The organism is Sessilibacter sp. MAH3, from assembly GCF_054658275.1.
The window spans coordinates 85957-143627 of record NZ_BAAGIE010000009.1 but is presented as its reverse complement, the minus strand read 5'-3'; the positions used below and the strand labels follow the sequence as shown (position 1 = coordinate 143627).

General features: G+C 40.2%; 54 protein-coding genes and 1 tRNA gene (1 of these 55 running past the window's edge). 15 read left to right on the top strand and 40 right to left on the bottom strand.

The annotated features are described in order from the left end of the window. The 3 genes from ACYQ2C_RS07785 to ACYQ2C_RS07775 all read right to left on the bottom strand — a co-directional run. Positions 1 to 798 carry the 5' end (the start) of a tandem-95 repeat protein gene (locus ACYQ2C_RS07785; RefSeq protein WP_460101159.1) on the bottom strand. The gene continues 7044 nt to the left of window position 1, outside the view, so the window shows 798 of its 7842 coding nt (coding positions 1-798); the start codon lies at positions 796 to 798; the stop codon falls past the left edge of the window. 28 nt (positions 799 to 826) lie between these two features. Next, on the bottom strand, positions 827 to 2089 hold the full coding sequence (locus ACYQ2C_RS07780; protein WP_460115657.1) for a TIGR03032 family protein: 1263 nt from the start codon (positions 2087 to 2089) through the stop codon (positions 827 to 829). A gap of 396 nt (positions 2090 to 2485) precedes the next feature. Then, complete coding sequence (locus tag ACYQ2C_RS07775; protein ID WP_460101165.1) at positions 2486 to 3856, bottom strand: S8 family peptidase; 1371 nt, start codon at positions 3854 to 3856, stop codon at positions 2486 to 2488. Positions 3857 to 5139: 1283 nt separating this feature from the next. Here ACYQ2C_RS07775 and ACYQ2C_RS07770 point away from each other — a divergent pair. From ACYQ2C_RS07770 to ACYQ2C_RS07760, 3 genes are all read left to right on the top strand, one after another. Next, complete coding sequence (locus tag ACYQ2C_RS07770; protein WP_460101167.1) at positions 5140 to 5655, top strand: DUF4402 domain-containing protein; 516 nt, start codon at positions 5140 to 5142, stop codon at positions 5653 to 5655. Between the two features lie 81 nt (positions 5656 to 5736). Further along, positions 5737 to 6597 carry a fimbrial biogenesis chaperone gene (locus tag ACYQ2C_RS07765; protein WP_460101170.1) on the top strand — a complete coding sequence of 287 codons (861 nt, stop codon included), beginning with the start codon at positions 5737 to 5739 and terminating at the stop codon, positions 6595 to 6597. Positions 6598 to 6607: 10 nt separating this feature from the next. Continuing rightward, a complete protein-coding gene (locus ACYQ2C_RS07760; RefSeq protein WP_460101173.1) occupies positions 6608 to 9298 on the top strand; it encodes a hypothetical protein in 2691 nt (896 codons plus the stop codon). Here the strand turns inward: ACYQ2C_RS07760 and ACYQ2C_RS07755 are convergent. From ACYQ2C_RS07755 to nifL, 16 genes are all read right to left on the bottom strand, one after another. Beyond that, positions 9295 to 10077 carry a hypothetical protein gene (locus ACYQ2C_RS07755; RefSeq protein WP_460101176.1) on the bottom strand — a complete coding sequence of 261 codons (783 nt, stop codon included), beginning with the start codon at positions 10075 to 10077 and terminating at the stop codon, positions 9295 to 9297. The genes ACYQ2C_RS07760 and ACYQ2C_RS07755 overlap by 4 nt on opposite strands. A gap of 381 nt (positions 10078 to 10458) precedes the next feature. Continuing rightward, complete coding sequence (locus tag ACYQ2C_RS07750) at positions 10459 to 13572, bottom strand: efflux RND transporter permease subunit (protein WP_460101179.1); 3114 nt, start codon at positions 13570 to 13572, stop codon at positions 10459 to 10461. Between the two features lie 453 nt (positions 13573 to 14025). Further along, positions 14026 to 15180: an efflux RND transporter periplasmic adaptor subunit gene (locus ACYQ2C_RS07745; RefSeq protein ID WP_460101182.1), complete on the bottom strand. Its 1155-nt coding sequence runs from the start codon at positions 15178 to 15180 to the stop codon at positions 14026 to 14028. A gap of 1512 nt (positions 15181 to 16692) precedes the next feature. Next, positions 16693 to 16769, bottom strand: a tRNA-Met gene (locus ACYQ2C_RS07740). A 145-nt stretch (positions 16770 to 16914) separates the two neighbouring features. Beyond that, the gene (locus tag ACYQ2C_RS07735) at positions 16915 to 17574 is read right to left on the bottom strand and encodes a ceramidase domain-containing protein (protein ID WP_460049668.1); all 660 of its coding nucleotides are present in this window, start codon (positions 17572 to 17574) and stop codon (positions 16915 to 16917) included. 261 nt (positions 17575 to 17835) lie between these two features. Beyond that, the gene (locus ACYQ2C_RS07730; RefSeq protein WP_460049669.1) at positions 17836 to 18570 is read right to left on the bottom strand and encodes a dinitrogenase iron-molybdenum cofactor biosynthesis protein; all 735 of its coding nucleotides are present in this window, start codon (positions 18568 to 18570) and stop codon (positions 17836 to 17838) included. A 206-nt stretch (positions 18571 to 18776) separates the two neighbouring features. After that, positions 18777 to 19040 carry a BolA family protein gene (locus ACYQ2C_RS07725; RefSeq protein WP_460049670.1) on the bottom strand — a complete coding sequence of 88 codons (264 nt, stop codon included), beginning with the start codon at positions 19038 to 19040 and terminating at the stop codon, positions 18777 to 18779. Positions 19041 to 19053: 13 nt separating this feature from the next. Beyond that, positions 19054 to 19371 carry a Grx4 family monothiol glutaredoxin gene (gene grxD / locus ACYQ2C_RS07720; RefSeq protein WP_460049671.1) on the bottom strand — a complete coding sequence of 106 codons (318 nt, stop codon included), beginning with the start codon at positions 19369 to 19371 and terminating at the stop codon, positions 19054 to 19056. 54 nt (positions 19372 to 19425) lie between these two features. Further along, positions 19426 to 20220 (bottom strand): ankyrin repeat domain-containing protein, encoded by a 795-nt coding sequence (locus tag ACYQ2C_RS07715; RefSeq protein WP_460101187.1) that lies wholly within the window; start codon positions 20218 to 20220, stop codon positions 19426 to 19428. A gap of 323 nt (positions 20221 to 20543) precedes the next feature. Then, positions 20544 to 22370 (bottom strand): SagB/ThcOx family dehydrogenase, encoded by a 1827-nt coding sequence (locus tag ACYQ2C_RS07710; protein WP_460101190.1) that lies wholly within the window; start codon positions 22368 to 22370, stop codon positions 20544 to 20546. A 2-nt stretch (positions 22371 to 22372) separates the two neighbouring features. Further along, the gene (locus ACYQ2C_RS07705; RefSeq protein ID WP_460101192.1) at positions 22373 to 23092 is read right to left on the bottom strand and encodes a nitrogen fixation protein NifQ; all 720 of its coding nucleotides are present in this window, start codon (positions 23090 to 23092) and stop codon (positions 22373 to 22375) included. A gap of 75 nt (positions 23093 to 23167) precedes the next feature. Further along, the gene (locus tag ACYQ2C_RS07700; RefSeq protein ID WP_460101194.1) at positions 23168 to 23587 is read right to left on the bottom strand and encodes an ArsC/Spx/MgsR family protein; all 420 of its coding nucleotides are present in this window, start codon (positions 23585 to 23587) and stop codon (positions 23168 to 23170) included. A 228-nt stretch (positions 23588 to 23815) separates the two neighbouring features. Further along, positions 23816 to 24100 (bottom strand): 4Fe-4S dicluster domain-containing protein, encoded by a 285-nt coding sequence (locus ACYQ2C_RS07695; RefSeq protein ID WP_460049676.1) that lies wholly within the window; start codon positions 24098 to 24100, stop codon positions 23816 to 23818. 296 nt (positions 24101 to 24396) lie between these two features. Beyond that, the gene (gene nifB / locus ACYQ2C_RS07690) at positions 24397 to 25896 is read right to left on the bottom strand and encodes a nitrogenase cofactor biosynthesis protein NifB (RefSeq protein WP_460049677.1); all 1500 of its coding nucleotides are present in this window, start codon (positions 25894 to 25896) and stop codon (positions 24397 to 24399) included. Positions 25897 to 26624: 728 nt separating this feature from the next. Next, positions 26625 to 28208, bottom strand: a complete 1584-nt coding sequence (gene nifA / locus ACYQ2C_RS07685) for a nif-specific transcriptional activator NifA (RefSeq protein WP_460049678.1) — start codon at positions 28206 to 28208, stop codon at positions 26625 to 26627. Between the two features lie 18 nt (positions 28209 to 28226). Further along, positions 28227 to 29855 carry a nitrogen fixation negative regulator NifL gene (nifL, locus tag ACYQ2C_RS07680; RefSeq protein ID WP_460101199.1) on the bottom strand — a complete coding sequence of 543 codons (1629 nt, stop codon included), beginning with the start codon at positions 29853 to 29855 and terminating at the stop codon, positions 28227 to 28229. Between the two features lie 713 nt (positions 29856 to 30568). Between nifL and rsxA the strand changes: the two genes are divergently transcribed. The 8 genes from rsxA (at position 30569) to ACYQ2C_RS07640 (ending at position 37489) form a co-directional block, all read left to right on the top strand. Next, entirely contained in the window at positions 30569 to 31141 is a 573-nt protein-coding gene (gene rsxA, locus ACYQ2C_RS07675) for an electron transport complex subunit RsxA (RefSeq protein ID WP_460049680.1), read from the top strand. Positions 31142 to 31288: 147 nt separating this feature from the next. Beyond that, entirely contained in the window at positions 31289 to 31816 is a 528-nt protein-coding gene (locus tag ACYQ2C_RS07670; RefSeq protein WP_460049681.1) for an RnfABCDGE type electron transport complex subunit B, read from the top strand. Between the two features lie 349 nt (positions 31817 to 32165). Continuing rightward, complete coding sequence (rsxC, locus tag ACYQ2C_RS07665) at positions 32166 to 33623, top strand: electron transport complex subunit RsxC (RefSeq protein WP_460101204.1); 1458 nt, start codon at positions 32166 to 32168, stop codon at positions 33621 to 33623. Between the two features lie 2 nt (positions 33624 to 33625). Further along, the gene (locus ACYQ2C_RS07660; RefSeq protein ID WP_460101206.1) at positions 33626 to 34684 is read left to right on the top strand and encodes an RnfABCDGE type electron transport complex subunit D; all 1059 of its coding nucleotides are present in this window, start codon (positions 33626 to 33628) and stop codon (positions 34682 to 34684) included. 31 nt (positions 34685 to 34715) lie between these two features. Then, positions 34716 to 35354, top strand: coding sequence for an electron transport complex subunit RsxG (gene rsxG / locus ACYQ2C_RS07655; protein ID WP_460101209.1), 639 nt, complete (start codon positions 34716 to 34718; stop codon positions 35352 to 35354). A 77-nt stretch (positions 35355 to 35431) separates the two neighbouring features. Beyond that, a complete protein-coding gene (locus ACYQ2C_RS07650) occupies positions 35432 to 36169 on the top strand; it encodes an electron transport complex subunit E (protein ID WP_460101212.1) in 738 nt (245 codons plus the stop codon). Continuing rightward, positions 36166 to 36423: an RnfH family protein gene (locus ACYQ2C_RS07645; protein ID WP_460049686.1), complete on the top strand. Its 258-nt coding sequence runs from the start codon at positions 36166 to 36168 to the stop codon at positions 36421 to 36423. The genes ACYQ2C_RS07650 and ACYQ2C_RS07645 overlap by 4 nt, the downstream gene beginning before the upstream one ends. 523 nt (positions 36424 to 36946) lie before the next feature. After that, positions 36947 to 37489 carry a flavodoxin gene (locus ACYQ2C_RS07640; protein WP_460101215.1) on the top strand — a complete coding sequence of 181 codons (543 nt, stop codon included), beginning with the start codon at positions 36947 to 36949 and terminating at the stop codon, positions 37487 to 37489. A gap of 60 nt (positions 37490 to 37549) precedes the next feature. On the opposite strand, the gene ACYQ2C_RS07635 is transcribed toward ACYQ2C_RS07640, so the two are convergent. Continuing rightward, complete coding sequence (locus ACYQ2C_RS07635) at positions 37550 to 37861, bottom strand: thiosulfate sulfurtransferase GlpE (RefSeq protein WP_460049688.1); 312 nt, start codon at positions 37859 to 37861, stop codon at positions 37550 to 37552. A gap of 368 nt (positions 37862 to 38229) precedes the next feature. Between ACYQ2C_RS07635 and ACYQ2C_RS07630 the strand changes: the two genes are divergently transcribed. From ACYQ2C_RS07630 to ACYQ2C_RS07620, 3 genes are all read left to right on the top strand, one after another. Further along, a complete protein-coding gene (locus tag ACYQ2C_RS07630) occupies positions 38230 to 38601 on the top strand; it encodes a hypothetical protein (protein ID WP_460101217.1) in 372 nt (123 codons plus the stop codon). A gap of 29 nt (positions 38602 to 38630) precedes the next feature. Continuing rightward, positions 38631 to 39263, top strand: coding sequence for a glutathione S-transferase family protein (locus ACYQ2C_RS07625; protein WP_460101220.1), 633 nt, complete (start codon positions 38631 to 38633; stop codon positions 39261 to 39263). Between the two features lie 453 nt (positions 39264 to 39716). Continuing rightward, a complete protein-coding gene (locus ACYQ2C_RS07620; protein ID WP_460101223.1) occupies positions 39717 to 40142 on the top strand; it encodes a hypothetical protein in 426 nt (141 codons plus the stop codon). Positions 40143 to 40320: 178 nt separating this feature from the next. Here ACYQ2C_RS07620 and clpX read toward each other — a convergent pair whose 3' ends face one another. From clpX to ACYQ2C_RS07575, 9 genes are all read right to left on the bottom strand, one after another. After that, the gene (gene clpX / locus ACYQ2C_RS07615; protein WP_460101226.1) at positions 40321 to 41646 is read right to left on the bottom strand and encodes an ATP-dependent Clp protease ATP-binding subunit ClpX; all 1326 of its coding nucleotides are present in this window, start codon (positions 41644 to 41646) and stop codon (positions 40321 to 40323) included. Positions 41647 to 41687: 41 nt separating this feature from the next. Next, a complete protein-coding gene (nifM, locus tag ACYQ2C_RS07610) occupies positions 41688 to 42533 on the bottom strand; it encodes a nitrogen fixation protein NifM (RefSeq protein WP_460101228.1) in 846 nt (281 codons plus the stop codon). A 235-nt stretch (positions 42534 to 42768) separates the two neighbouring features. Next, a complete protein-coding gene (locus tag ACYQ2C_RS07605) occupies positions 42769 to 43242 on the bottom strand; it encodes a nitrogen fixation protein NifZ (RefSeq protein ID WP_460049694.1) in 474 nt (157 codons plus the stop codon). A gap of 6 nt (positions 43243 to 43248) precedes the next feature. Beyond that, complete coding sequence (gene nifW, locus ACYQ2C_RS07600; RefSeq protein WP_460049695.1) at positions 43249 to 43578, bottom strand: nitrogenase-stabilizing/protective protein NifW; 330 nt, start codon at positions 43576 to 43578, stop codon at positions 43249 to 43251. Positions 43579 to 43753: 175 nt separating this feature from the next. Further along, entirely contained in the window at positions 43754 to 44287 is a 534-nt protein-coding gene (locus ACYQ2C_RS07595) for a hypothetical protein (RefSeq protein ID WP_460049696.1), read from the bottom strand. 97 nt (positions 44288 to 44384) lie between these two features. Then, positions 44385 to 45545, bottom strand: a complete 1161-nt coding sequence (nifV, locus tag ACYQ2C_RS07590) for a homocitrate synthase (protein WP_460101233.1) — start codon at positions 45543 to 45545, stop codon at positions 44385 to 44387. A 622-nt stretch (positions 45546 to 46167) separates the two neighbouring features. Then, the gene (gene nifS / locus ACYQ2C_RS07585) at positions 46168 to 47376 is read right to left on the bottom strand and encodes a cysteine desulfurase NifS (protein WP_460049698.1); all 1209 of its coding nucleotides are present in this window, start codon (positions 47374 to 47376) and stop codon (positions 46168 to 46170) included. Positions 47377 to 47378: 2 nt separating this feature from the next. Continuing rightward, entirely contained in the window at positions 47379 to 48296 is a 918-nt protein-coding gene (nifU, locus tag ACYQ2C_RS07580) for a Fe-S cluster assembly protein NifU (RefSeq protein WP_460101236.1), read from the bottom strand. 129 nt (positions 48297 to 48425) lie between these two features. Further along, a complete protein-coding gene (locus tag ACYQ2C_RS07575; RefSeq protein WP_460049700.1) occupies positions 48426 to 48749 on the bottom strand; it encodes a HesB/IscA family protein in 324 nt (107 codons plus the stop codon). Between the two features lie 274 nt (positions 48750 to 49023). Here ACYQ2C_RS07575 and ACYQ2C_RS07570 point away from each other — a divergent pair, with 274 nt between their 5' ends. Beyond that, positions 49024 to 49293: a nitrogen fixation protein NifZ gene (locus tag ACYQ2C_RS07570; RefSeq protein WP_460101240.1), complete on the top strand. Its 270-nt coding sequence runs from the start codon at positions 49024 to 49026 to the stop codon at positions 49291 to 49293. A 542-nt stretch (positions 49294 to 49835) separates the two neighbouring features. On the opposite strand, the gene ACYQ2C_RS07565 is transcribed toward ACYQ2C_RS07570, so the two are convergent. From ACYQ2C_RS07565 to nifE, 11 genes are all read right to left on the bottom strand, one after another. After that, positions 49836 to 50246, bottom strand: a complete 411-nt coding sequence (locus tag ACYQ2C_RS07565; RefSeq protein ID WP_460101242.1) for a Rossmann-like domain-containing protein — start codon at positions 50244 to 50246, stop codon at positions 49836 to 49838. Then, the gene (locus tag ACYQ2C_RS07560) at positions 50236 to 50691 is read right to left on the bottom strand and encodes a hypothetical protein (RefSeq protein WP_460101244.1); all 456 of its coding nucleotides are present in this window, start codon (positions 50689 to 50691) and stop codon (positions 50236 to 50238) included. Before ACYQ2C_RS07560 ends, ACYQ2C_RS07565 begins: the two co-directional genes overlap by 11 nt. 11 nt (positions 50692 to 50702) lie before the next feature. Continuing rightward, on the bottom strand, positions 50703 to 51089 hold the full coding sequence (locus ACYQ2C_RS07555; protein WP_460101246.1) for a hypothetical protein: 387 nt from the start codon (positions 51087 to 51089) through the stop codon (positions 50703 to 50705). A 3-nt stretch (positions 51090 to 51092) separates the two neighbouring features. Then, positions 51093 to 51665 (bottom strand): hypothetical protein, encoded by a 573-nt coding sequence (locus ACYQ2C_RS07550; RefSeq protein WP_460101248.1) that lies wholly within the window; start codon positions 51663 to 51665, stop codon positions 51093 to 51095. A 20-nt stretch (positions 51666 to 51685) separates the two neighbouring features. Then, positions 51686 to 52009, bottom strand: a complete 324-nt coding sequence (locus tag ACYQ2C_RS07545) for a (2Fe-2S) ferredoxin domain-containing protein (RefSeq protein ID WP_460101250.1) — start codon at positions 52007 to 52009, stop codon at positions 51686 to 51688. 81 nt (positions 52010 to 52090) lie between these two features. Next, complete coding sequence (gene fdxB / locus ACYQ2C_RS07540) at positions 52091 to 52393, bottom strand: ferredoxin III, nif-specific (protein WP_460049709.1); 303 nt, start codon at positions 52391 to 52393, stop codon at positions 52091 to 52093. 176 nt (positions 52394 to 52569) lie between these two features. Continuing rightward, positions 52570 to 52785, bottom strand: a complete 216-nt coding sequence (locus ACYQ2C_RS07535; RefSeq protein ID WP_460101253.1) for a CCE_0567 family metalloprotein — start codon at positions 52783 to 52785, stop codon at positions 52570 to 52572. Between the two features lie 56 nt (positions 52786 to 52841). After that, the gene (locus ACYQ2C_RS07530; protein WP_460101256.1) at positions 52842 to 53306 is read right to left on the bottom strand and encodes a NifX-associated nitrogen fixation protein; all 465 of its coding nucleotides are present in this window, start codon (positions 53304 to 53306) and stop codon (positions 52842 to 52844) included. Between the two features lie 84 nt (positions 53307 to 53390). After that, positions 53391 to 53864, bottom strand: coding sequence for a NifB/NifX family molybdenum-iron cluster-binding protein (locus ACYQ2C_RS07525; RefSeq protein ID WP_460049715.1), 474 nt, complete (start codon positions 53862 to 53864; stop codon positions 53391 to 53393). A gap of 2 nt (positions 53865 to 53866) precedes the next feature. Beyond that, a complete protein-coding gene (gene nifN / locus ACYQ2C_RS07520) occupies positions 53867 to 55297 on the bottom strand; it encodes a nitrogenase iron-molybdenum cofactor biosynthesis protein NifN (RefSeq protein WP_460101260.1) in 1431 nt (476 codons plus the stop codon). A 1-nt stretch (position 55298) separates the two neighbouring features. Beyond that, positions 55299 to 56810 carry a nitrogenase iron-molybdenum cofactor biosynthesis protein NifE gene (gene nifE, locus ACYQ2C_RS07515; protein WP_460101262.1) on the bottom strand — a complete coding sequence of 504 codons (1512 nt, stop codon included), beginning with the start codon at positions 56808 to 56810 and terminating at the stop codon, positions 55299 to 55301. Positions 56811 to 57671: the final 861 nt, after the last annotated feature.

Genomic DNA, 57671 nt, shown 5'->3' with positions numbered 1-57671 from the left:
ACCAAAGTCGGTGCCATCGGTGGTTGATGGCGTGGTATCACCACTTGCGATAGAAAAGCCATTACCCAGCAAATTAATCTCTGGAAAAGGTGTGGCATGGGGGCCAACGCCACAGGCTTCATGTAAAACCTGACACTGCGTAAGATTAGAACCGGTAACGAAACCACCCGGAGGATTCGGCCGCATAGCCGCACAGGTACTTCCAGCACGGTTAAACTGGAATAAATTGTAGGGATCGCCATCACAGGCTTCGGAGAAGAAAATATTAAAGGTCGAGGCAAGACTGTGTGAAAAAGCCCGTCTGCCTTGATTCGCCAATAAATCGCCCGAAGTTTGCGCTACCTCTACCGAGGTGCCTTCCGTGGTTAATAAACCGCTTAATTTTAAAAAATCGAGCGCCGAATAATCAACAACAGTAACGGAAGGTTTTAGTGATTGTTTATCTTTTGAAGAATCAAACGCGCCGTTAAATGCACCAAAGGCGGAACGCTTTTTCTGAACATGGGCATTTAAATAATTTGACGTATTATTTTTTTCTATATTATTTTCCGATAATTCAACGTCGAGTTCGGTAAGCTCAGACGTATTAATATATTTTAAAGAATCATCTTTATCGGTATCAGCGACTATGACCGCCGCCCTCTGTGTACGTCGGCTCACCGATTGATTTATCGAGCTAGTAGCTCGACTGGAGGCAAAAATACCACCACCTAATACAGCCAATAAAGGCAACGCAGCTTTTACGGCAACCCGTAAACCGGTTTTACGTCCCGGCATACGATGATTTACTGTATCCATATTCCAAACTCTAAGGTGTTAAATTATTTTAGGGAATACAAAAATGATTTCTCATCCGAGGATGAGTTGGTTCTAATAATTCAGGGAAATTACTGTTTGCAATTACCGCCACGTCATAAATTTGATCGACATTACCGGTAAATAAAATATGTCCAATGATGGAGCCATCATTAAGATTGACGAGCCAAATACCCGAGTGAGTTTCACCGAGTTTTTTTTCCAAACCCTCGTACTGCAACAATGTACCTTCACGCAATTTGGAGCTACCCACAAAGGCAATAGGCCCATAAAAATCCATACCGCGGGTAAATCCATGCAGTTCAGCCACAACATTATGTTTACCGGTACTCGGATCAAACGACTCTAACGTGCCTTCACCGGAGTGACAAAAATACACCTTGTCTTGATACCAACGCGGTGAATGCGGCATTACTAATTGATCCAAAATAATCTCGTTTTTTTCGACATCCATTAACGTACCGTTATGGGTTTTTTCTTGCCGCCATTTGCCCAACTCGTCGTAACTTGAAAAAGTTGTTACGTAGGCCGGTTTACCGTCTTTTAATGTCATACCGTTTAAATGGCATCGATCTTCAGGCACTAATTCAGAAATAAAAAAAGGCTTCCAACGCGGTACAAAACTGTAATCGGGATCAAGTGTGCACAAGCAAGAAAAACTGGAATTAACCACCCAAAGGCCTTCATCGCCCCACTCAATATCGTGCAAATTAATCATGCCGGTAAAATGACTGGAACGTGTAATAAAACAAGAATCCACTCTGTCATCGGCCGGTTCATACAAACTTTGACGATAGTCATTAAAATCTTTTAAATCTTTCTCGCGTACAACCCGCTCTTCTTCCGATAACTCACCACGGTCAATTACAAGATCTGCATTTAAAGACAATAGCTCATCATTGGGTTCCTGCGAGTTTTTATTTAATCGCGGCGCGGTAATATCGTCTTCTATAGGCTGTAATGGTTCTTTGAGTTTAGCCACCAAGCCGTCTACTCGACTAAAATTAATGACCTGGGAAAAAACCCCCAAAGTAATGCCTTGGGGGCTAGCACATAAACCCATTGGCCGAGAAAAACTTTTGTAGTTAATATCTAAACGCTCGCCGTCGGTACGTACCAACATCAAACGCCCAGCTTGATAAGAGGTAAACGCTAAAGAAATATTCAGTGCTTTTAAAATTTGAGGGATATTACTGGAGTATTCACAATTGAAATCAAGGTAACGATAAATATCATCCAAGTTTTCTTGTGTGGATTTAATCTCTTCTGGCATCGTGGGATCTTGCCGCTCCACCATCTATATGCGTAATTACGCTCTTTTGAGCAAGCACTAATAGGTTTTGAAAACTCGGATTAACCCAGAGCATTCTACGACCGAAGGATATGCCACCAATTTCAAAAAAATAATTGATCGAAATCGTGTGAAATTGGAAACCTCAACGTTTGCTTTCTAATTAAATGACGTAGAAAACAATGAGAAGCTTCTAAAATTAGAAATTCCTAAAATCAGAAGTTTCTAAAATCAGAAGTTTCTAAAATCAGAAGTTTCTAAAATCAGAAGTTTCTAAAATCAGAAGTTTCTAAAATCAGGAGTTTCTAAAATCATAAGGTCCTATTAGTGCATCCATTAGATAAAACCACGCTAATATAAAACGCACATTATCTAATGTTATAAATTAGTCGCTAAAGTGGGATCTGACAAAATTTGTAGCAGCTGATTTTGTACTTCTTCACCAGTTAAATTAGGATTTTGTGCAATCAATAACGCACTAAGACCAGAAACAATAGCAGCCGATAAAGAAGTACCGGACAAATTCCCGTATTGATTATTAACACCCGTAGTCGCAACACGCATACCAAAACTGTTAGCATCTACCGTTTTGCCATAATTGCTTTTATGAAGTTTCTGCCAGCGTAAATTATGAGCACCAACCACAAAGGCAGATTCAATCGCGCCCTCGGCACTGTTTGGCAAAATTTCCTCGCCCTGATTACCAGCCGCAAATACAACCAATGCCCCCTTACCTTCTCGACCGTAACGAGTGAAATCCTCCACGGCATCTTTTATCGGTTCTAATAACCAAGGGGAGCGCCAACTGCAATTTACAACATCAGCTCCTGCTGATTTAGCGGCTTCAAGAGCTAATAAAGTATGAGATGTCCACGCATAAGAACTCCGAATACCAATAAAATCCGCTTCTGGTGCAATTCCTTTTAAGCCAGATTTAGAGTGTTTCGAAAATATAATTCCCGTTAATTTGGTTCCGTGTTGATCGCCTAACGATCTTGGCAACTGCATTAATTTGCCTTTATCAACATCAAAAGTACTTATTGCACCACTAATGCCTAACCCAGAATGGCTTAAATCGAAACCGTCATCGATAATCGCGACCTTAACACCCTTTCCTAATGTAGATTTCCAAATATTAGGTATCCCTATTTTTTCGACATAAGATTGATAAGGTCTATTCACAACATTAAGAAGAGCCGGATCAATAATACCCGTATAATTTCGTCGATTAGAATGATTGTGCTCATCATCAGCATGATCACCGTGTTGTGATAATTTAGAGCCGCCGTTAAGAGCATTGGTGGACGAAACCGTAAACTCGCGATTTAAATTCGACACACCCGAGATTTGCAGAATATCTGGCTGAACAAGAAGAAAATCGCCACTGGCTTGTAATGCGGCAATAGACTGGATTAGAAATGCATTTTCTCCGAGCTCAATTCTCACATAATTAAAATCAAAACCTTTATAGATAACGTCGAGCGACTCAACATCATTTATAAGCTGCTCAATAAGACTTAAGTCGAAGTCTTTTTCTACTTTTACTAAAACTCCTTTTCTTGCGTAAAGCTTGCGACCTAAATTATCGACGTAAAAACCCATTCCCTCGGAATGATAGAGATTTTGACTGGAAAAATTTTCAAAGATTAACGGAGCGTCAGCTAAAAAAGACTCTGCCTTCAAATAAGTATTAAAACAAAACACCAACAATAATAGGTGTATTAGAAAGCGACAAACTGATTGAAACACTTCATTCTTTATAAACGGAAGATTATTCATAAAGTGGTGCATTGGCAGACCGGATTTTTTATTATTTTATATATTAGATTATCCGAAGAATACTTCAAACATTCACATAAGTAATTAAAAATCTCGTTCGACCTATGTAAATTTTATAAATAGCAATTTGCTATAGATTTCAAAAAAAAGACAATCATAAGAAATAAGTAAAATAACCGCTCATCAAATAAATAAAATTAACTAACCTTAAAATAGGTATCATAGAGGACGCATAAAAAGACCCATCAATCTATTAAGGTTTATTTAAACCAAACACAAGAAACTTCAATCAATCCAAACCTTAAAACCGATAAAAATGCGTTAAAAATTTTAGCAACACACTAATCATTCGGATTATAAAAAAACTTAATTTTATGCCTACAGTCTGTAACATACTCTGATTAACCGAGAACTTCCTGAGACACAACAAATGTGTCGTCTACTTCAAGAACGGTAATTGATTAAAATTGTGTAGAAATTGGAAATTGCTCTCTTAATTTCTGCTCTTTGATTAAATCAGAAAGGAACTAACCAGAGGCTCCTATAGTATTTTACGCAATTAAAAACGAATTCTTCAGAAACCCACATAAAGGTAAAATCCATTTAACTTCCTCACGCAGCAAAGCACAAACCCACTTAAACCTATAAAAAGCCGCTCAAATCTATTTAAACGCAGAAAATATAAGATTTTGTTTATATTTTATTTTTATAAAAACCAAAATAATTTCCCTCATTTAAAACCAAGCACATACAAAACTAAACGACCTGAAACACTGCATTAATGAAAACAAAATAATAATGCAGCAAATTAAAAGACTGTCTTAATTGATTTTACAAAAACAAAACCGCAGAAAATTTTATAAAATCGATAACCCAATCACCGCCATGCGCATTAAAATGACAAAAAGATACATTACGCGAAAAAAATGTCGTCTTAATTATCTTTTTTCAGAAATTAAAAAAATCTCACCAACCAACAAAAAAATATCCAATTATTTCGCAAACGCCAATTGTTAATATCAACAAACCCGTTGAAAAATAAAATTCAAAAAAACAACCACGAAATTATTTCTAGTTTTTTTAAAATTCATGAAGTAACATTTTTTCTCGTAAAGAACTGTTACACAAATCACAATTACCAACCTCTTTACCAGCTCAATAAATTCTATTTTTATGCTCTTAGAGGCAGGGTTTTTTACACCTTAAATTTAGGGCAAAAAAATAATCAACATTAAATAATGGAGATATTTTACATGAAAAGTACACTTTCAAAACTTGCAGCCGGTTTACTAATGGCATCTACAGTGGTTGCTGTAAACGCTCAACAAGCAACAAATCTTGGGGACGCCACAGCAGAAATTCAATTTGAAGATATTACCTTAACTCAAGTTACCGGTATCGACTTTGGCGTAATATTGCCGTTTGGTCGCACGGGTAGTTTGAGTGTTGCTCCGAATGGAACCAATACTCGATCTAATATTTTACAGACTGTCGCCGGTACACCAGCAGAATGGAGTGTTACGGGCGTTCCCAATGCTCCATTTTCTATCACATTTCCAACCTCTATAAATATTTCTACTGCTGACGGTGAAAACACCATGCGAGTCGACAACTTTAACACCAATTTCCGCTCCGGCACTGTTGACCAAACCGCATTGGACGGCTCAGGCGAAAGAACTGTTTTAGTCGGTGCAAGACTAGTGGTAAACGCAAACCAGCCAGCGGGCATTTACTCAGGTCAATATCAAATGACCGTAGCTTACAATTAAGTCTTACAAGCTACATTCTAATCTAGAAATTTAAAACTTGAGCGCCTGATGTAGGCGCTCTTTTAAAAGGATTTTATTTATATGAAGACTTATTTTGCACTAATAATATCAATTTTTATAACGGTCTTTTTCTCTTCAAAAACTTTTGCTCTGGGCGATCTTACCGTAACGCCAACACGTGTTATTTTTGAAGACAGAGACCGAGCCAAGGTTTTAAATTTGGTTAACAGGGGTGAAAAAACAGCAACCTATCGTATTGAATTTATTGAAATGGCAATGGATCAATACGGTGGTTTTACCGAAATAGAAACTCCCCAAGAAGGACAACAATTTTCTAGTAATATGGTTCGCTATTCACCAAGACAAGTCACCATAGAACCGGGTGAATCGCAAACCATACGATTAATTGCCAGTAAGCCTTCTAATTTGGCCGTGGGTGAATATCGGTCACATCTTTTAATGTACGCAGTGCCAGATAACAGCGCAAACGCAGTAGATATTGAAAGCGTGCAGAAATTAAAAGATAAAGAAGTGGCATTTCAAGTTAGCGCTATTTTTAGAGTGGCCATACCGGTCATCATCAGACACGGCAACGAAGAAACTTTACAAGCCGAATACAATATCACCGACGTTAAACTAAATGCTTCTGAAAACTCAGAAACACAAGAACCTCAATTAGAATTTTTATTAACCCGCACCGGCAACCGATCAATCTATGCAGATTTAGACGTAACATTTACACCTGAAAACAGCAATGAACAATATCTTCTCGGTAAAATTAAAGAATATGTTGTTTATGTACCTAATCCATCTCGTGTAACCAAAGTTCCTTTAGAAATCCCTGATAACATGAGATTAGAAAAAGGCACCGTCAATATAACTTTCTACAAAGACAAAAACGGCAACAAAGAAATTCTTTCACAGTCGTCATTAACCCTATAATAATTTACACATGGATGTGAAATCTTCAAAGCATTATTTATATAGAACGCTAACGTCTGTAATACTAATAATATTCGCACAGCACGCACTATCCTTCTCAGAAGTCGAGAGATCACAAGACGAAACCGTCATTGTTAATTTAAAACTGGACAGAATTCCTTTATACACCAGTATACTCGCCTATCATAGTAACGATGGCCTTTGGATTCCCTTGGCGGAATATTTAACGGCCCTGGATTTTCCGATTACTATTAATTATGAGCAACAAACTGCCGAAGGTTGGTATATAAATGAGAACAATACATTCTATTTAGACACTAAAACAGAAGCACGAGTTGTTTTATCAGGAAAAATTACGCCCATAAAATCTGGACTCGAATTACATTACGACGACTATTATGTAAGACTAGATCTGCTTGACCAATGGTTTCCGATCGAACATAACTACGATCCATCCAAACTTGAAGTAGTTTTACACAGCCTCGTTAATTTGCCTCTGCAAAATTCACTGGCACGTGAAAAACAGCGCTTAAAAGTGAGTAGTTTCAACCAAGCAGAAACCGCTAATTATCAAGTGAGCAGCTATCAATGGCTAAATACACCCAAAATAAACGCATCGGCAAGAGATATATCACTATTTAGCGAGAATGGTGGCTCACAAGCCAATTATACAATCAATTTATCGGGTGAGTTTTTAAAACACACCTACATTTTTAATGCAAACTTAGACAGCGCCGGAAAGATACAAAACAGTAAAGTAGAATTTCAAAAACAATTCAACATTAACAACAATAAAATAAATCTAAATATCGGCGACATTATTAGCAACAATTTTAGTCAATCTCTACCAACGACTGATGGTTTTGGTGTTAGACTTTCCAACACACCCGCCTTTATCACCAACACATTTTCGACATTCACCTTGCGTGGCGATGCAGACGCAGGCTGGGACGCAGAGCTTTATCTAAATAATACGTTAATATCGGCTCAAAAAATTGCTGCCAACAATCAATATCTATTTACCGATGTGCCGGTAAATTTTGGAAATAACGAATATCGAATTGAGTTATACGGCCCGCAAGGACAGCAAAGAACAGAAACGGTTAGAAAAAACCCGAACCAAAACTGGTATAAACCCGGTTTTTGGCAATACGAACTGTTTGTTCAGAAAATTGGAGAATCTACCTTTAATGACTTAAACAACGAGCTTGATAGCGCCGGAAATACTTCTGCGTTACGCTCCGATCTATTTTTACAATACACACACAGTGACAAAGAATTCAGTCAATGGCATTTTCTTAAGGGTAAAGATACTTCGTATTTTACCTATTCACTACAAAAAAACGATAACACCGGCAATTATAACTTCAGCTCAACAACCGATTTAACAGGCGGCTCTCAATCATTTGTAAATTGGCAAGGGAAAATAGGCAGTTATTCTTTAGATTGGAATTGGAGTAATTCGAATAAATTTATACCCTTTGAAACAGACACAAGCGAGCCAACCGATGATGCGCCTCAAACTAAATCAGAGCTAAACGGTTCTGATTCTTCGATCAGGTTAAACGGAATTCTAAAACGGTTTTCGGGAAGAACTCTAAATCAGACAATTCAATTTCGAAATATCGAATCCTCTAGTCAGTCACGGTTATTATCTTACGGTCTTTCTTATGGATCACCGAGAATCTCGTTAACGAATAATTTATCGGCGAATTTACTGAACGATAATTTTATATCTGGGAATCTACTCGGCCGGTTCCGGTTGAACAAGGTTTCATTGTCAACCAATTTGGGTTACGACGGTATTGCACTTGATAAGGTAAATAATTTATCCATATCCAGTCGTTACCAACTTGCCAACAATTGGAATCTAACCTCCAGAAGCCAATGGCAATTTTCAGATAAATCTACAACGCGGCACTCCCTGAGTTTTAACTATAAACACAAAAAATATCTATTCGGGTTAGATTTCAACAGATCACCACAAGGATTATCCGCGGAACTGAGTATTAGTTTTGCCTTGACTCATTCGCAACTCAATAAGCATTGGCGAGTAGCTTCAAACCAGCAAGATGACGCTAGCACCATCGAATTTCTGGGATTTTTGGATACCAACAACAATGGCACACGTGATGACAACGAAGAAATAATTCCCAATTTTGGCCTCGCCATTAACGAGAGAATAATAAGAACCAACGAAGAGGGTTTGGGTTTTTACGACAATATTTCTCACAACGAACCAGTGGATGTACGAGTCTCAGAAAAAGGTTTGGATGATCCGTTTTGGATAAGCATACAACCCGATCTTCATTATATTGGCCGTGCTGGGCGATCAATCAGCATTGAGGTTCCTATTATTGAAAGCGGCGAGATCGATGGTTCAATTTTTATTGTGAATAATGGTGATTTAAAGCCGTTAAATGGTATTGAACTAGAGTTAAACAATATTGATAAAACCATTATCAGAAAGAGCAAGACCTCCTACGATGGTTTTTATCTGTTCGATAAATTACCACCTGGCAGTTATGAGCTATCGGTTAATACTGAAAAGCTTGCTAAATTTGCAATCGCTCATAAGTCAAAGATTGGTAATACCATTAACGTTAATATTGAAGGTAACGGTGACGTTATTAATGGTATTGATTTTGTAGTTCGTGAGATTTCGGAATCAAATCCACTAACAGGCATTCCTAGCCATTAAATATCGTTGATATTTTGCTTCATTTTATACAACAAAAGAGCGCCCCAAATACCCGATAAAATAATCAATAGAGTTCCAATTACAAACGCGAAACCGGCAATAAATTCGGTATTTTGTAGGTTATTTGTCATGGTGAGTAAATTACCCCAATCGTGGCTACTTTCACCCCTGCCACCGACTAGCGGTAATGAACGATATCGGGCATCTAAAATATACGGGGAAATATCAATAAAACTTTGACCACTCCACCATAACATTATAGCAGCGGCAAAATTGTCTTTGTATTTAATCGAGAAAACCAGTAGCAAACCCAGCGGCATCATCACCTGAAACAGGCTACCACCCAGAATTGCCATAAATCGGCCAAAAGGAGCGAAAAACACATGGCCAAATTCATGAAAAGGCAGAATAACATTATGTAAAAAAGAACCGCCTATTCGTGACCAGTCTATACCACCAAGAATAAAGTAACCGCCCCAGAGCATGAAAACAGCAAACAATATTAGACGTGCATAAAAACCAACGGTTGTTACCCGCTCAGGAACCGAAAAAAAAGCCTCGTAGAATTGCTTCCCGAGGCCAGCTTGCTGCTCTTGAGTGAGATCGGTAGATTCGTAATCATCGCTAGTATTAATGCCTGCGTGATTTATGAATGCGTTTTTTTGCGGCTTATCGTGAATATGCCATTTTTTATAGGCAATCGAACAGTTCGGACAAATGCCTTCATGCACATGCGTATCACTGGCCTGTCTTTGATATCCACACTTTGGGCACTTCATGTTTAACACTCTTATTATTATCGAATACGTCTACAAAAACTCTAAAAACCTCCGTTTAACTCGTCCATGATTTAATCAGAGAACAGAAATTGACAATGCGATTCCCAATTTCTATACAATTTCAATGACCTACCGTTCTTGAAATTGACGACACATCCTTGTGTCGGGGAAACTCTGAGTGAATCAGAATTTCCTCTTATTAACTTAGATAAATTTGTAGCTTAATCGATATTCAGTAAAAGCCAAAACAAATAGTCTGCAATATCATTAGCAGGCGCTAATTAACTCGAAATTAATCTGCGCCGCCAACACTTATTATCTTGAAGAATTTTTACGATTCTTACTTTAGTCACAACTGCTTTACGTTAAGTGCGTTGATATTTACGCGGCAGTTCTTTTTATTTTTCCGGCGACTAAATTCACCAAAACATAAAACAAAGGTACAAACAATATTGCAATACAGGTAGCTCCCACCATACCACCGATTACGGCAATACCAATGGCGTTTTGGCTCACCGAACCTGCGCCGCTTGAAATAGCTAATGGCACAACGCCCATGGTAAAAGCAATGGACGTCATAATAATTGGGCGGAAACGTTGTTTTGCAGAAATAGCCACAGCTTCCAATAAATCAACACCCTGTTCTTGCAATTCTTTAGCAAACTCAACGATTAAAATTGCATTTTTAGCGGCTAATCCAACTGTTGTTAACAGAGCAACTTGTAGGAATACATCGTTGGGTAGCCCAAAAATATACGCCGCAGCCACTGCACCTAAAACACCTAAGGGTACAACCAACATAACCGCGAAGGGTACAGCCCAGCTTTCATAAAGTGCCGCTAAAGCCAAGAATACAATAAGAATTGAAAGAACATACAAATAGGTTGCCTGGTCACCGGTTTGGCGCTCTTCATAAGAAATTCCATACCATTCTAGGCCAAAGCCCTCGGGCAGCTCGGCAATAATACGAGTTATTTCATCCATGGCTTCGCCAGAACTTATGCCGGGAGCAGGAGCGCCCAAAATATTTACCGACGCATTTCCGTTAAATCGCTCCAACTTAGGCGAACCGTAAGTCCATTGGGAACTGGAAAATGCACTGAACGAAACCATTTCACCGTTGGCGTTACGAACGTACCATTTTTGTAAATCTTCGGGACTCATACGGTAGGCCGAGTCGGCTTGCACGTACACGCGCTTAATACGACCCTGGTCAATAAAATCGTTGACGTAACTTGAGCCCCAAGCAATTTGTAAATTGCGATTAATATCGGCGATGGATAATCCTAACGCCGAAGCTTTTTCGTTATCCAAATTAATTTTGTACTGAGGTACATCCTGCAATCCGTTCGGGCGCACGCCTATTAATTTGGGGCTCGCAGATGCTTTACGTAAAACCTCACCTTGTGCGGCCATTAACGCTTCATGCCCAAGACCTGCCCGATCAATAAGTTGTAAACTAAAACCAGAGGCGTTACCCAATTCACGAATTGGCGGCGGAGTGAAGGTAAATACCGAAGCATCTTTAATTGAGGCTAAAGCTTTTTGCGCGCCGGCATTGACCGCAAAAATAGTTTGGTCATCGCCCTCACGCTGATCCCAATCGACCAGACCAATAAATCCTAATGCCGCATTTTGTGCATTACCAGAGAAGCTAAAACCAACAACGGTAAACATGTGTTCAACAATATCGCCGTGCTCATTTAAGAAATAATCTTCTACTTTTTTGGCCGTCTCTAGGGTTCTTTCCGCGCTGGCACCAGGCGGTGTATTAATGGTCATGTACATCAAACCCTGATCTTCGTTAGGAATAAACGAACCGGGCAACTGACTAAAAATACCACCAAGACCCACAATCAAAATTAAATAAACAACTACCGAGCGCGCACGTTTATTGGCTAAATACAGCGCAGAACTTTGATATTTATCGCGTATGCGATTAAATCCGCGATTAAACCAACCGACAAAACCTGTTTGGTCTTCTTCACTGACGTGCTTTTTGGCTTTAAGAAAGGTCGCACACAAAGACGGTGACAAAATCATGGCCACCAATACCGATAAAATCATGGCGGTTACAATGGTTACCGAGAATTGCCGGTAAATAGCACCGGCAGAACCGCTAAAAAACGCCATGGGAATAAATACCGTTGATAGAACAACCGCAATACCCACAAGCGCACCGCTAATTTGTCCCATGGATTTTTTGGTAGCTTCTTTTGGCGATAAGCCTTCTTCTTCCATGAGTCGCTCAACGTTTTCTACTACAACAATAGCGTCGTCAACCAAAAGGCCAATAGCTAATACCATGGCAAACATGGTTAACACGTTGATTGAAAAACCCAAACCCAACAACACTGCAAAAGTACCCAGCAACACCACAGGCACCGCAATGGTAGGAATTAAGGTTGCGCGTAAATTCTGTAAAAACAGCAGCATTACAAAAAATACCAGTACAACGGCTTCTATTAATGTGTGTACAACAGACTCGATAGAAAGCTGAATAAACGGCGTGGCATCACGCGGATAAATAATTTTTACACCTTCGGGTAACAAAGATGATAATTCTTGTACACGAGCTTTAATGGCTCCGGCAGTTTCCAAAGCATTGGCACCTGCGGCTAGCGAAATACCCATACCAACGGCAGGTTGGCGACGATAGCGAACAATGGCCGAATACGATTCCGAGCCTTTTTCAACTCTGGCAACATCGCCAAGGCGAACTTGTGAACCATCGGTATTTACACGCAATACGATATTGCGAAAATCTTCTTCGCTGGTTAATAAAGATTGCGCGGTAATTGTGGCATTAATTTGTTGATTGGGTTGTGCGGGCAATGCACCCAATTGCCCGGCAGATACATCGGTATTTTGCGCTTGCAAGGCCAATTGAACATCAGCAGGCGTTAAATTATAACTGTAGAGCTTATCGGGATTTACCCAAATTCGCATAGCGTATTGATTGCCAAATAAACGAATATCACCAACGCCATTAATTCGAGCTAAGGGGTCTCTAAAATTAGCGACGGCAAAATCGCCTAAATCGGATTGCGAATAAGATCCGTCTTCGGAATATAAACCCACCACAATTAAGAAATTATTATTCGACTTGGTTACTGTCACACCAAGCGCCTGTACCTCTTGTGGTAATTGGCTCAGCGCTGCTTGAACTTTGTTTTGGGTTTGTACCTGTGCAATATCGGGGTCGGCTTCCGGTTCAAATGTTAGGGTAATTGTTGCCGCACCATCGGAGCTTTCGGAATTAAAATATCGAAGATAATCGATACCTGTAAGACGCTGTTCGATAATTTGCGTAACCGCGTTCTCAACCGTTGCGGCAGAAGCACCGGGATATTGAGCGCTCACAGTTACCGTCGGTGGCGCCACGGTGGGATATTGTTGAATGGGCAAAACCTGAAGAGATAACGCGCCTGCTAGCATGGTGATGATGGCTATAACCCATGCAAAAACAGGCCTATCAATAAAGAACTGGGCCATAAATTACGAATTCTCGGATGTACGAATAGTGGACGCTTAATAAACTGCGAGCCGTTAAATCTCTACAAGGTTACAAGAAGATTTTTGCTCTAAATAAAGAAAAAACTCAAATTGATCTAGAATTATCAACAACATTAAGTTGCGCTAAAAATTTCTGTATCACAACACTATTAAAACGGTGAAAACATTTAAAAGAATGCCTTGGGCATCTTCATTTAAATTAATTTTACAGTGAATAAATCAAAAATATTTACAACCTCTGATTAACGCCGTCATGAATTAATCGGAGGTTCTGTGTAGAAAAGAGTCGATAATTTGGCGGCAATTCAATCATTAACTTGCCAAAACCAATCGCTCAATGGCGCGCTTAATATTCGTTAACGCTACTAAACACCCAAATCTTCAGAGAAGTACTGTTTTTAAATCGATGATTTAAAAAACTGAGCGACTCAATTATTGAGCCGCAGCCTGGGCAGACGCAACATGCCCCATTACCGTAGAAACCTGCTCACCGGGACGTACTTTTTGATAGCCTTCGGTAATTAACATATCACCGGTCTTTAAACCTTCGGTAACCACCCAAGCAGAGCCACGGGTCGATTCGGCAACAACCTCTCGTTTTTCGACAATATTATTTTCACCAACCAACCATACTTGCAGTTTGCCATTTGGCCCACGTTGAGTTGCGCTTTGTGGCACGAGCACCGCTTGAGTATTACCCGCATTAAAGCTGGTACGCACATACATGCCTGGCAACAAATAACGTTCGGGATTAGGTACCTCAGCACGCAAGGCCACAGAGCCGGTGGTGCGATCGACGGTAACCTCTGAAAGCTTTAAAACACCTTCATGCTGGTAAACCTGGTTAGATTGCTCATCGAACAACAGCTGTACGGCGATGTTTTCAGACTGCATGAGAGAATTCAAATGAACCAAATCGGAAGTTTTACCGGTGTGCTGAATATCCACATAAATTGGATCAAGTTGCGTAATTGTCGCCAAGGCAGCCGATTGGTTTCCAGTTACCAAAGCACCTTCGGTAATGGCCGAACGGCTGATACGACCACTGATAGGCGCATACACCTTGGTGTAGCCGACATTAATCTTGGCAATATCCACTGCGGCTTTGGCAACGGCTACTTCGGCTTTGGCTTTTCTTAGATCTGCGTGTAAGTCATCGTACTCTTGCTGACTAACCGCTTTCATTTGTAATAATTCTTGAAAGCGTCTTTCGGTAACCTTAATAGATTCGTACTCAGCTTGAGCGGCTTCTAAATCGGCTTCGGCACTGTGTAGAAGGGCCGCGTATCGAGTATCGTCAATTTGATAAAGCTGCTGGCCTTTTTGTACCTCACTCCCCTCTTCGAACATGCGCCGAATGACAATACCTTCTACCTGAGGCCGAATTTCGGCTTGTCTAAACGCTGTGACCCGGCCGGGAAAAGTCTCTTTAATATCAACAGAAACTGATTTAACTTTTTGAATAGCTACTTCTTTTAGAGGAGCCTTTTTATTACCTGCATTACTTTGAGCAGATACCGTATTAATTTGATAAACACTGAGCAAGGTAGCGGCACATATAGTCGCCACCGCGACTAGAATTCTCATATTTCCTCCGAGAAATCGAAACCTTTTGTTATTGTAAAACGGGGGTTCCTACACAATATTTGTGAGAGACAAAACCATCTTTTAAATAGCTTTCTCATTAATGACAACTTTAGCGCTTAGCTAACAGAAATACTTGCCTAAAGCTTCCTAGCACTTGTCAAATCCTACACGTTTTCTTTTCTAAGCAACGGCAACTTCTTATTAACGGCTAGAAAAAGTAAATCCAAAACAGCCAAATTATTAAGCGAGATTCTTTTAGTAAAGCAGTATTGATGACAAATACGTTTTAATGCATTTAAAAACAGCAATTATTTTACGGGTTTATTTCACAATATCTCTTGAATAGACAAAAATTAAGCCAATCAAAGCCGCGGCAATACAATAGGTGCGAAGTGTGCAAAAAATATGGTTGTGAACAATCTTTCTAAAATTAACGCTAAGTTTTGTCAAATCGTACAATCCCAATGAACAACGACCTCAGCAGATTTGTACAACCACACTAAAAAACACCGGTGCCTAAAATAATTATTCCAAACATTGCCAACCGAAAGATCTCAAAATATAGGAACCCAAAAAGAACAACGCTAATAAACCAACGGCGGCTCTCTCGATCAATGTAAATATTACAGACACCAATGCCAGCTTTGGTAAAAAAGCTACGCGTTTTTTATCCTAGATTGACCTCAAAAAACGAAAAAAATTACCTTAATGTACGATAGTAACCATCCATAGATTAAAAAATGTTACACGATATGAAGCCAGCAACTTTTAGCACAGCCCTCTTTTAACACAGCCCTCTTTTAGCGCAGTCTTTTAAAGGAAAGATAATTTAGAAGTTTCGTATATTAGTGTTATTCAGAGTTAAAATTTACATACCTGAAGACGGCTAATAGACCAGAGGAAACCCTGATCGAGCTCTGGCCTTCTTTACCGGTCTACGCCTTCTTTATATAAAGCAGAAGCGTTTACCCAAAGCAGGAACGACTCGCAGATATCCATGACGATATCTAAGAGGAGGCCCATGAACAGTCTGGTAAGAATGACTTCGACAAATTTGCCAAACAGAAATCTACGAACAGAAATCTACGAACAGAAATAAAATTAGGGGCAAAAATACGATAAAAAGGATAATAAAATCTGGAAGAGTTGCAGCAACTGAGTTGTATAAAACGGGAATGAAGAATATAGCGATAAGAAATAACGTTAAGAGTGGAATTTAGATTTGAGTAATTTCTAAGCGAGAAACTAACTACTTTTTTTACGAGGAGAAATAACTACTTTTACACGGCAGAAAAATTACTATGCGCTAAGCAGAAAAGAACTTGAAGAAAAATGATATAAGCCGAGGAAAATTTTATATGTAATAAATTTCTACAGATAATATTTGTACAGATAACATTTACACAGACAGTATTTACACATAAAAAAGAAATACTGCTTTTACAATTACTCGTTTCTCATCAAAGAGAAAAAAGCGCACATGGTTTAGTATTAATAACAACTAAACGTAATTGGTAGCGGGGGCCGGATTTGAACCGACGACCTTCGGGTTATGAGCCCGACGAGCTACCAGGCTGCTCCACCCCGCATCAACGTCGTGTCTTTGAAGTGTTTTACTACCTCGCCAACAGAGGCTGCGCATTATAGGGAGGAGCATATGCAGGGTCAAGCGATTAAATGAAAAAAATTTTAAATACTTTAAATTCGCTCACCCAACAAACAAATAGCAGTTTTTTAAGTCAATTTAGCGAGTTTTCGATCGGTAGAATGCAAAAAAGCTCGTACACACAGATAAAGCACAACACCATTCAGCAAGTGCCAAATAAAATGTGTTCCCAGTGGGAAAGCATTACAGATCTGATTATCGATGGTTCGAAACGACAGCGAAACAGTAAAAACGGCGGCCGCACCAATCAACATCCAACTCGAAGGTTGATTCGTTATCTTGTGATAGATACCCAAGCCAAGCACAAAGGCCAAAGGTGCTAAGTAAGATTCTGAACCGTTAACCTCTAAGGGCAATCTACCAATCAGAGTTCCTAATACCAGGAACGATATCAACGCGATAGCCACAGTTACTAGTGAGACTTTAACAACATAGCGAAGATAACCGCCCAAAAACACCAATTGAAACAGCGTGATAGGGCCAACATCGGCCATTAGAGACCAACGATTAGCAAGTGTATGAAACGCACTACTGCCCACACCTATGGCAACCAGTAATGCCATCATGGCCAGAAGCACAATTCGTTCACCGGCTTCAAGAAAGGGAAAATTAGCACGCGCACGGGGAATTAAAACAATAAAAGCAATTATGAACGCTAGGTTGGTAACAGCATTGAAAGGTTCTGCCCAAAAACTCGCGTCCAGTCGCTCGCAATAAAAATCGATCATTCGTTCTAAATGGCCTGTTCAGTGTGGATAAAATTGGTTATCGAATCAAACCATGTACACACTCAGAATGCTAGATATTCCCATAAAAACAGGCCAAAGCAAGCTGCAAAAAACTCCAATCAATAAGATCCGAAGCAACTTGTTACGATCAAATTAACCCTAATTCAATACAATCACAGCAACGTCAATACAACCAAAACAACGTTAACACAACCAAAGCAACGCAAAATATTACGCGACCCAATTGTTACGAGTTATCAACTAAGCAATCGGCTCTTCTTCAAAATCATTGAGCGCTTCACAACGAATTCGTTCTTTAGCGCTAGCACCTAATAACTTGGCAAGCCAAGGCGGTGGATTATGGGCCATAACTTTTTGCAATCGGCCTAAAACCTCACGAGCTTCGCCGCCACTGATTTCTTTAATGGGATAAACACCGGCACGAATGACCTTTGCTGCCGCAGGTCCGCCGACAGACACAAAATAACCCACATCACAGTCGTTAATTAAATTGGCTCTAAAAAGGTTTTTATCGTCCGAAAAATCCGCCTGTAATGCAGAGCGCGCATCAATTAACTTTAATTCGGTAGCACTCATCTGATAAATTAAATAGCGAATGCAAGAACCAAAATGCCCATTAAGCTGCTCCTCACTATTAGAGGCCACCGCAACGCGAATACTGCCTTCAACCGGGCCGTTAAAGGTTTGCAGTTCAAATCGCGTTTCTTCGGCATTATCACCCCAAAGAATCCGTACAGCCTCTTTCATTTCCTCCAAGCCAATACCAATGTCTTCGCCATCTTCCTCACCATCTACGCTGGCAAAGCTGGTTTTTAAATCGGTGACAGTTACTGTTTTTAAAGTATCTTCGGTAATTTCACCGTCTAAGCGTGAAAATATAATTTCTAACAACTGGCCAACCGAAATACCCGGTAAAACTCTTGCTGCCAAAGCAATTTTTAGGGCAGCTTCGCGATCTAAATTAGGGGCAGTCATTAGATTAACTCCACAAATATAGAGAAATTTATGAAAGGAAACGCCAGATGATCCAGTGTTTCCGAAGTTGCAAAGATGTATTAACAATTTCAATAAAAAACTCTGATAATCGCAGAGTTTCTAACAACACTAAATGTGTCGTTAGTTTCAAGAACGGTAACGGATTGAAATTGTGAATTAATTAAAAACGAACGTATCGGAGAATGCTAAAGAGAAATTTGCACCAAACCAGTTGGTTTAGCATTCCACTCATCAAATGTAAACGCACTAATGCTTAACGCGTGCAGTTCGCCACTGGCTAGCTGATCGGTGAAACCCGATAATACCAACTGCTGACGTTTCATTTTACTCATACCATCAAACGTATCGCTTACAATGGTAACGTTAAAATCACAATCTGCACCACTAACTTCAATCTCTGCATCACTTACGGTTTGCAGTATTTTTTCTTCAACGGTACTGATTTCCATAACTGCAACTCTCTTAAACCAATGACGCTACAGATGCTTTTGTTAAACTACCGTCGGCAACCATGTCGCAAATAATATCGCTACCACCAATTAATTCACCATGAACAAATAATTGAGGAAACGTTGGCCAATTTGAAATCTTAGGTAAACGCTCACGAATAAAGGGTGACTTCAACACATTAACGTAAGCAAACTCGATATTGGCCGATTTTAGTGCTGCCACCGCGGCTTTAGAAAAACCGCACTCGGGCGCTTCGGGAATACCTTTCATGTACAAAATAACCGGATTAGAAGCAATTTGATTTTTAATTTTTTCTTCAGTAGTACTCAAAATATAATCCTCTCAGAAAGTGAACCGAAAAATAAAACTCCGAACCTACTATGTTTATACTGCCAACGATAAGGTTTGCTGGGCAGAGTCTATGCTCAGACCTTTATTAACGTGTTTTAGCCACTTTAAAATTTTAGGTGTAGATGCAACATCTAGAGCGGTAAACTCATCAAGCGTTGCCAATTTAGGATTAGCGCCCGCTTTTAGCAGAGTAAATACCATCGCTTCGCGGCCAGCAGAGGCCGCATAAATTAGAGCGGTGGCACCGTTATCGTTTTGGGTATCAAGATTAGCTCCGGCATCAATTAACGTTTGTAAAGTATGCTCATCATTACCATAACAAGCCAACCAAACTGCCGTATTGCCATCGTTATTCGTTGCATCCAAATCAGCGCCGCGATCAATTAACTCTATAACATATTCGGTTTTTGCATTTCGCGCTGCGTACATCAATGCCGTCTCACCATTAAAACCTTTTCGATTTAAATCGTTACACGAATAACCGTGGTCATTTAACCAGTCGCAAACGTGTTTTGGCATTTTTACTTGATGTGATTTAACCCATTCTTCATACCCGCCAATGAGGCTAAATACTTTCTGGAAACCGAAATCCATAAATAAATCTGCCATTGCTTCACTTTCTGAGCCGTCGTCACAATACAACAGAACCGACAAATGTTTATTCATGTTCTGAAGAAACATTTTTAAGTTTTCTTTGCCAAAATTTAACGCATTGGTGATATGACCACAGCGGTACGAAAGTCTGTCTCTTAAATCAAGAATAATAACATTCTCTTGTTCAATCAAAGCGTTTGCTGTCGACACGTTTATGCTAGAAAACGGATTCATGCTTCACCTCGGGTTTCGAACTTGGCAATAAACTCACTTCGCGCAAGTAATTAGAAGTTAAATGTAATTAAATAGAAGTTGTTAAGCTTGCAAATCTCTCTGTACTTTGATTGTTATTTTCTTAAAATTTAATTAATGGTTTGATTATAAAAACACAGCTCTTTAAAAATTTTAGAAACACATAAATTGATCACAACGAAAATATAAAAAACTACGAATGACCTAGAGTTTCCAGCAGCACAAGAATGTGTCGCCAACTTCAATTTCTATCCTTTGATTAAATCGTGGATGAGTTAATCAGAAGTTCCTATAAGTTATCAATCCTAAAATCGGAGCGACTCCGGTTCATCTCTCAAATGATGATATCCAGAAAAGCTAGTGATTCTGTGATCCACAATTGGCTTACCCACCGCCATTTGATAAACAAATTGTCGATCAAATCCTTTTAAACCTAAAAACTCATGAAAAGGATCATCAAAAAAACAACCGATGCCTGTTGCGGCTAAATTTCTCGCTGTAGCGGTGTAATAAATTTGCTGCGCCAAAGCACCAGCCTGCCAATACAATTGCTTGTAACCTAATCCCTGTCGGGCTTGGAGAACAGACATTAAAGGCGCCAAAAATCCAACCGTAAACGCACAATCAGAAGCAATCGCCTGCTGGCAACACATACGTGCCGCCAATTTACGGCAGTCGAGCGATTTTAATAATTGCAATGGATACTTCGTATTTAATTCCGTCCGTTCAGAATGATCCAACACATTGGTATTGAGTGGTTCATTGTCTTGGGAATTTTGTAATCTCAACAAGGTATCCGAAGAATCGCCTAAACTGTACACACCTGGTACGAGTCCCTGCACATTGTGAACCAAAAAAATAAAATCTAAATTGAATTGCGAACCGTGTTTATCGGCATTATTTAATATGGGTTGATCGTAAATTACGAGTGCATCTAAAAGAGCAATAAAATCGTCTAACGATAGCTCAGACTTATCAAAACGCTGTGCGCTGCGGCGCGATAACGCCACCTGCGAAAACGATTTATCGCTAATATTTAGGCTTGCATCAGTATTTTTAAAGAATTCTGTGGGTGAATTAAGAATTCGCGCAGACAATGAATCATCAGCATTAACTATTGAGCATTCTGTGGCCGAGCGTATTTTTTCTATAATTGGCCACTTGTAAGGGCTTCTACCGCCTAATCGATTGGGAGAACCCAAAAACAGATTCGAGTCTGTTTTCTCGTTGTTTTGATTTTTATCAAGTGACAAAAGCGCGTTTGTCCATTTTTGGATTGTAGCATTCGTGACAACGCCCGAATAAACAAACAACAAACAATCCGAAGATTCTTGTTCTTCCCGCCGAAGATTTTCTACATAATGTTCGTGGTTAAAACCTAAAAATTCCGATAACGCCTGCGGGGGTAAGTTATCGATCAAACAGCACTGCCATCCTAAATTTTTAGCTACGTAGGCAGCACAGGATATTGCGTGGCCTATGTCTAATTGAGCATATCGAAATGCACGCTCTCCGTATTTCCATGACTCACGTCCAACAATCGAACTAAAAGCAACAAAAAAGCCCGATGATTGAGTCATGGATAAATGCGAGCGTCGCTCTAGACTGTGATCTAACACTGAATAATGCCATAAACTGGCAGCATCTCGGTCTGGCTTTTCGGAATCGTCAGGAATGATTAAATGATCGGGAATAATTAGGTAGGTTTCGGTAGGATGTAAATTACCGCTGGAAGGATTTACGCGAAGACTCCAAGAATCAGGGCCGAGTTGCTTCCACGCGCTTAATCCGAACCCAAGGCGTAAAAACTCAGCAATACTTTGCTTGCTAAAAGGTTGAGATAATTCCGACCCGGAGTCCATCGCACTCGGATTCTTAAAAAAATCATTAAATGGTATTCCGGCGCTGTAGGATAGAGGTAGAAAAGTTTTTGGTGCCTTGTTGAAGGTACGAAACACGTTGGGTTGATCGTCCCAATCGAGAGTATCTGGCCCTCGGGCGTATGCTTCGAAACGATGTTTAGTTCGTTGATGGTAATCCAAAATAATATCATTAACTGATGAACATTCAGGACTTTCTGGCTTGGGTTTTTGGTTTTGTTTTTCAAAAGGCGGGGCTGTAGTTTCGACCACAATTACTCCTCTGGGCCAAAACATTCCTGATAGGCCGCACATTGTTCACAACTTGGCGCGCGACAAACATAACCACCTTCACGCTCGCACAATTGCTTATAAAAAAACTTTTTCCACTTCATGTCTTTGGTATTTTTTAAGGCCAAATCACAAAAATTATTCAGTAATAAATCACCCAGCATTGCACGGTTAGGCAAGCCTAAATCTCGCCACAAATGATCACCGCCCATACAGGCAGCAGCAACAATTTCGGCCATCCATGCCACACTTGCGTCAATTACAGTCGCATCAAGCAGCAATAAATCTTTAATTTCTTGCCATTCATCCAAACGCATTTCTAATAAGGATTGCCTTAAATCGTCGTCTTCAGCTTGTGTTGCAAATAAATCGTTATAGATCTGATGATCTTCAGATCGTTTACCTAAAAATAAATACAACGCATTTTTAAATTGTGTCTGATGTTTAGGAGACAAGCCTAGGTTATGAGGTAAACAGGTGAGCCCCTGGCGTTGTGAACGAACAATTTCTAGAAAGATTCGGCAATTAAAAAAATGCAGCTGGTTGGAGTTATTTTCTTTAGAAACAGATTGATCGGCTCTATATCGATTCTGCTCATTGCCACTCAAGGTTTGCGCACTATCATGACTGAAATATTCAGTGGTAGATCCTAAAAAATCTTTTATTTTTTCACTAAGAATCAGTTTGTGTACAAGATTATTCATAATCAACCCATTTCAATAGCGCTAAACAGACTATAGGAACCTGTGATTAACTCATCCATATTTAATCAGAGGTTCCTATACCTTCACGCAGGTTTCAACATCGTCATTAGGTTTTACTAATTGCTCGGCCAGAGCTTTATCAACCTTCAAAAGATCGGCTAACATTGGCCAATCGAAACCCACCGTTTTAAAATCATCGATACTAATCAATGGACGCCGAATCAATACCGGATCAAGACACATAGCATCAAGTAACTGATCTTCCGTCATGGAATCAGGAGTCATATCTCCCTGTTTTATCGCGGGCGCAGTCTTATTGTACCATTGTGACTTTGGCGTATTGATAAAATACGAAATGAGCGTTTCTTTGCGCCAAGGATAGGTTAATAAATTTTCTTCTTGAAATTCTATACCCGCCTGTTGCAAAATTTTTCTCTGCCTACGATTGTTAATACAAGTCAGCTTGCCGTAGAAAATAACCTTAGATCTGCTCAATTTTTCAATCCACTGTAACAACAAATTTTCAATCCACTGTAACAACAAAATGCCAGTCTTAAGAATATAGGAAACTCTGATTAACCTGAGTTTCTCGCGACACAAGGATGTGTCGCCAATTTCAAGAACGGTAAGTGATTGAAATTGTGAAGAAATTGGAAATCGTATTTTCAATTTCTGTCCTCTGATTAAATCATGGATGAGTTAATCAGAGGTTCCTATAGTTTTCTATCTTGCCTGAATTTCTCGCAGAGCTTCTTCCATTTTTTCAGGAGGAATACCGGTTAGTGAACCCATTGGATTGATGGCATTACCCTGCGCATCCAATATGGTTTCTTCAATTGGGCAAATACTAGAACACTGCGGATCAGCGTAATCGCCCTCACACTCGGTGCATTTTTTGGGATCAATAACAAAATGTTTAACGTCAGCAGAAAGATAAATCGCATCGTTTGGGCAAACCGCAGAACAGGCATGACAACTTACACAGGAATCAACAATGGATAATGACATTTCAGCATCTCCGATTTTATTCAGCATTTAACCTTGATAGTAATAGTAGAAAATGACGACCATCAAAAAATACCGGTACCAAGGTTTATTAACGTATCTTATAGGAACTTCTGAATAACTCGTTCTCGATTTAATCAGAGGACAGAAATTCAAAATGCGATTTCCAATTTCTTCACAATTTCAATCACTTACCGTTCTTGAAATTGGCAACACTTCCTTGTGTCGCGAGAAACTCTAGGTTAATCAGAGTTTCCTATATAAAAAGCACTCTCGATAATCGAGAGTGCTTATATCAATCAGGCAGTGGCGAGACTTTCCTCTTCAACTTCTTCCAAAGCACCAGATTCAATCATCTCTTGATAAACAGCCATTACCGCGTCGTCAATTGGCTCCATGGCGTGTTCGCCATTGGGTTGAATTCCGGCTTCTTCCAAAAGACCCCAGGGTTCAAAACCAATTTTAGAGCAGAGTACGGCCTCACAACCTTGCAATGCCCGAATACTTCCGGCCAATGCACTTTCTTTTTCGCCACAACTGTCGCCACCAATACAATATTGATCGACCTTGCGGTGGCTAATAAAGCGAACACCGTCTTGAGATGCTTCATAAATTAAAAATTCGGTAGCGTGACCAAAATGTTGATTAATTACACCTTGGCCACTGGTTGCAACTGCCATAAGCACGGGTCGATATTTTTTACTGCTTATGACCGGCGTTGCGGCTGCGGCTAAACGGGCTTTTTTCGCTTGTTTCTCTGCGAGTTCTTCTTCAATACCTTGATGAACAGCCGCACGTACTTTCATGGCTTTACCGTAGTCGATATCCATTTTAGCGATTTTATCTAACGTGAATTCTTCACCGCGATCTTCGCCTAAAAGACCCACAGCGTCGGCACGACATTGACGGCAGTGACGCATCATGTTCATATCACCCGAACATTGATCTTGCAAATCTTGTAATTCTTCGGGGGTTGGTCCGCGTTGACCCATCACACCATAAAAAGTACCGTGCTCGGCTTCGGCAATTAATGGCATTACGTTATGTAAAAATGCACCTTTCGATTTAACGATACGGCTCACTTCTTTTAAATGCTGATCATTAACACCCGGAATCATCACCGAATTTACTTTCACTAAAATGCCCCGAGCGGCAAGCATTTCAAGACCTTTTTGCTGTTGCTCGATCAGAATTTTTGCACCTTTAATTCCGTGAATACGGCGATTATTCCAATAAATCCATGGATAAATTTTGGCACCAATTTCTGGATCGACGGTATTAATAGTGATAGTAACGTGGTCTATGTTGGTTTTTGCTAGCTCTTCAACACTCTCGGGCAACGCTAAACCATTGGTAGAAACACACAATTTAATGTCTGGCGTCTCTTGGGTAAGCATGCGGAATGTTTTAAAAGTGCGTTCTGGATTTGCTAATGGGTCGCCAGGTCCGGCAATACCTAACACGGTCATCTGCGGAATATTCGCCGCAACGGCCTTTGTCTTCATCACGGCTTCTTCTGGCGACAGTAATTCTGAAACAACACCGGGACGAGACTCGTTGGCGCAATCGTATTTACGATTACAGTAGTGACATTGAATATTACAGGCCGGAGCCACCGCAACGTGCATGCGCGCAAAATAATGATGCGCTTCTTCTGAATAACAAGGATGATTATAGACTTTCTGGCGAATATCCTCGGGCAGATGAGACATTTGATCGTCTGTACTACCGCAAGAGCCCGAAGAACAACCCCCCTCCTCACTTGCAGATACTGCTTCATTTATCACGCTAAGATCCATAATGAACTCCTTAACCTGCCATATCACAAAATTGGTTTTAGGAAGTGGATCGTCGGTTTTGGTGTTAACCTTGTCATTTGACAAAATTAATTGCGATTCACCGAGCAACAAATGCTTAAACAGTTAAACAATAAAATCTCTGCATTCTCAGCCAAAAATATTTTCAACAAAAAACACTTAGATACATTATTTTAAATTGTTAGAGCACATTTTATTTACCGACGAACTACCTCTGTTTGTAGTCATTGGTTAAATGCAACCTCTGTGCCGCGATAAATAAAAGTTTACAAGCTTGTTTTATAAGGGTTTTTTAAATAATTGTCGGTTTAACGACACAAACATCAACAAACTGAAACAACAAAAATGTCTAATTAACAACAGAAAAAAGATTAAAATAACAAGAGTTTTGTAAGGCAATTGTTTGATAAAAAGCAAACAATCACAATATTATAAAAATAAGAATCACTCACACGACTTGCAGCAGCTAAAAAGAAACTCAGATTAATCCTGATTTTTCGGCAACCTAAGAATTTGTCGCCGGTTTCAAAAACAGCGCATCAAGGAATTCAAAAACAGCACATCAAGAAAATTGTATCGAAAATAGCAATCACAGGATCAATTACTGTCCTCTGATTAAATCAGGCAAGAGTTAATCAGAGGTTGATACCTATAAAAAAACACGAGTTTCGTTTTAAACCACTTTTTACAACAACAGCTAGCTCTTAACTTTAAATTTTCCGCATATTAATTTTTAACGTTTGAATACGATAAGCAATTTGTCGTGGTGTCATTCCTAACAGTCTTGCGGCCCTGGCCTGTACCCAGCCCGCTTGTTCGAGCGCAGCGGTAACGCGTTCACGCTCATCAAGATTTTGATCGTTTAAATCTACATCGGATACCACCGGTCTTGCCGGTTCAAATTTGGGCTGTTCATTGGTTGTCATAGAAATAACATCCAAATCAATACTGCCATCCTCACACATAACCGCCGCACGTTCTAAGCAGTTTTCAAGCTCGCGAACATTGCCCGGCCAATTGTGCGACATGAGTGTTCGAATTGCTCCGTCGGTAATTCTTAAAGGACGACCTTGTTGTTTACCGATTTTATCCACCAAGAACTCCGATAATTCTGGAATATCTTCGACCCGTTCCCGAAGCGGCGGCAAATTAATAGGCATTACGTTGAGGCGATAATAAAGGTCTTCCCTAAACTTGCCTTCTTCAATATCGCTTTCTAAATTTCTGTTAGTTGCGGCAACAATACGAACATTAACTTTAATGGTTTGGTTGCCACCAACTCGTTCTAACTCGCTCTCTTGTAAAACCCGCAACAACTTCGCTTGGAACATTGGAGAAATTTCACCAATTTCGTCTAAGAATAAAGTTCCGCCGTCGGCTTGTTCAAAACGACCTTGCCGTTGCTTTATGGCACCGGTAAAAGCGCCTTTTTCGTGACCAAATAATTCAGATTCTAAAAGGTTTTCAGGCAACGCAGCACAATTGAGTTTTACAAAAGGTTTGTTACTACGAGGTGAATTGTAATGAATAGAACTGGCGATTAGCTCCTTTCCGGTACCCGACTCGCCGCGGATCAGTACGGTACTGTCCCATTTACCCACGCGTTTAATTTGCTCGAAAATTTTTCGCATCGAATCGGAGCTACCAACAACCATTTTATCAAAACTGAATTTGACGCGATTTTTGCGTTGCTGATCGCCATGATCTATGGTTTGAATGGATGAAACATTACTGGAGGATGAACCAGCGCGAAGATTGTGAGAGAAAAGATTCGCTGAGAAGTTTAACAATCGCGTTAAATCCGACAGCCATTCCTGCGCGGGAAAATCCGGTTGAACGGCAATAACACCTTGTACAACACCTTCTGCGGTTTTAATAGGAACACCAATAAAAGGCAAATCATAATCGTACAAATCGAGTTTATGCAAAAAATCGGGTGCGCTTGCAACACGCCCTAAAACAATACTTTCGCCACTGGATAATATCTTACCTAAAATACCTTCACCCGCTTTGTAACGAACACTGTGGGCCTGTTTTTTCACTAATGGATCATCAATATTTATTGCATTAATACGCAGCTCTTTTTGTTCGTTATCGGCAAGAGCAATAATTCCGTTGGCCAGACCAACTTCCTGATCTAATAATCGCAGCGCTTCCAGATGGGTTTTATCCAATTCCAAAGACTTGCACAAAATTCGAGATAATTGATAGGCCACCTCAAATTCTTTTTCGAGCAATTTTTGCCGATTTTCAAACATCGGCGATCGATCTTGCGGATTAAATGCATTCATCATACGACCTCCGAAGGGAAATTATTGTTCTTGCGCAGTAATAGGTAGATGCACAGTAACTTTGCATCCGGGAAAATCGTCTTCACCTTCAGTTGTGTCGTTATTTGCGGGCCCAATTGACACTAAGCCTGCGTGTTCATTCACAATTTCTTGAACCATACTTAAACCCATTCCGCGATTACCATTAACTGCACGTTTTGTTGTAAAAAATGGCTCAAACACTTTTAGCGATAAATCATTGCTAATTCCCGATCCAGTATCAACAACTTCGAGTACCACAAAATCGTTTTCTAAATAACTACTGATTGTTAAATCACGCACCGACGCTCGGCTCATTTCAATCGATTCGATAGCGTTATCAACCAGCTGCTTTATCATTGTTCGCAGGCGATTCTCACCACCAATAATTCCCGGAAGATGGGGCTCGGGATGCCAAAAGAATTCAACACCCGCGGCACTCATTTTTTCTGCACAAATAGAAATAACTTCTCGGGTAACTTGATTAATATTGACGGAATTAGTTGATGTGTTTTGCCAGACCGGGGCTTGATTAGTGAGAATATCCAGCGCCTTTTTACCTTCATTTAACGCAGCTCTTACAGCATCAAGAACCGGGTCGTCGGCACGATTATCTTTATTGGCTCTTTTTTCCAGTAAAGATACCGCAGCGGCAATCATGTTGACCGGTTTTTCAAGTTGATGGATTGCACCGTGGTAGGTCTCGGTCATTGATCGGATAAATTCTTCTTCTGCAACCAACTCTTTTAAAGTATGCAGCCGTAGCTGATCTTGACGCCGCCTTAACCCGGTAATTTCATTTAATACAAACAGCGTGTACGTGTAGGTGGCGCGATCAAAGAAATAATCGATAGAGTCATCATTAACGGTTATTGGGGTCGCGAAACAGGTAAAAGACCGAGTGCCAAAACCGCTCATATCAAAAGACAATTCGGTTCCATTTACCTGAACACCGCCGCCTTTTTGCAAAGAAAATCCTTCAATTTGTGCGTTTAACGCATTAATAACTTCTTCAATGGGCTCTTTACCCATATCCGACGCAAGCGCCTTATAGCTTAAATTATCGAGTAGAACCTTACCCTGCTGATCCAACACAACGGTTGGAGATGGACTGGAATTAACAACCGCTTCAATTAACGACTTATTATTGGTGACTTGGCTTTGTAAGCGATGCATGTCGGTAACATCGCGATGCATACCTAAATAATTGGTAACTCTTCCGGTCTCATCCATAACCGGAGCAACGGTCAGCTCGGCCAAATATCGAGTATTGTCTTTTTTCCGATTTACCAAAACACCTACCCAAGGTTTTTTCTGAAATAACCTTCCCCATAGGGTTTCGTATACCAGAGGCGGAGTCGTGTGATTAGAAAGAATCGATTCGTTCTTACCTACCACCTCTTCGGTGTCGTAAGCTGTGACTTGACTGAATGCTTTATTAACATAAAGGATATTAGCGTGCAGGTCTGTAATGGAAATAGCGACCGGGCAACTTTCGACAGCCTTATAAAAAATTTCGTTAGAAAGAACCGTTTCGCCGCGATCGCCCGATGGCCGATTTCGACCAATGGTTGGCGATTTAGAATCAATGGTTGACGGAATGTTAAAGGGTGAACTAGAACTCTTATTCATAAGGCGCCACTACTCCAAGGTTTATCACCGAATACTGTCCGGTTTGTCACAGATTGAAGTTGTTTACAACTTCTCGTTATCTCTCATGCAACGTCAGAAAAACACAGTGTAAAAATAAATTTTGGTAAGCATTGGCGTTTAGCTATATTTTAAATCCAACGCATTTATTTTTATATTTTTGTAAATAAAAACTCAAACTAAGAGCTTCATTAAAAATAATAATATCGTTCAAACAAAAATCGAAATGAAGAAAATTTAAGATAAAAACGTATAAACCATCTAAAATAATTTGGACTTATAATTTTTTAATTTATGAAATTAATATAAATGTTTCCTGTTTCAACATTTATTTGTTTTGCACCAACATAGAAAGTTGAACCGTGCGATTTAGCCTTTAACGTGCGTCAAAAACAAGCATTTTCAGCTGACAAACTTCTCAATACTCAGTAGCAACAAATACGCTAACATTATAAGTTATTGTTTTTAATGGAATTGATTCATTCCTCACGGAGCTTTGTCGTATTAGTAACAATGCGATTAAAATGCCATAAAAATAATTTGTCTGAAAACCTACAGCGAATTTGATTTAAAACAAATCAAAACCTCTCCATCTGCCTTTTTACCCATAAACACATTCAAAACCGCATGGTTGATCCAGCTTTTTTCCGTGGCATACAAAATGCAATTTGCGTTATTAACTGGAGGAATGCAACGTGGATATATTTTTTATTATCGTCGGTACGGTTTTAGTTAACAACGTTGTCCTTGTTCAATTTCTTGGATTATGTCCTTTTATGGGCGTATCCAATAATATTTCGACCGCTACCGGAATGGGTTTGGCAACGACATTTGTACTAACTCTATCGGCAATGTGTGGTTGGTTAATCGAACATTTAATTTTGCAGCCTCTAGAGTTACAGTTTTTAAGAACACTTAGCTTTATTTTAATTGTCGCTGCGGTTGTGCAATTTACCGAACTCTATTTAAAGAAAACCAGCCAAGCGCTCTACCAGAGTCTAGGAGTATTTCTGCCACTAATTACCACCAATTGCGCAGTCCTTGGTGTATCGCTGCTCACGGTTCGGGAACAATTTAGTTTTTTTGAAAGCATGATTTATGGCTTTGGCGCAGCGATTGGTTTTTCTATGGTTATGATAATTTTCGCCGGACTACGCCAGCGTCTAGCTCTGGCCGAAGTGCCACAAGTATTTGAGGGTGCTCCGGTGGGTTTAATAACAGCAGGATTACTGTCGATGATATTTATGGGGTTTGTCGGCCTAGTTTAATACCCGGGGCTGGAGTTCAATCGGGAGAAAAATCATTTTAGAGAACTCTAACCACGCCAAACTCTTTTGAATGGTCGGCAAAGCATCAAAAATTTTCGTTAATTTATTTATCCGATAAATTCCGTTTTTACATTGGAGCTTTATTACATGATCGCAGCCATTGGTGTTTTAACTGTAATGGGTTTATCTCTGGGCTTAGGTTTAGGTTATGCGGGACGTGTATTTCGCGTAGAAGGTGATCCTCTGGTAGAAGAAATTGTAGCCATGATGCCAGGCACACAATGCGGTCAATGTGGTTTTGCGGGCTGTACTCCGGCGGCAGAGGCTATTGCCTCGGGTAATGCCCCTGTAACCTGCTGTCCTCCTGGTGGAAAAACGCTGGCTGAAACAATCGCACAAAAACTCGGTATCGATGTAAATCTTGATGACCTCAGTGACGAGATATTTTTCGCTCAAATTAATCGCGAATTGTGTACCGGCTGTATGCGCTGCTCAAAGGTATGCCCCACTGACGCCATTGTCGGTGCCAACAAACAAATTCATGTAGTTTTCAGCGAGGCCTGTACAGGTTGTAAAGCTTGTCAAAAAGCCTGCCCAGAAGATTGCATTGAAATGAAGCCTGAATTGGTAACCATTGATAACTGGCAATGGCCACAACCGCAAAAAGTGGCGTAATTTTTTAATTATAGGAACCTCTGATTAACTCATCCTTGATTTAATCAGAGGGCAGAAATTGAAAATATGATTTCCAATTTCTTCACAATTTCAATTACTTACAGTTCTTGAAATTGGCGACACATCCTTGTGTCGCGAAAAACTCTAGGTTAATCAGAGTTTCCTATATTTTTTGTAATTGAATTTTGGGCGAGACTATTTTTAGGGTCATCTGATTAATTCGTCCCTATGTTACTGGAAACTCCAGGTTAATCAGAATTTCCTTTAACTAAAAATGCAAACCTCTGATTGGTAACAATAAGTTTTTCAGAGTGATCTCAGGTATTTCGATAATTTCCAGGAGTGTTTTATGTGGTTTTCTCCATTTAGAGGCGGTGTTCATCCCGACGGCTTTAAAGAGATGTCATCGCAATTACCCATAAAAACACTGCCACTTCCCAAAGAATTGAGAATAGCTTTACGTCAACACGCAGGCAGCGATGCAATACCAATTGTAAAAGTGGGCGATTACGTTTTAAAAGGCCAATTAATCGCGAAAAATGGTCCTGGCTTATCCGCCCCTATACACGCACCAACATCTGGAATTGTCAGCAATATTATGCCGGTAGTTGCAGCTCACCCTTCGGGTTTAGAGAGCACTGCAATTGTCATTGCTGTCGATGGAAAAGATCAGGCCATACCAAACACATCTAACCTTGATCCATTTACTCTGGATAAAAAATTATTATCCGATCGAATTGATCAAGCAGGAATAGTCGGCATGGGTGGCGCATCGTTTCCCTCGGCAATCAAATTAATTTCGGCTACAAAAACTCACATAGAAACTTTAATTATTAATGGCGGTGAATGCGAACCCTATTTAACCGCAGACGATCGATTAATGCGCGAACGCGCCGATGACATTGTGTTAGGTGCGCGTTTGATACGCTACATCATCGATGCCGACCGTGCCGTTATTGCCATTGAAGACAATAAGACGCAAGCCATCGACGCTATGCGCAAAGCAACTAACAACGTCGAAAATGTTGATGTGGTCGTAGTGCCAACACGGTACCCAATGGGCTCTGCCAAACAGATGATACAAGCCGTTATTGGCAAAGAAGTACCTGCGGGTGGGCGCAGTTCCGACGTGGGCGTATTAATGCACAACGTTGCAACCACCTACGCAATTGCACGCGCACTCACCCAAGGTGAACCGTTAATATCTCGTATTGTTACGGTCTCAGGAGGTGCGATAAAACAGCCTCAAAATGTCGAGGCATTAATTGGCACACCACTTTCACACTTCGTAGAACACTGTGGTGGCGTTTTAACAGAGCCCGACCGAATTATTTTAGGCGGCCCCATGATGGGCCACATTATGCCAAATCTAAATGTACCTTTAAATAAAGGTTCCGGCGGCGTTTTAGCATTAACACGCAAAGAAATATCCGATGAAGGATCGTCGCCCTGTATTCGTTGCGGCCGATGCGTTGATGCCTGCCCAATGGGTTTAGTACCTCTCGAAATGGCCAATCACAGTAAACATCAAGATTTTGATGGTGCAAAAGAATACGGATTAAAGGACTGTATATTGTGCGGATCTTGCGCTTATGTGTGCCCTTCACACATTCCACTGGTGCATTATTTTCAGTACGCCAAAGGTGAGCTGAGTAAACAACAAGTTGAAAATCGTCGCGCCGATTTTACCCGCGAGCTGGCCGACTCTAAACGTGAACGAAAAGAAAAAGAAGCCCAGGCAAAAGCTGCGGCCAAAGCTGCCAAACAAGCTAAATCCAAAAAACCTTTGAAAGCAGAGGCTGAATAATTATGGCCATCGTTAGTATCTCATCGCCTCATGCCCACGATAACTCATCCGTGCAGCGTTTAATGTTGCACGGATGTTTAGCGTTAACCCCTTGCTCTATATTAGGATTTTACCTGTTCGGCTTACCGTCTGTAATTATGTTCATAATTACGATTTCTTCTGCATTATTTTTTGAGAGCCTGTGCCTTAAATTAATGAACAGATCTCAACAAAGATTGCTTGACGGCTCTGCGTTATTAACAGGCTGGTTATTGGCACTGTCTATTCCACCTTGGGCGCCTTGGTGGATCAGCGTTGGAGGATCGTTTGTTGCTGTTGTTATTGGCAAACAACTCTACGGTGGCATCGGCCAGAATGTATTTAATCCGGCAATGCTAGCTCGAATTGCGTTATTAATATCATTCCCGGTACAAATGACCACATGGGCCTTACCAGTAGATACTTTTTTTGAATTTAATTTTTTAGAAAGCCTAAACATTATTGCATCGAATACCAATATTCCCGATGGTTATACCGGTGCCACCGCTCTTGGGCATTTAAAAACAGAACTGACTACCGGTGCAGACGCAACCGCTGTACTCGGGTCAGATTTTAATGCGTCTAACGCGCTACTGGGTTTAAGCTCTGGCAGTTTCGGCGAAACCTCGGCGCTATTAATTTTACTGGGCGGCATTTGGTTATTAATACAGAGAATTATTAGTTGGCATATTCCTGTTAGCATGTTAGCAACCGCGGCTATTTTAGCGACGCTTTTTCACTGGTACGACCCGTCTCAATACGCCGGAGCCCTGTTTCACACACTTTCAGGCGGCATGATGCTCGGCGCATTTTTTATCGCCACAGATCTCGTCACGTCACCGTCAAGTAAAAGCGGTCAGCTTGTATTTGGCTGTGGTTGTGGTGCTTTGGATTTTATTATTCGTACTTGGGGCGGATTTCCTGAAGGCATAGGTTTTGCGGTGTTATTTATGAATGCCCTTACACCCCTAATTGATATTTATTTTAGACCACGAATTTACGGTAGAAAAATAGACGGCACACCTAAAGTTTATCAACGCTAAACGCGAATAAGAGTTTCTAAAAGGTTTTATTATGAACACAACCGTACTTGAACCCAGTTATCGCAACCGGCTTGGTTATCATTCCATGGTACTTGGGGGAATTTGCGCGATTGTTGCAGCGTTTATTATTTTAGGTAACGATGCGACCCACGAAAAAATTCAGCAAGAGCTCAAACAAGACCAAATTAATACACTCAGCCAAGTGTTACCCCCAGCTTTATACAATAACGACTTACTCACTAGCACCAAAAATATTGTTTGGAATAACACAGAAACAACGGTGTACATCGCCAAACAAGATGACATCCCCGTAGGCTTTGCGTTTCCGGTTGTGGGTTACGGTTATAGCGGCGCTATTCAACTTATTATGGCGGTTAACGGCAATGGAGAAATTCTTGGCGTGCGAGTAATTAGTCACGCAGAGACACCAGGGCTTGGCGATAAAATAGAAATCAACAAAGATAATTGGATTACCGAGTTTAATGGCCATTCATTAGTGTCTAAATCGGAACAGCAATGGCATGTTAAAAAAGATGGTGGTGATTTTGATCAGTTCACCGGTGCAACCATTACTCCGCGTGCCGTTGTCGCCGCGGTTTACGATGGACTCGCATTTTTTAAAGACCATAAATCTGAATTAACACAAATCGAATCGGTACCTAAAGAATAAAGGTTAATCTCCCACTAAAAATTATCCCAGCTCTCCGTAACAGCAGCTAATTTAGATTCAATAACGAGGTTTAAACCGTGAGCGAATCCTTCGAAAATCGCACCGAAAAAACAATCCAATACAAATCTCTTTTCTCGGAAGGATTATGGAATAACAACGTTGCTCTGGGACAAATGCTCGCGCTTTGTCCGCTATTGGCTGTGACCACATCCGCAACCAACGGATTTGGCATGGGCGCAGCTACATTGGTTGTGATGATTTTAGCGAATCTCGTGGCATCGGTTTTTAGAGGCTTTACAACACCAGAAGTACGTATTCCGGTGTTTATTGTTTTAATTGCATCCATCGTAACACTGGTAGATATGTGGCTGAATGCTTGGATGCACGAACTGTATAAAGTTCTCGGACTCTTCATTCCCTTAATTGTAACCAATTGTGCAATTTTAGGACGAGTAGAATCATTCGCATCAAAAAACTCCCCTGTTCCATCCATGATTGATGGTTTAGCCATGGGTCTAGGTTTTATTTGGGTATTAGTGGTTGTAGGCGCGTTCAGAGAAATTTTAGGCAGCGGAACCTTGTTTGCGCACGCTTCATTATTATTCGGCGAAAATATGCATTGGCTTGAAATTACCGTAATTCCAGAATACCAAGGCATATTATTGTTGGTATTACCACCGGGTGGATTTTTAGTGCTGGGTTTTTTACTGGCATTAAAACGAGTTATTGATACAGTTTGGGATAATAAAACCAACTCTGCACAGCAAAATACACAAGCACTAGACACAAATCCTTCAGTAGAGGCGAACGCATGAAAGTAAGTGTTGCATATACCGTAGGCGGTGCTCAATTTTGGCAAAATGTGGTTGTCGATGAAGATGCAACGGTTGAAGATGCCATCAATAAATCCGGTGTACTAGACAATTACGACATCAATTTAAAACGGCAAAAAATAGGAGTTTACGGTAAGTTCACCAAATTAACCGCCGCATTAAACGAGGGCGATAGAATCGAAATATACGAACCTATTATTCGTGTACTCGATGAAGACGATGATGACGACGATTAATGTGAGCTGGAAATTTTCCGCTAATTGAATAATTTAAAAATGTTCTAAACTGCCTCTGTATTATAAAAATAGTACATCCCACGGCCGCTATTACCTATTTACTTATTTACCTATTTACTTATTTACCTATTTACTTATTTACCTATTTACTTATTTACCTATTTACTTATTTACCTATTTACCTATTTACCTATTTACCTATTATTTAGATAAGTCACCAAGACCTGTTTGCGTCACCCTTATCTTCATCCTCGCCTTCATCTGCAAAAAATTGATAGAACTTATTTAATAAGTTTTTAAGAAATAGTATTAAAACTCTGTTTGTCACGAACAATACAAGTGAGAAAGATTATATTTTAAGAACTCTGTAGCAAACATGACAACTGATCTATATCAAAAGTAAAAAATCCATAATATTCAAAGAATTAGCGAACAGTAGTGAAAATTTCCAGTGGCATACATAGTGCAATTTCATATTCAGAAACTAAAACTCACTGATTAACGCAAATTTTAGGAGACGCCCATGGCTCGCATTGGATTATTCTTTGGTACCGACACCGGTAAAACACGTAAAGTCGCCAAAATGATAAAAAAAATGTTTGACGATGATACCATGGAAAAACCGGTCAACATTAACCGCGCGACTCCTGAAGAGTTCTCTGCTTACGATTTTTTAATCTTAGGCACTCCAACCTTAGGTGAAGGGTTGCTACCAGGAATGTCGGCGGATTGCGAAAACGAGAGCTGGGAGGAATTTTTGCCGCAAATTGAAGATATTGATTTCACCGGTAAAACCATTGCTTTATACGGCCTTGGCGATCAAGTTGGCTATTCAGAAGAATTTGTTGATGCCCTAATGGAGCTCTATACATTCTTCAATGAGCGTGGTGCAAAAATTGTGGGCGCCTGGCCAAACGAAGGTTATGAGTTTGATCACTCAGAAGCGCTTGTAGACGACAAATTTGTGGGTTTAGCACTGGATTTAGACAACCAAGCTAATTTAACCGAGCAACGTGTTAATGCCTGGTTACAAAGTATTTCTGGCGACTTTGATTTAAACCTTTAACGACTAAGCTACGCACGCTCTAAACGCTCATTTTAAAGCGTTAACGTAAAAAGGCAGCAATTAAGCTGCCTCTTCTAATTTTTTCCACGCCGTGTAACCACCAGCCATGCTGTATACGGTTTTAAAACCAATACTGCCAAAGAACTCCGCCAGATCCTTGCTACTGTTACCGTGATAGCAATAAATTAACACTGGCTGCTGAAACTGCTTTTTCTTAATTAACTGCTCGGTAAGCCCATCGTGTGCCAGCATTGCACCGTCTATATGCCCTTCTTTAAAAGAATGTGCATCTCTAGAATCAAGAATCAACGGGTTATCATTCGCGATAATAGCCTTAGCCTCAGCTACTGTAATTTCGGTATATTTCGTCATTTCAACCTCCAGTAATATTCATATTGAATCAAACAACAATGCTTATTTACCAAGAATTCAGATTTTAACGGAATTCAATTAGTACTTAGAAAAACTACGACACAGTTAAAAAATATTTAGTTCTTAGAACGTTCATCAAAACCTAATGCAAATATACATCAATAAACATGCCGCTTTTTGAAGTCATAAAGAATAAATATATAAATCTCTAGGTACAGCGATTGCAAGCGGCTGTAATTAAATCGGCTGCCAGCCAAAATAGCTATCATTAAAAAAATGATCACGATAACAAGACGGCCTGGTTGCAGGTGGGCATATCTACTGACATCTCTTTAACGGTAATACATGATTATAACGTGGCAAAGTCTATGATTGAAAAATTTGTGGATGAAAGGATTACACATTGGACAAACAATAATATTCTCACGCCCGCAGAAATTGATTGTGCAACCGCTGTGATGCTTAAAATATTAGACGGTAAATGCAAGATGCCCAGTAACGAAAAAATTATTATGCAATCGTTCTACATTGCTGTTAAAAACCAAGAAGGATTGTACTTAGATCACAGCTACCACGAATTTATCGAACCATTCTTAGAGCTTCGCAAAGAGGAAATCTCTGAGGAGAAAATTCTCGAAATCTACGAAAAACGTGTACTCGCGGAAACGCAAATTTCACGACCAGTCATGAAAAAATTTAAATCTCGTCTAAGGCAGGAAGGTATTCTTCCTGAAAAATAAAATTTTCAATTTATTAACAAGGTTTTAACATGTTGAATTTCTATATGGCACCGGGTTCATGTACCACAGGCATTCATATTCTACTGGAAGAATGTGAACTGATCTTTTCTGCCAATATCGTAAATCTGCCTAAAGGTGATCAACATACCGAACAATACAGAGCTATAAATCCACGAGGCACCATACCAACGCTAGTGCTAGACGATGGAACCAGCCTCACCTCGTTTGAATCTATCGCCTGGTGGCTAGCACAAACCAACCCAGCAAAAAAACTCCTTCCAGAAAACCTAAATGAACAGCTAAAAGTTATGGAAATAATGAACTTATGCGTTCACACTCTTCACGGCTCAGGATTTACACGAATTTTCACTCCAGAAAAATATTTCCTAAATGATCAAATCAATACAGAAGAACAAAAGATCATCTTAAAAAATCAGGCCGAAAAAATAATATCGGAGGGATTTGCATACCTAGCAAAAACAATAAAAGGACCGTTTGTAACAGAACACTTCTCCATCGCAGATGCGGCACTCTTCTACGTGGAATTCTGGGCAGATAGAACCAATATCGAAATGCCGCAACAGTGCATATCACACTACGAAAATATGAAACAAAGACCAGTAGTAAAGCAGGTTTTATTAGAAGAAGGGTATAGAATTTAACTACATTCTATTCTTTAATTAATTATGAAACCATCAAATCAATTTATAGGAAACTCCGATTAACCAGAGTTTCTCGCGACACAAGGATGTGTCGCCAATTTCAAGAACGGTAAGTGATTGAAATTGTCAAGAAATTGGAAATCGCATTTTCAATTTCTGTCCTCTGATTAAATCATGAATGAGTTAATCAGAGGTTCCTATAGAAACTTGTTCGATTTAACGACCTATACTTGCCCAAAAAGATCTTTACTGCTACTAAAAATAATAAGCTCACTTAAATATTCGCATATATTATATCTGTAATCCGCTGTAATAAACTCCATAATAATTCTCGGCTATAGTGTTTAAGAGTAATTTCAAGAGACGCTGTAATTATCTCTATCACTGATTTTTTGTGTTGGAAATCGTGGCAGCGATTGTCTCTGCAAAGAAAGAGTAACCCGGAGAAAAAACATGTCAAAATTTGGACAGCTCAAAGGCAATGTAAAACAAAGAGCGATTGCCGAAGACAGACACGCCCCAACAATGCCCAACACAAATGCCGCAGTTTGGGCGCGAGGTTTAACAACCACACGAGTTGCTGATCTATTTAAAACTCTGCCGGGATTACCGGGTCATTGGGCTCAAATACAAGGATTAGTAAATGCCGGTAACGCACATTTTTATACCACAACTCAATATGGTCAGGGATATAATAATGGAGGCAGAACTTCCGACGAAGGCAAACAACTTATAAAGTGGATTGCTGATGCAATTATCAGCGCTGCTAACGATGCCGATTTTGACTTTCCGTTACAGCAACTTCGATTTACTTCTGATGTCGGTTGGCTAAAAATTCAAAAAGTAAATGGTATTCTACACATTCGATCAAGACCTTAACTAAAAAGGCCAGAAACTTATTTTAATGGAAGAATCACAAAATAGATAATTTTTATTTAAGAAATGGATGGCAATATAAGCTCGGTTAAAACAGATAGAGTTGTTTAGTAAGAAAACAGCACTCTAACTGTTTTAACGGTAACTGCTTTAACTTTTGATAAAAATAGTAATCGTAATATTAATTACTTATCGCTCTTTCTTGGGCTTCGGTGTCGCCGGAGACTCGCTCAACCACTTGCTCCTGTGTACCTAAGATTTCAGATACGATAATCTCTGCGGCATCATTAACCTGTTGTTCATCAACAATACAGGTAGTGATATTCGGTTTGGAAGGTATTTCAAACATCGTCTTTAACAATACCGCTTCCATTATGCCTCTTAAACCACGTGCTCCTGTGCCACGGTCTAGGGCTTTTTGTGCAATTAATTTTAATGCAGCCTCGGTAAACTCTAGATTTACACCTTGGTATTTAAATAATTGGCGATACTGTTTAACCAAAGCATTTTTAGGTTCTTGAAGAATTCTTAACAGAGCGTCGATATCAAGCTCTTCTAAGAAGGTAATAATTGGGAACCGGCCAATAAATTCTGGAATAATACCGAATTGCTGAAAGTCTTCAGGGCTCATCATTGGATAGGTTTCAATATTGGTTTTCTTTTCGTTTTCAGAAAGTATGTTAGTCGCAGAAAAACCAATACCACGTTTTGACGGTTGCACACGTTCGGCAACTATTTTATCTAGGCCAGGGAAAGCACCACCAACAATAAACAAAATATTGGTCGTATCTAACATGACTTCTTCGCCATTACCGCGGCGTTTATCACCCTTAGACAATTTTACCTTCGAACCTTCAACCATCTTTAACAGAGCTTGTTGAACGCCTTCACCAGAGACGTCTCGAACAGCAGTCACACCGGCGCTGGCACGGGCGAGCTTGTCGATTTCATCGATATAAACAATGCCCCATTCTGCACGGTTAACATCACCGTCTGATGCCTCTAACAAACGCTGTAATACGCTATCAACGTCATCGCCCACATATCCGGCTTGCGTTAAGGTGGTAGCATCGGCAATAACAATGGGAACACCAATAACTTTAGCGAGACTTTTTACCAGTAGCGTTTTACCCGTACCCGATGGGCCTGCCATCATGACATTGGATTTTTCCAGCTCTGTACCTGCCTCAACCTGCAAAACCTCGGCATCGTCGCCCTGATTTAGAAGCCTTAAATAGTGATTATAAACACCCACCGACAGGGTTTCTTTAGCGCTATTTTGGCCGATAACATAACTGTCTAAATGTTCTTTAATTTCTTTGGGTGTGCGCAAACTATTAATCATAGCCGCGCTTTGTTTTTTTCGTCCCCAGCTGGATACGACTTGATGAGCAAGACTCACACAGCCTTCGCAGATCATACCGTTATTGCCGGAAATTAGCGGTACATCAGGAGATTTTTTTACACCACAAAATGAACATTCTGCTACTGGGGTTTGCTCTGTCATAGATGAGACCTCTTTCTAATCGAATTTGATACTCGTGATGCTTAGGCTAATGATTTCAACCAATTACGCTGATGATTTTTCCGATCGCGATCGGTTAGTTTTTCAATAATAATAGGAAGGGCGTCATGTAAAGGCACGGAACCTTGTGGGTAAATTTTTTCGCAGTAAATTACATGAAAACCCATAGGCGATTCGACCACATCACTTACTTGCCCAGACTTTAATGCAAACAAGGTATTTTCAACGCTTGAAAATAAGATACCGCGTTTTACACGACCTAATTCACCACCATTCATGGCCGTAGGGCATTCTGAATATTTCATGGCTTGTTCCGAAAATCGCTTAGGCTTTTTTTGCAGACGCTGGGCAATTTGTTCAGCTCGGCGCCGGGCTTGGTCTCGACAATTTTCAGGGAAATCTGGATTTTCGGTGATAAGTATGTGTCTGGCTTGACGAGTCTCTGGTTGATCAAACTTGTCAGTGTTCATGTAGTAATAGAGTTTTGCGTCGGTCTCGGTACATTCTGGTACCGATGCAGACACCAAATCCATGACGGCATCCACCCGTAAATTTCTTGAAACAGCTTGTGCAAGGCTTTCGTTATCGAGATTATTCTTTTCGAGTTCTTTTTCGAATTCTTCACTGTTTGCATATCGTGCGGCAATATTGTTGATCTCTTGTTGAACTTGTAAATCGCTAATGACAACTTGAGAAGCTTCTTTGCTTTCTAGAATACGTTTTTGCAGCGCGAGCTGTGTACGGGCAATTTTCTCGGCTTCGTATTTTTTGGTACTATCTAATGAGTGATAAGACTCGCCAAATCTTCCTGCCGCAACCTGAAGTACGGCATAACGAAATTCATAGGTATTGAGTTCGGTAGCGTTCATAGGCAGATATTTTAAGCTTGGTAAGCATTTAGAATGTTAATCACAAAAAACTATAGAAATCTCTGATAAACCATCCGTGATTTAATTCAGAGGGCAGAAATTGAAAATGCGCTTTCTAACTTCTTCACAATTTCAATCACTTACCGTTCTTGAAATTGGCGACATATGCCTGTATCGCAAGAAACTCTAAGTTAATCAGAGTTTCCTATAAAAACGGCAATTGCTAACGAGTTAGCTATACAGCAACCCGATCTAACTCCGGGTTTTCGACTTCTTCTAGGCTTGCGGCTAGTATTTTTTCCGGAAATAGGAACACTCTACCGTTAAATCGAACATGGTATTTAACCATATCATCCGACTTAACGATTTTTTCTATTTCACCTTCGTCGGCCTTGTCGGCAATGAGATCACCACCAATTTCAACACGAATTTTACAAAACACTTTTTCACGAAACTCAAATCGATTCGGTATCCATGGTGCATCTGCTAAGATTAATTCTTCCTCTCGACAACCGACGGTTTTACCGGCCTCTAAAAAGTGCACACGATAAATAATTTGATCTTGCAGATAGGTTCCAACATCATAGATGGAACCTATTTCACCACGACGAACCAACATTGAACCCACCTCTTCACCCGGATATGTACCGTCATTTCGTACATTACGGGTGAGTCTGACTTCGGTTCCGTAATCGTATCTGGGCTTCATGGTAAATTACTCCAAAATAGAGTCTAGAGGTACAAAGGTAGTTTGTGGTTCGTGCATGCGAAATACTTTAAACACTTTCTCTGTAATTGCATCCGACTCTACAAAGTCTTGATAAGCATTGGTCAATAATTGCTTATAGACATCTTTTAGCACATCTTCGTTTTCTTCAGAAGACATAGATGGTTTGGCTTTTTCAAGATAATCATGAAAGCGTTGCATTATGTGTAGGCGATTTACAAAAACAACTTTCTGATCAAATTCAATTTCGAAGTATTCCAAAAAATCTTCTGCTGAACTCAATTCTTCTAACTCTTCTAAAAACTCTAGATCACTCATAACATCACCTGTATTGTGAACCAATTTAAATTAAATATTGTTGTTATAATGTTTGAATGCTTAGCGAAGGTACTCTTAAAAATCTTAAAAACCGTATTTCGAACCTCTGCTTTATGATTCATTTTTACGATTAATTCATCAAAGTCTTAATCACAATTTTTTATTGCATAAACTTTTAAGCGACGACCGTTAACTTACCAAAATTAGCGGCTTTTCTTCGTTGATAGCTCTCTACGGTTTCGAGTAGATAACCGGTACCCAATCGATCTTCTGTGTCTAGTTCACGTACTTTTTCTAACATTTGTACGCCTTCTTCAATGCGATTTAGGCGCAAATTTAAATAACCTGCACCTTTTAAAGCCAATAGGTAAAAGCGCACTAATGTCATTGAGGTCATCAAACCGTAGCCTAATGTTGTCATGTCCAGTTTACGCCAAGGAATATTCATATTTAACTTTTCAGCAACAATAGTCATTGCTTTGTCGGCGCAATCAAGAGCATCATCGTAACGATGTTGATAATAATAGAATCGATAAACAGCCACTAATACCGATAGGCTTTTAGGTGCTAAAAAATACGCTTTTAACAAAGAAATCTCTGCATTGCCTTCGGCGTAAGCTTCTGACGCCATTTCGATTAATGTTGACACTCGCTCAGACAATTGCTCGTCAAAATACATTTCGCCGCCAGAAAAATCATGTAGATCCATCGCTTTTACCTACAATTAAAGATAACAAAAATATCTGAAGATCACTAAAATTTTTAAACACCCTCAAATATATCGAGAGTTTTATAAAACCTATTTCTCACACTGCGAGTTCTATGCCTATTTTTGCAATCTCTTCGGCCTGTAGAATTTGATGTGCAAAATCTATCAATACCGAGTCACTAGGACTTATTTTAAATTCTGTGCAATATTTTCTGACGTTTTGTAGCAATTGTTGTAATTGCGATTTATTCAGATGAATACCTAATTTTTCGCAATGCCGATTTAAATGCGCTGTACCAGAATGCTTACCTAATACAAATAAATGTTCCCGGCCCAACTCTAACGGATCTAATGATTGATAGTTGTTGCGATCTTTTAATAAACCATCAACATGGATGCCAGATTCGTGCATAAAAACACCGGCACCGGTAATGCTTTTTTGCCAGGCTACTGGTCTACCCGAGGCATTAGCGACGTATTCAGAAACATCAGCAATTGCTTTCGTATTGATACCGGTATCTAAACCATGCAGATATTTTAAACCAACCACTAATTCTTCGAGCGGCGCATTACCTGCTCGCTCACCTAAACCATTTACCGTGGTATTAATGTGCGTTGCACCGGCTTTAACTGCGGCTAACGTGTTTGCGGTTGCAAGACCATAATCATCGTGGGCGTGCATTTCTATATGCAAGCCGGTTGCTGCACGTAGATTAGAAATGCGTTCAAATGTAGTAAATGGATCAAGAGCACCTAAGGTGTCTGCAAATCGAATTCTGCTCGCTCCGCAAATTTCGGCAACCTCTGCCACCTGTGCTAAAAATTCTTCATCGGCTCGGGATGCATCTTCACAACCTACGCAAACTTCAAATCCCAACTCAACCGCTGTTGGAACCAACCTACGAATTCTATTAAGAACATCGTCGCGATTGGTACCCAATTTAAATTGTATTTGCTGATCAGAAACAGGAATCGAAAGATCAACCAAATGCACACCGGTAAAACGCGCCGCCTCAAGGTCGAATTCTGTCATTCGACACCACGCCATTAAACGTGCGTTTAATTTTAACGCAGCAATTTGACGCATGGATTCGCGTTCATCTTCACCCATGGCAGGAATACCAATTTCTAACTCGGGTACTCCCATGGCATCGAGCTTGGTCGCAATCACTAATTTTTCTTCTAAACTAAATGCAACACCGGCACTCTGTTCGCCATCACGCAATGTTGTATCATTAATTACGACATTTTTATTCATAGCTCAACACCTGTTTTATCAAGCTAATCAATAGAATAGTGGTATATACACCAATCGAATTATTTCCGGTCTTTAACGACGGTTGAATTCATTCGTTAACGGCTTCTACTGTGCTGCAACTGACATTCCACAAAAAAATTCTATAAAAATCATTAAGATATATATTTTGTCGGTAATAATTCTTCAACAAACATAACAAAGCATTAACGCTTGTCGTAATTACGACAAATAAATTCTTATTGAGTCCGGCAGATAATTTCGATTTTAAGCTACAAAAAAAGTACGATTTAAAGCAAGCTGCGTCTCGCTCAATAACTGTGTTGTGAGTGATTAGCGCAGGCGAGATATTAGAAATGTATGAGAGGCAGTTTGAATTTAAACAACATTCAAATAAAAAAACCGCGCCCGAAGACGCGTTAAAGCATTTCGCTTCAGAAGAGTAGAGCTACTTCTCGGAGGTTGATAGAAGTATGGATGGATTAATCCCTAATTAGGAATTTCACAATTTTACGTACGTTTAAAGCAAGAATCTATTAACTGAGCAAAATTGTATTGCTCAGTTAAAAATTCATAAAGCTCATCTAATAAACGTGTTAATCAATCATTACGCATAAATCAATCATTACGCATAAACCGGCGCAAATGCGGCTTCAGGATTTTCAATTGGGCCGTTTTCTCCCCAGTAAGGCGAAAGCTTACGCAGCTTGGCAACAATTCCAGGAACCTCTGCAATAACACGTTCAACTTCTTCCATGGTGTTATAACGCGATAGAGAAAAACGAACCGTTCCATGTGCTGCGGTGTACGGGATACCCATGGCCATCATAACATGCGAAGGTTCTAGCGAACCCGAAGTACAGGCAGAACCACTTGATGCCGCAATGCCTACTTTATTCATTAATAATAAAATGGCTTCACCTTCGATAAATTCGAACGCAATACTCGCGGTATTGGGCAGACGATTTTCAACATCACCCGTGGCGAAACAATTTGGAACGGCGGCAAGAATTCCTTCTTGTAAGCGGTCGCGCATGGCTTTTACGTGAGTATTTTCGAATTCAATGTGTGAACCGGCCATTTCGCACGCTTTACCAAGACCAACAATACTTGCCACGTTTTCGGTACCTGCCCGTCGACCACGCTCCTGATGACCACCGCGTAACAATGGACGGAAGCGAGTACCACGTTTTAAATACAATACACCAACACCTTTAGGTGCGTGTAATTTATGACCCGACATAGACAACATGTGAATGTAGCTATTTTCAAGATCGATAGGAATTTTACCTACTGCTTGCACGGCATCGGTATGGAACATAATACCTTTGTTGTGAGCAAGTTCTGCCATTTCTTCGACAGGAAAAATAGTACCAGATTCATTATTTGCCCACATAATACTGACAACAGCAACCTTATCGGACAATAATTTTTTGTACTCGTCTAAATCTAAACGACCTTTATTGTCTACTTTTAAATAATGAACGGTATAACCTTCGGTTTCTAAATATTCACACAAATTTAATACCGCAGGATGCTCAACAACCGTGGTAATAATTTCGCGGCGTTCAGGTTGCGCTCTTAGGGCCGATAAAATTGCCGTTGAATCTGACTCCGAACCACAGGAGGTAAAGATAATTTCGGAATCGAATTCAGCACCGATTAATCGTTGTACTTGTTTACGCGCTTTTTTTAGCGCCATTCCAACCTTGTTACCAAAGCTGTGTAACGACGACGGATTACCAAATTGTTCAGAGAAAAATGGCATCATCTCTTCAACAACCGCCGGATCAACCATGGTGGTTGCGTTATTATCCATGTAAATATCAGACATGATTACGCTCCTTCCATTGCAACGGGCATTTCGGTATCTGGCAGAACTTTTACAAATTCTCCCAACTCTTCGATTAAACGCTGTTGAATACCACCTAAAGTCATCGCTGCCATTTGGCAACCGTTACAAGCACCGGTTAAATGCACATAAATATTTTTACCATCAACATCCACTAATTCAACGTCGCCGTTATCGGCTTGTAAATTAGGGCGAATAGATTCAAGAACCATTTCGATAATGCGAATGCGTTTTAAATTACCACTGGCTTTAGCCGCGGGTTTTGGTTTAGCGGCAACAACTGGAGACGCTACAGGTGCACCACCAATGGCTGGCGCCATAAACGATTCACCTTTTTCGGCAAGAACACGCGTTAATACGCCTTCAATGGCTTCGTGACAGGAAGAGCAACCACCGCCGGCTTTGGTATAGTTGGTAACTTCTTCTACAGTGTGAAGATTATTGGCGCGAATGGTTTCTTCAACCATAATTTCATCAATGGCGAAACATTTACAAATTAACGCACCTTCTTCGTGATCATCTTTCCACTCTTCACCACGATAATCTGCAACTGCCGCCTGTAGCGCTTCACGACCCATTACCGAGCAATGCATTTTTTCTGGCGGCAATCCATCAAGATAATCGGCAATATCTTGATTAGTCACTAACAAGGCTTCGTCTAAGGTTTTACCCTTGATAATTTCAGTTAACGCCGAAGAAGACGCAATCGCAGATCCGCAACCAAATGTTTGAAATCCTGCATCTTCAATAATTTCGGTTTCTGGATTTACCTTTAAGGTTAAACGCAGCGCGTCTCCACAATTTATTGAGCCGACATCACCAACGGCATTTGCATCCGCTACAGCACCTGCGTTTTTTGGATCAAAAAAGTGTTCTTTAACTTTCTCAGAATAATCCCACATGGCCAATCCTCCAAAATCTACTGTTCCGATCGAGCCTTAGCTCGAATGCGATATTGATTAAATTAATATTGCTCTATTTCTCTCAATTCACGGTTCTTTAGTGAGTACTGCTAACATGCAGATACTTAATTACGCTGAGAAAGATTTTCCGCAGCCACAACTTGCCGTTGCATTTGGGTTTTCAAATTTAAAACCACTGCCTTCCATGCTATCAATAAAATCGACTTTCACACCTTGCAGCAAAGGTTCGCTGGCTTTGTCGATCAACATTTTAATGCCACCGATTTCATGCACTGTATCGTTTTCTGAAATGGAATCTTCAAGTCTTAAACCGTATTGAAAACCTGAACAACCACCACCATCGACCTTGATGCGCAAACCAGCGATATTTTTCTCGCTATTTTCGATAAAACGGCTAACTGCTTTCACTGCGCTTTCAGTTAAGATAACCATTTGTTGTATCTCCTCGTGGCAAACTGTTTGCAAATCATTGTGTGTGCAAAAGTGTAAAAGAGCGTTTTAGAGCACCTAAAGATTGTTGTGACCCAATCAAGCTCGATGAAATAAGTACTCAAGGAAAAGTGCAACGCTTATACCATCGATTTTTACCAAACTTTTTTTGATAAAAATCAACGATTTAGTAAGAATCGATAAGCGACACAGCTGTTTTAAAGATCACCACCAACAACGCTTTGTAACATTCACGACAACCCAAGAGGACGCCAACATGCCTTATATGCTACAACCGGGTGACACAATTTTTGCCACAAAAGATATATTGAACGACGGCAGCTTTCCCGAAAAAGCCGAAGAAGAATTATTGGTTTCGAAAGGTATCCGTGGTGTAATTGTTAACTTTGGGCATTTAGAAGAAAACGAAGACCAAGAAATATTTTTGGTACAGTTTGAAAAGGGTAATGAAAGCGCTGAACTCGGCCCGCCAATTGGTTGCTGGCCAGAAGATATAGAAATTGTTGGCGATGATTTAAGTCGTTAATTTAAGCATCTATTACGGTCTAATCTAAATAGAACTCGTATATTCTCTTCATTATTAAACGTTCTATGCTAATTAACTGAAAACTATCCGGCAATTCGATCCAGCGCCATGACATTGGCGCCTGGAAGGGTTGCTCGCTGGATACACGCAGTAAAAACACATTCATTAAACATCCCGGAGTGTCTATCGTTGTCTTAAATTCACTCACAATATCCAGCTGTTCTAACGGCAAAGCGTGCTTTGTGCATAATTTTTTTAAGTACGATGACGGATGAGTGACTACATTGGAATTTGATAATATTTTCTGCGAAAGGAGTGAATTATCATTTTCTATAATTTCTGATAATGAGGGTAACTTACTAGGAAGGGATAGATGACCGGTTTGATTTATTAAAAATCGTAAGCGTGTACTTGTTGGGTGTAAATGAATAATAACAAATCGTAGTGGCCAGTTCTGTGATGGGTTTTCTAGCGGTTCTAACATGGGTAGGAATTGCATGAGTAGAAATTGTTCTAAAATTAAAGAGGATTAAATTTGGTATTTATAGGGCCAATATTTTATATGCAACAGGGCCTTCAAACAGTTGTGTGCCACCGGCTTGCATTACTACTTCTTGCACGCCACTCAAAGACAATACTTCAACACCCGCGAGGTAATTTACGCCAAGTTCTTTCCAGACAGCTGACCAAGGTAAACTTGGCCCCATTAATACCACATTGGCGTCTTTACAACGCTCCAATAACATCGGTAATGTTTTATTAACAATACTGGAGGCCGTAATAAAGACCCAGTCAGATTCTGATAGATAGTAATAAGCCGCCACATCAGGGTAATCATTACCTTGTGGATTTTTTTCGATGATCGTCCACAACTCGGGATTTATATCGTTTTGCTTTAACAGTATTTCTAAACCAGGATACCGGCCAATTACCGATACTTGCTTACCATGCAACTGCGGAAAAAAAATGTTTAAAAACCGTTAGATTTCCGGGAATTGACTGCGAGTCATCAATATTTTCCGCATTATTCAACAATGTAGAAAGGGAATTAATAACCGTATTTATGGCAAGTGCGCCAACGGTTGCTTCGGCCCATTCCCAACTTTTAATAGACGTAAAATATTGTTGAATGGGCGAATTTATTAAACTACCCGACCACGGCAAGGTTCTGGCAATATTTTTGGGGCTGAAAAAAATACCTTGCTGTGAGAAAAAATTAGACACTCTAAGGTCATATTTCTCCGTTAAAAAACCGGCGCTTAAATACGACCAATTAATGCCTAAGCAGATTTCTTTAATAATGGCAGGATTGTCTACCGATAGGAGCTTGTTTGTATTGGGAGAGAGTATGTTACTCGCTTCTTTTATCAATTCGTCATAAAGATACCAAGGCGACATAGATTAACTACTCACAACGCAGGCAGTAATCGTAATTCGGTTTTAATATCGTCACCGTTACCCCATGCGGTAACAGCTTCTACAAACCAACGGCCGTCTTTTGGATGATTGCGTACCACATCGGCTTCAGCGTAAACGCGCCCACTGCTGTGAACTTGTATTTCTCCGGTTTGATTTCCATGTTGATCGCGCCAAATACCAAATAAGGTTTCGCTGCTGTCGAACGGATCAATCCTTAAAGAATATTGTGCGAGTTCGGGCCTTGGTAAGGTGTTTAAATTATCCTGCAAACCAACTTCAATTAGCTGCACGCGCATGGCCTGACAGATGCTTTGCAGTATTTCACGCTTTTCTAAAAGAACAGATTCCAAGTCTTTGGAGGATAGTGCTGTATTCATAGATCATTCATCAAATGAGCGCGCGATAAATAAAAAGTTTGATCCACCAATTTCGTCATTAGGGTCTAGCTCTTCTAATTTTGACAACACCTTTTTCGCCAAAAAAACTTTGCCTCGTCGCAGACGTATTACGCCCAGTGCTTTCAGGCAGAACAAGAAATGTCTTGGATCGGAATCGTGTAATAGCCAATTGGTCGTGCAAGGTTTGAGTAAACGATAATTTTTACAAAACTGGTTTCGATCCGATAATAGCGTCATTAATCGCCAAACCATACGCTCAGCTTCTTGATAACGCACCACCCGAAAATAAAACTTAAACAATGCCATGTATGGATCTACACAACCCGGCCATTGTTCGTGTATTTCGAGTAGCCTTTCCTCTAAGTATAAATTGCCTTTTACTAGCGAATTTTGATCGGATTTTGAGAAATCCATATCCAACAATCGATTTAGTTCCAGTGCTAAGTCGTCTGGAATTTTTCGGGAAAAATAGATTCGATCGCCACCAATATATTTGATCTTATCTGGCGATGCATTTGCAGAAGAAACTTTAGAAATCAATACAGATGTATCCATTGCTACTACTCGATAAATTGTTACCAAATCTCTGCCGGTGCAATCTTTTCAGTAACTGGATCGCCATTCATTAAATGCTGCTCGACAATTTTTGGAACAATATCCGGTGTTATTTGGCAATACATAACGCCCTCTGGATAGACCAAAACATTGACACCAACCTGACACGGGCCAAGACAACCGGTACTGGTTAAGGCAACCTTACCCATTAATTGCCGTTGATTAATTTCATTGGCGAAGCTTTGAAATACATCCACGGCTCCTGTTTGACCACAGCTGCCACGTGGATGACCTTCAGCACGAGTTTGCGCGCATATAAATACGTGTTTTTCTGGACGTGGCATAATCGGCCTCCTAGTCTTAGGCTGGGTAGTATTGATGAATTGTAGTATTGATGAATTGTTGAATGATTACTGCGAATTAATTTATGCCGCTTCTTGATGGCTGTGACAATTTTTCGGACATACTTTAGAACACGACATACAACCAATGCAGTCCATTTCATTTGAAATCGACATAACCATCATTTCGTCGTCATCATCGTAAAAGTCGTCGTCATCATCTAAATTTTCTACAGAGCCACGCTCGACCAATTCAAACACATTTCTAGGACACACTTTGTAACAACGGCCACAACCAATACAGGTTGATTGATCGAGCGCGACAACGAATTGAGGAGTCCACTCTTCTCCACCACGTGTGTGACCAACAATCTTTCCGCCAGACATGATTGACCTCCATAGACTATTTTCAGTAAATCAGGCTATTTAGTATTTATAGAGACCTCTGATTAAATCATGGGAACATTCATCAGAGGACATAAATTGAATCAGCTACTGTTTTCAAAATTAGCAACACAATTTGTGTTGTTAGAAACTCTAGATCACCTACAATTTGCTGAATATTAAGCAATCGCAGCTTCTGCTTCTTCCAGTTGCTTGGCCGCGATGGCCCACTCCCGGCACGCAGCAGCGGTTTTTTCAGCAATTTCGGCTAGATTGTCGAAATCTGTCCAAAGTCTGTCTTCCACCAAGTCATGCACTTCTGAAGCTAATTCGGTAGCAATACGCTTTTTTTTACGTACATCTTTTTGAAGTGCTTTTAAAGCGTCGTCTGTCATGTTTTCACCTCAATCTATTAATCGGTAAAAATTTCCAAATATTTACATTTAAATGATTAAAGCTCAGCAACAACTCTGTGATCTTCTATCAGCTGAGCCGCTTTTTGAACGAGCTTCTCACTGTCTTCAATGAGTTTTTCTAAACTCGGAAAGCCAAAGCGGTGCACATCGCGAAGGGTTTTATCCAATGCAATTAATTTACCGACAACAATAAACGCGCGGCCAAATCCTTCGTGTGTTAAATTAACAACAGGTACAGCCATTAATCCAGTACGTTGCTCAATGGTTGACGCTAATGCGTTGTAATAAGCTTTTAATCGTGAAATAACAACTTCATCTGGGTCGCCAACTACTGGAATTTCACGCTTACGCTCTTTGGTTAAAATCAGCGGATCTACAACTTTTTCATCACTCCAGTTATCGTAGGTGCCGTAGCTATCTACAGCTCTAAGCTGCAGTACCATTTGCCGTACAAATGGTTGCGCCATTAAATCTTCAGAAACTGCAACTGCTTCAGACATTGTTCTCTCCAATATTTTTTGTAGAAAGCTTGTTAATTTTAAGTCGTTCGAAATATTAATAAATTTCGAATGTTGCTCACGAATTTATTCGTCCCAACCTTGCATTTCCATGTCGTGAAAGCGGTTTAAATCTAAGGTATTTTTAGTGATTGCTTTTGCCAACCAAGTAGAAGGACCTTGTAATAACTCTTGCTGAAGTGCTTCGATAAGTTCTTCTATAACTGCACCTTCAACGACTTTTACCGGCTGCACGCCCAAAGATAACAATTGTCGCACCGCAGACGCACCACAAGCCCGGCAATAAACGGCAATGCAATCTTTTAAAAAATCTAACTTTTGCGCTAATTTAATTTCGTTTTCATCGTTGCTAATGGGATCAAACTCGGCTATGTGCAATAGCACTTTATGGCCGGGATTTACGCCATAAACCACAAATTGCTCGGCTGAGCCAAAATGTTGATCAACATGAGTGCGATCAGATGTGGCAAATGCCACTTTTAACAGATCATCGGTGGACTCGTCGGTAACCACCGAAAGATTACGTTTGAGTCCACTCATGATCAGTGACCTCCCCAGATATTCGGGCCACGCTCCCCTACGTTTTGGTAGAGCGCTTGGGCTTCGGCTTTTTGTGAATAAATGGAGTGATACGGTTGAATATCTTGATGATGTGCAAGCTTCATATTAGCAATATCAAACAAAGCTTGCTGAATGCCGCGATAACCAACCCAACAACGTTGAAAACCACCCACCAAATCGTACTGTGGAAAACCCGCTCTTACCAAAGGCACGTGCAAACGTTCTGCGTTTTCGCTAGCGTGTGAATTACCAATTAATAATTCTGCACGCTGTTCTTTTGCCAGAATTTCTAGGTCTTCCATATCACCAATTTGAATCTGTTCTATGGATAATTTACCCAGGGTTTTCGAATTTGCAGGAATAACTGCGGCAACCATGGACGCGCCCATAGACGTGATCAATGCATCAAAACCCACTAATAAATCACCATCTCCCGCCATCGCAACTCGGGTGGAGCCAATCATAAAATGAGTATCGAGCATGGCGTCTTGTAATTGTTTGCGATGGCGCTGCCATTTGGGCGCAACTTCACAATTACTGATTTGCGATAACGTGTACAACCATTGATCAACAGCCTCTAACGTCATTAAATGCGGGAAATAATAATTAGGCACACCGGTTTTCTTTTTTAAACTCAAGGCGGCGGGTTTAATGCTTTCCCCTAACACCAATGTCGCGACGCTTTCACCGGCGGTTTTTAAATCATCAACCGTGAGACCACCGGTTGTTAGCGGATTAAAATTTTCGTCGGGTAAATGACCATCTAACGAGCCGGATAAATCGGGAATTAACATGGCGCGTAAGCCAAAGCTTTCGATACTGTCTACCACGTACTCTAAATCGCCGGGTGTAAGATTCGCATGACATAAAACATTAACTTGTTTTTTGCGCAGACCAACCCGATTATTTTCTGGATTTTGTTCATCAAAAGTTGTTGGCACTAGTGTTTCGATAATACCTTTTAAGGCGGTGGCAAAACCGCTTTCAAAACTGCCGCTAAAATCAGGCGTATTAACGGCGACTACATGATTGTTTTCAAACTGTGGATATTTGGCGCGAAATTGTTTTACTGCACCATGAATATCGGCACCTTGTGTTTCAGCTAAGCCAGTGGTGACCAAACCTAAAATAGTTGGAGAGCTTTTTTCGCAAATATTTTTAAGGGCTTCAACGATGTTATCGTCAGCGCCCATTACGGAACTGACCTGATCCATTGCCGTGGTTTGTAAAGGAATCGGCTCGCGAAAATGTCGAACAAAAAATACTTTTGCAAATGCGGTACAACCTTGAGAACCGTGCATTATTGGCATTGATCGTGAGAATCCTAGAAATGCCAAAGAAGCTCCAACGGTTTGACTTGCTTTAAGTGGGCTTACCGATAATGCTTTACGTCTTTTTAATAGCTCAGTCATTTTAGGCTCCTAACGTTGCATTAAAATTAGGAGCATCAGACAGTTTGTAGCCGGATTTATCAGACTCGGTAACACCAACTGTATCGGTTAAAATAGTGGTTGAAACCATTTTCTCAGTATTTGTTTCCCAGGGTGCTTTACTTTCCCAAGGCGCTTTACTTTTTGCGGTATTCCAAACGGGGCTTTCAATGGTGAGCGTTAATTGTCGTACTAATTCCAACATACCATCGTAACCGGCATAACCAAATTCACGTTCTTGGTTAATATCTAAAAAGGGAATTCTGGCTTTAAGTGCCGTATACATGTTGCGGCCACCGGCAATTAAGATGTCGGCTTTGTAATCGGTCACGATACGAATTAATTCTTTAGGATTGCCATCATCGATCATTAAGGTATCGTCGCCCATTAATTCACGAATTCTAGCTTTGTCTTCTTCGGTGGATTTTTTGGTACCAGTTGCAACAACTTTCATACCCAAATCTTGCAACGCAGAAATGACCGACCAAGACTTCACACCACCGGTGTAAAGCAATACGCGTTTACCTTGTAATCGAGGGCGCCATGCATTTAACGCTTCTCTAATGCGTTTTTCTTCGCGTTCGATCAGTGCTTCGGTACGTGCGGTTAAATCATCGTCATTAATTAATTTTGCAAAACCGCGCAAAGCTTCAGAGGTATCGGTAATGCCGTAAAAACTGCCTTCAAACCAAGGAGTGCCGTAATTATCTTGCAGTTTACGAGCGACATTAAGCATCGCCTTTGAGCAAACCATCATATTCACTTCGGCTTTATGCATGGTTTGCACTTCATGAAAACGCGCATCACCCGAAAGCGTACACAGTACGCGTAAACCTAATTCATCCAGTAACGGCAATACATACCAAAATTCACCGGCAATGTTGTATTCACCAATTAAATTTACATCGTGAATTTTAATATTGTCGCGTTGCGCAAATTCTGCAACTGGCTCTGGGTCACGTGTGCCAACAACATGTTTAAACATCGCATCACCGGCAATGCGGTTGCCTAAATTTTTAGTGCCGTAAAATCCTGCGCAATCGACGGGCACCACCGGCACGCCGAACTTTTCGGATGTGGCTTTGCAAACCGCATCTATATCGTCACCAATAAGTGCCGGTACACAGGTGTTATACACAAATACAGCGGGAGGGTTGTAGTCTTCTACGGCTTGTTTAATAGAATGATAAAGTCTTTTTTCACCACGACCCATTACAATATCTTGTTCGGTAAGATCGGTGGTCATGCCAATACGAAACAAAGTGGAACCGCTACTGCGTGTACCTCGGTTATCCCAAGAGCTACCCGCGCAAGCAATAGGACCATGAACAATATGTGCAACATCGGCGATAGGTAATAAGGCGATTTGTGCACCATCAAACGCGCAACCGCCGGCGGCGGAGCCGGGTTTGGGTTTTGCACAGCCGGATTTGGACTTGTTGTTGTGTTCGCAGGCGGGTTCGTCTAATAATTCGGCGATGTCTTTGGCTTTCATTCAACACTCTCCCCCTGTTTGCGCATTAGTGCAAACCACGACAAATTTATGTGAGTGAAGGACTGATAATTCTAGCCCCGCAACAGTTGTTTATAGTGGTAGCAATAACCACTCCCTTGCGTATAACTGTATAAACATTTGAAAAACATACTATTTTTTGAAAGCGTCGCGTGTAAGAAACACGACAATCTTGATTTGATGGAATGACTGCAACAATCAAAAGCGTATAGAAAATTCTGATTAACTTGAATTTTCAAACGACACAAGGATTTGTCACCCATTTCGAGCACGGTAAGTAATTGAAATTTTGAGCAAATTAGAAATCGCATTTTTAATTTCTGCACTCTGATTAAATCATGGATTTGTTAATCAAAGGTTCTTATACAGTTGTTACGAAATTATCGAATGAGATGATTGAGTTGATAAAAAGCGTTTTTAATTTGGGATTAATTACCACGTCAAATTTCGATGTAAATAGAATTTGCAGTGAAGTAAGCAAACAACAGAAGTCAGCAGCTGAAAAGTGAATTCCCTAAATTAATCACAGGTGAGCTAGACCAAGGTTTTTATTGCTATTTTAGATATTTAAAATACATTAACCCGGTTTTAGTCTACTAACAACCATCTCAAATTTTATTTGTTGAGATAATACTAGCTCATTTATTTTTTCGTTAACCGTATAAATTTTCTAGAGCAAAGCTCAAATCAATTAAATGGACAAGTAAGTGAGCGTCTAAAAGGCTAGACAGATTTTTTAGCAAAGCCAATAGAAAAATAAAAACTGAGATCATTGTTATTATCTTATAAATCTGAATCCTAAAAAATATTGACGAAAATTATTGATATAAATATTTTAGAAAC

Coding starts and splice junctions, on each gene's coding strand:
- ACYQ2C_RS07705 (WP_460101192.1), bottom strand. CDS start 23,092: ATGAATAATCTTGTACACAAACTGATTCTTAGTGAAAAAATAAAAGAT.
- nifL (WP_460101199.1), bottom strand. CDS start 29,855: ATGAATAAGAGTTCTAGTTCACCCTTTAACATTCCGTCAACCATTGAT.
- nifA (WP_460049678.1), bottom strand. CDS start 28,208: ATGATGAATGCATTTAATCCGCAAGATCGATCGCCGATGTTTGAAAAT.
- ACYQ2C_RS07550 (WP_460101248.1), bottom strand. CDS start 51,665: ATGGATACATCTGTATTGATTTCTAAAGTTTCTTCTGCAAATGCATCG.
- ACYQ2C_RS07755 (WP_460101176.1), bottom strand. CDS start 10,077: ATGAAGTGCCCAAAGTGTGGATATCAAAGACAGGCCAGTGATACGCAT.
- nifN (WP_460101260.1), bottom strand. CDS start 55,297: ATGACTGAGCTATTAAAAAGACGTAAAGCATTATCGGTAAGCCCACTT.
- ACYQ2C_RS07770 (WP_460101167.1), top strand. CDS start 5,140: ATGAAAAGTACACTTTCAAAACTTGCAGCCGGTTTACTAATGGCATCT.
- ACYQ2C_RS07625 (WP_460101220.1), top strand. CDS start 38,631: ATGTTGAATTTCTATATGGCACCGGGTTCATGTACCACAGGCATTCAT.
- nifW (WP_460049695.1), bottom strand. CDS start 43,578: ATGAGTGATCTAGAGTTTTTAGAAGAGTTAGAAGAATTGAGTTCAGCA.
- ACYQ2C_RS07725 (WP_460049670.1), bottom strand. CDS start 19,040: ATGGAAATCAGTACCGTTGAAGAAAAAATACTGCAAACCGTAAGTGAT.
- nifV (WP_460101233.1), bottom strand. CDS start 45,545: ATGAATAAAAATGTCGTAATTAATGATACAACATTGCGTGATGGCGAA.
- ACYQ2C_RS07695 (WP_460049676.1), bottom strand. CDS start 24,100: ATGTCATTATCCATTGTTGATTCCTGTGTAAGTTGTCATGCCTGTTCT.
- ACYQ2C_RS07765 (WP_460101170.1), top strand. CDS start 5,737: ATGAAGACTTATTTTGCACTAATAATATCAATTTTTATAACGGTCTTT.
- nifM (WP_460101228.1), bottom strand. CDS start 42,533: ATGAACGCTACCGAACTCAATACCTATGAATTTCGTTATGCCGTACTT.
- nifB (WP_460049677.1), bottom strand. CDS start 25,896: ATGGATCTTAGCGTGATAAATGAAGCAGTATCTGCAAGTGAGGAGGGG.
- ACYQ2C_RS07780 (WP_460115657.1), bottom strand. CDS start 2,089: ATGCCAGAAGAGATTAAATCCACACAAGAAAACTTGGATGATATTTAT.
- ACYQ2C_RS07750 (WP_460101179.1), bottom strand. CDS start 13,572: ATGGCCCAGTTCTTTATTGATAGGCCTGTTTTTGCATGGGTTATAGCC.
- ACYQ2C_RS07595 (WP_460049696.1), bottom strand. CDS start 44,287: ATGGATCTACATGATTTTTCTGGCGGCGAAATGTATTTTGACGAGCAA.
- rsxG (WP_460101209.1), top strand. CDS start 34,716: ATGAACACAACCGTACTTGAACCCAGTTATCGCAACCGGCTTGGTTAT.
- ACYQ2C_RS07605 (WP_460049694.1), bottom strand. CDS start 43,242: ATGAAGCCCAGATACGATTACGGAACCGAAGTCAGACTCACCCGTAAT.
- ACYQ2C_RS07530 (WP_460101256.1), bottom strand. CDS start 53,306: ATGTCTGAAGCAGTTGCAGTTTCTGAAGATTTAATGGCGCAACCATTT.
- ACYQ2C_RS07620 (WP_460101223.1), top strand. CDS start 39,717: ATGTCAAAATTTGGACAGCTCAAAGGCAATGTAAAACAAAGAGCGATT.
- ACYQ2C_RS07635 (WP_460049688.1), bottom strand. CDS start 37,861: ATGACGAAATATACCGAAATTACAGTAGCTGAGGCTAAGGCTATTATC.
- ACYQ2C_RS07575 (WP_460049700.1), bottom strand. CDS start 48,749: ATGGTTATCTTAACTGAAAGCGCAGTGAAAGCAGTTAGCCGTTTTATC.
- ACYQ2C_RS07760 (WP_460101173.1), top strand. CDS start 6,608: ATGGATGTGAAATCTTCAAAGCATTATTTATATAGAACGCTAACGTCT.
- ACYQ2C_RS07670 (WP_460049681.1), top strand. CDS start 31,289: ATGATCGCAGCCATTGGTGTTTTAACTGTAATGGGTTTATCTCTGGGC.
- nifU (WP_460101236.1), bottom strand. CDS start 48,296: ATGTGGGATTATTCTGAGAAAGTTAAAGAACACTTTTTTGATCCAAAA.
- ACYQ2C_RS07715 (WP_460101187.1), bottom strand. CDS start 20,220: ATGAATCCGTTTTCTAGCATAAACGTGTCGACAGCAAACGCTTTGATT.
- nifE (WP_460101262.1), bottom strand. CDS start 56,810: ATGAAAGCCAAAGACATCGCCGAATTATTAGACGAACCCGCCTGCGAA.
- ACYQ2C_RS07745 (WP_460101182.1), bottom strand. CDS start 15,180: ATGAGAATTCTAGTCGCGGTGGCGACTATATGTGCCGCTACCTTGCTC.
- ACYQ2C_RS07570 (WP_460101240.1), top strand. CDS start 49,024: ATGCCTTATATGCTACAACCGGGTGACACAATTTTTGCCACAAAAGAT.
- ACYQ2C_RS07640 (WP_460101215.1), top strand. CDS start 36,947: ATGGCTCGCATTGGATTATTCTTTGGTACCGACACCGGTAAAACACGT.
- rsxC (WP_460101204.1), top strand. CDS start 32,166: ATGTGGTTTTCTCCATTTAGAGGCGGTGTTCATCCCGACGGCTTTAAA.
- ACYQ2C_RS07645 (WP_460049686.1), top strand. CDS start 36,166: ATGAAAGTAAGTGTTGCATATACCGTAGGCGGTGCTCAATTTTGGCAA.
- ACYQ2C_RS07560 (WP_460101244.1), bottom strand. CDS start 50,691: ATGTCGCCTTGGTATCTTTATGACGAATTGATAAAAGAAGCGAGTAAC.
- ACYQ2C_RS07535 (WP_460101253.1), bottom strand. CDS start 52,785: ATGACAGACGACGCTTTAAAAGCACTTCAAAAAGATGTACGTAAAAAA.
- ACYQ2C_RS07525 (WP_460049715.1), bottom strand. CDS start 53,864: ATGAGTGGACTCAAACGTAATCTTTCGGTGGTTACCGACGAGTCCACC.
- nifS (WP_460049698.1), bottom strand. CDS start 47,376: ATGTCTGATATTTACATGGATAATAACGCAACCACCATGGTTGATCCG.
- ACYQ2C_RS07730 (WP_460049669.1), bottom strand. CDS start 18,570: ATGACTGCCCCTAATTTAGATCGCGAAGCTGCCCTAAAAATTGCTTTG.
- ACYQ2C_RS07735 (WP_460049668.1), bottom strand. CDS start 17,574: ATGATCGATTTTTATTGCGAGCGACTGGACGCGAGTTTTTGGGCAGAA.
- fdxB (WP_460049709.1), bottom strand. CDS start 52,393: ATGTCTGGCGGAAAGATTGTTGGTCACACACGTGGTGGAGAAGAGTGG.
- clpX (WP_460101226.1), bottom strand. CDS start 41,646: ATGACAGAGCAAACCCCAGTAGCAGAATGTTCATTTTGTGGTGTAAAA.
- ACYQ2C_RS07660 (WP_460101206.1), top strand. CDS start 33,626: ATGGCCATCGTTAGTATCTCATCGCCTCATGCCCACGATAACTCATCC.
- ACYQ2C_RS07630 (WP_460101217.1), top strand. CDS start 38,230: ATGATTGAAAAATTTGTGGATGAAAGGATTACACATTGGACAAACAAT.
- ACYQ2C_RS07555 (WP_460101246.1), bottom strand. CDS start 51,089: ATGAATACAGCACTATCCTCCAAAGACTTGGAATCTGTTCTTTTAGAA.
- ACYQ2C_RS07545 (WP_460101250.1), bottom strand. CDS start 52,009: ATGCCACGTCCAGAAAAACACGTATTTATATGCGCGCAAACTCGTGCT.